General features: G+C 53.0%; 46 protein-coding genes (2 of these 46 running past the window's edge). 13 read left to right on the top strand and 33 right to left on the bottom strand.

Annotated features, from left to right (window positions below; genetic code table 11):
* Positions 1-384: the 3' portion of a response regulator gene (locus DCC81_RS06385; protein WP_108685730.1), read on the top strand. It extends 42 nt beyond the left edge of the window; the window shows 384 of its 426 coding nt (coding positions 43-426); its start codon lies beyond the left edge, outside the window; its stop codon occupies positions 382-384.
* Positions 385-495: 111 nt separating this feature from the next.
* Here DCC81_RS06385 and DCC81_RS06380 read toward each other — a convergent pair whose 3' ends face one another.
* The gene (locus tag DCC81_RS06380) at positions 496-1,005 is read right to left on the bottom strand and encodes a hypothetical protein (RefSeq protein WP_108685729.1); all 510 of its coding nucleotides are present in this window, start codon (positions 1,003-1,005) and stop codon (positions 496-498) included.
* 287 nt (positions 1,006-1,292) lie between these two features.
* On the opposite strand from DCC81_RS06380, the gene DCC81_RS06375 reads away from it, so the two are divergent.
* The 4 genes from DCC81_RS06375 to DCC81_RS06360 all read left to right on the top strand — a co-directional run bounded on the left by DCC81_RS06375 (position 1,293) and on the right by DCC81_RS06360 (position 5,090).
* Entirely contained in the window at positions 1,293-2,348 is a 1,056-nt protein-coding gene (locus DCC81_RS06375; RefSeq protein WP_108685728.1) for a sensor histidine kinase, read from the top strand.
* Positions 2,335-3,036 (top strand): LytR/AlgR family response regulator transcription factor, encoded by a 702-nt coding sequence (locus DCC81_RS06370; protein ID WP_108685727.1) that lies wholly within the window; start codon positions 2,335-2,337, stop codon positions 3,034-3,036. The genes DCC81_RS06375 and DCC81_RS06370 overlap by 14 nt, the downstream gene beginning before the upstream one ends.
* Before the next feature lie 150 nt (positions 3,037-3,186).
* Positions 3,187-3,696 carry a hypothetical protein gene (locus DCC81_RS06365; RefSeq protein ID WP_108685726.1) on the top strand — a complete coding sequence of 170 codons (510 nt, stop codon included), beginning with the start codon at positions 3,187-3,189 and terminating at the stop codon, positions 3,694-3,696.
* Positions 3,697-3,980: 284 nt separating this feature from the next.
* Positions 3,981-5,090, top strand: a complete 1,110-nt coding sequence (locus DCC81_RS06360; protein WP_205686263.1) for a BamA/TamA family outer membrane protein — start codon at positions 3,981-3,983, stop codon at positions 5,088-5,090.
* Between the two features lie 206 nt (positions 5,091-5,296).
* Here the strand turns inward: DCC81_RS06360 and DCC81_RS06355 are convergent, their stop codons facing one another.
* Genes DCC81_RS06355 through DCC81_RS06345 form a run of 3 tightly spaced genes read right to left on the bottom strand, consistent with a single transcriptional unit; the run spans position 5,297 to position 7,872 of the window.
* Positions 5,297-6,298: an MlaD family protein gene (locus tag DCC81_RS06355; protein ID WP_108685725.1), complete on the bottom strand. Its 1,002-nt coding sequence runs from the start codon at positions 6,296-6,298 to the stop codon at positions 5,297-5,299.
* Between the two features lie 3 nt (positions 6,299-6,301).
* Positions 6,302-7,075, bottom strand: coding sequence for an ABC transporter ATP-binding protein (locus tag DCC81_RS06350; RefSeq protein WP_108685724.1), 774 nt, complete (start codon positions 7,073-7,075; stop codon positions 6,302-6,304).
* A 2-nt stretch (positions 7,076-7,077) separates the two neighbouring features.
* A complete protein-coding gene (locus tag DCC81_RS06345) occupies positions 7,078-7,872 on the bottom strand; it encodes an MlaE family ABC transporter permease (RefSeq protein WP_108685723.1) in 795 nt (264 codons plus the stop codon).
* Positions 7,873-8,198: 326 nt separating this feature from the next.
* Here DCC81_RS06345 and DCC81_RS06340 point away from each other — a divergent pair, with 326 nt between their 5' ends.
* Together DCC81_RS06340 and mgrA are read left to right on the top strand one after the other, a co-directional pair.
* Positions 8,199-9,197 carry a phosphatase PAP2 family protein gene (locus DCC81_RS06340; protein WP_108685722.1) on the top strand — a complete coding sequence of 333 codons (999 nt, stop codon included), beginning with the start codon at positions 8,199-8,201 and terminating at the stop codon, positions 9,195-9,197.
* Between the two features lie 135 nt (positions 9,198-9,332).
* A complete protein-coding gene (mgrA, locus tag DCC81_RS06335) occupies positions 9,333-10,325 on the top strand; it encodes an L-glyceraldehyde 3-phosphate reductase (protein WP_108685721.1) in 993 nt (330 codons plus the stop codon).
* Positions 10,326-10,421: 96 nt separating this feature from the next.
* On the opposite strand, the gene fabF is transcribed toward mgrA, so the two are convergent.
* The 20 genes from fabF to DCC81_RS06235 form a co-directional block, all read right to left on the bottom strand.
* On the bottom strand, positions 10,422-11,663 hold the full coding sequence (fabF, locus tag DCC81_RS06330; protein ID WP_108685720.1) for a beta-ketoacyl-ACP synthase II: 1,242 nt from the start codon (positions 11,661-11,663) through the stop codon (positions 10,422-10,424).
* A gap of 40 nt (positions 11,664-11,703) precedes the next feature.
* The gene (locus DCC81_RS06325; protein ID WP_108685719.1) at positions 11,704-12,258 is read right to left on the bottom strand and encodes a TetR/AcrR family transcriptional regulator; all 555 of its coding nucleotides are present in this window, start codon (positions 12,256-12,258) and stop codon (positions 11,704-11,706) included.
* Positions 12,259-12,348: 90 nt separating this feature from the next.
* On the bottom strand, positions 12,349-13,758 hold the full coding sequence (gene mgtE, locus DCC81_RS06320) for a magnesium transporter (RefSeq protein WP_108685718.1): 1,410 nt from the start codon (positions 13,756-13,758) through the stop codon (positions 12,349-12,351).
* A 219-nt stretch (positions 13,759-13,977) separates the two neighbouring features.
* Positions 13,978-14,352 carry a hypothetical protein gene (locus DCC81_RS06315; protein ID WP_133177569.1) on the bottom strand — a complete coding sequence of 125 codons (375 nt, stop codon included), beginning with the start codon at positions 14,350-14,352 and terminating at the stop codon, positions 13,978-13,980.
* A gap of 153 nt (positions 14,353-14,505) precedes the next feature.
* The gene (locus tag DCC81_RS06310; protein WP_108685716.1) at positions 14,506-15,984 is read right to left on the bottom strand and encodes an alpha-L-fucosidase; all 1,479 of its coding nucleotides are present in this window, start codon (positions 15,982-15,984) and stop codon (positions 14,506-14,508) included.
* A 103-nt stretch (positions 15,985-16,087) separates the two neighbouring features.
* Entirely contained in the window at positions 16,088-17,467 is a 1,380-nt protein-coding gene (locus DCC81_RS06305; protein WP_205686261.1) for an MFS transporter, read from the bottom strand.
* 55 nt (positions 17,468-17,522) lie between these two features.
* A complete protein-coding gene (locus DCC81_RS06300; RefSeq protein WP_133177568.1) occupies positions 17,523-19,295 on the bottom strand; it encodes an alpha-amylase family glycosyl hydrolase in 1,773 nt (590 codons plus the stop codon).
* 7 nt (positions 19,296-19,302) lie between these two features.
* The gene (locus DCC81_RS06295) at positions 19,303-21,621 is read right to left on the bottom strand and encodes a glycoside hydrolase family 65 protein (protein WP_108685714.1); all 2,319 of its coding nucleotides are present in this window, start codon (positions 21,619-21,621) and stop codon (positions 19,303-19,305) included.
* Between the two features lie 21 nt (positions 21,622-21,642).
* Complete coding sequence (gene pgmB / locus DCC81_RS06290) at positions 21,643-22,287, bottom strand: beta-phosphoglucomutase (protein ID WP_240612913.1); 645 nt, start codon at positions 22,285-22,287, stop codon at positions 21,643-21,645.
* A 59-nt stretch (positions 22,288-22,346) separates the two neighbouring features.
* Complete coding sequence (locus DCC81_RS06285; RefSeq protein ID WP_108685712.1) at positions 22,347-24,197, bottom strand: glycoside hydrolase family 13 protein; 1,851 nt, start codon at positions 24,195-24,197, stop codon at positions 22,347-22,349.
* A 65-nt stretch (positions 24,198-24,262) separates the two neighbouring features.
* A complete protein-coding gene (locus DCC81_RS06280; RefSeq protein ID WP_108685711.1) occupies positions 24,263-25,327 on the bottom strand; it encodes a SusE domain-containing protein in 1,065 nt (354 codons plus the stop codon).
* A gap of 66 nt (positions 25,328-25,393) precedes the next feature.
* On the bottom strand, positions 25,394-27,016 hold the full coding sequence (locus DCC81_RS06275) for a RagB/SusD family nutrient uptake outer membrane protein (RefSeq protein WP_108685710.1): 1,623 nt from the start codon (positions 27,014-27,016) through the stop codon (positions 25,394-25,396).
* Positions 27,017-27,034: 18 nt separating this feature from the next.
* Positions 27,035-29,992: a SusC/RagA family TonB-linked outer membrane protein gene (locus DCC81_RS06270; RefSeq protein WP_108685709.1), complete on the bottom strand. Its 2,958-nt coding sequence runs from the start codon at positions 29,990-29,992 to the stop codon at positions 27,035-27,037.
* Between the two features lie 872 nt (positions 29,993-30,864).
* Entirely contained in the window at positions 30,865-31,878 is a 1,014-nt protein-coding gene (locus DCC81_RS06265) for a LacI family DNA-binding transcriptional regulator (protein ID WP_108685708.1), read from the bottom strand.
* A 58-nt stretch (positions 31,879-31,936) separates the two neighbouring features.
* Positions 31,937-32,848: an arginase family protein gene (locus tag DCC81_RS06260; protein WP_108685707.1), complete on the bottom strand. Its 912-nt coding sequence runs from the start codon at positions 32,846-32,848 to the stop codon at positions 31,937-31,939.
* A gap of 479 nt (positions 32,849-33,327) precedes the next feature.
* Complete coding sequence (locus tag DCC81_RS06255; RefSeq protein WP_108686487.1) at positions 33,328-34,416, bottom strand: sulfite exporter TauE/SafE family protein; 1,089 nt, start codon at positions 34,414-34,416, stop codon at positions 33,328-33,330.
* Between the two features lie 159 nt (positions 34,417-34,575).
* Positions 34,576-35,580, bottom strand: a complete 1,005-nt coding sequence (locus DCC81_RS06250; RefSeq protein ID WP_133177567.1) for an MDR/zinc-dependent alcohol dehydrogenase-like family protein — start codon at positions 35,578-35,580, stop codon at positions 34,576-34,578.
* Positions 35,581-35,704: 124 nt separating this feature from the next.
* Complete coding sequence (locus DCC81_RS06245) at positions 35,705-36,295, bottom strand: Crp/Fnr family transcriptional regulator (protein WP_240612912.1); 591 nt, start codon at positions 36,293-36,295, stop codon at positions 35,705-35,707.
* Positions 36,296-36,494: 199 nt separating this feature from the next.
* Positions 36,495-37,460, bottom strand: a complete 966-nt coding sequence (locus DCC81_RS06240; protein WP_165806459.1) for a FecR family protein — start codon at positions 37,458-37,460, stop codon at positions 36,495-36,497.
* A gap of 140 nt (positions 37,461-37,600) precedes the next feature.
* Positions 37,601-38,155, bottom strand: a complete 555-nt coding sequence (locus DCC81_RS06235) for an RNA polymerase sigma-70 factor (RefSeq protein WP_165806458.1) — start codon at positions 38,153-38,155, stop codon at positions 37,601-37,603.
* A gap of 121 nt (positions 38,156-38,276) precedes the next feature.
* On the opposite strand from DCC81_RS06235, the gene DCC81_RS06230 reads away from it, so the two are divergent.
* Positions 38,277-39,302, top strand: coding sequence for a quinone-dependent dihydroorotate dehydrogenase (locus tag DCC81_RS06230; protein ID WP_108685703.1), 1,026 nt, complete (start codon positions 38,277-38,279; stop codon positions 39,300-39,302).
* Positions 39,303-39,350: 48 nt separating this feature from the next.
* Here DCC81_RS06230 and DCC81_RS06225 read toward each other — a convergent pair whose 3' ends face one another.
* The 5 genes from DCC81_RS06225 to dnaB all read right to left on the bottom strand — a co-directional run bounded on the left by DCC81_RS06225 (position 39,351) and on the right by dnaB (position 46,148).
* Positions 39,351-40,808, bottom strand: coding sequence for a deoxyguanosinetriphosphate triphosphohydrolase family protein (locus DCC81_RS06225; RefSeq protein ID WP_165806457.1), 1,458 nt, complete (start codon positions 40,806-40,808; stop codon positions 39,351-39,353).
* Between the two features lie 537 nt (positions 40,809-41,345).
* Positions 41,346-42,338, bottom strand: a complete 993-nt coding sequence (locus tag DCC81_RS06215; protein ID WP_108685700.1) for a phosphotransferase enzyme family protein — start codon at positions 42,336-42,338, stop codon at positions 41,346-41,348.
* Positions 42,339-43,055 carry a 16S rRNA (uracil(1498)-N(3))-methyltransferase gene (locus DCC81_RS06210; RefSeq protein WP_108685699.1) on the bottom strand — a complete coding sequence of 239 codons (717 nt, stop codon included), beginning with the start codon at positions 43,053-43,055 and terminating at the stop codon, positions 42,339-42,341.
* A gap of 18 nt (positions 43,056-43,073) precedes the next feature.
* On the bottom strand, positions 43,074-44,417 hold the full coding sequence (locus DCC81_RS06205) for an MATE family efflux transporter (protein ID WP_108685698.1): 1,344 nt from the start codon (positions 44,415-44,417) through the stop codon (positions 43,074-43,076).
* 147 nt (positions 44,418-44,564) lie between these two features.
* Positions 44,565-46,148: a replicative DNA helicase gene (gene dnaB, locus DCC81_RS06200; RefSeq protein WP_108685697.1), complete on the bottom strand. Its 1,584-nt coding sequence runs from the start codon at positions 46,146-46,148 to the stop codon at positions 44,565-44,567.
* 547 nt (positions 46,149-46,695) lie between these two features.
* Here dnaB and pheT point away from each other — a divergent pair.
* Genes pheT through DCC81_RS06185 form a run of 3 tightly spaced genes read left to right on the top strand, consistent with a single transcriptional unit; the run spans position 46,696 to position 49,771 of the window.
* On the top strand, positions 46,696-49,128 hold the full coding sequence (gene pheT, locus DCC81_RS06195; RefSeq protein ID WP_108685696.1) for a phenylalanine--tRNA ligase subunit beta: 2,433 nt from the start codon (positions 46,696-46,698) through the stop codon (positions 49,126-49,128).
* A complete protein-coding gene (locus tag DCC81_RS06190) occupies positions 49,128-49,445 on the top strand; it encodes a hypothetical protein (protein WP_108685695.1) in 318 nt (105 codons plus the stop codon). The genes pheT and DCC81_RS06190 overlap by 1 nt, the downstream gene beginning before the upstream one ends.
* Before the next feature lie 26 nt (positions 49,446-49,471).
* Entirely contained in the window at positions 49,472-49,771 is a 300-nt protein-coding gene (locus DCC81_RS06185) for a cell division protein ZapA (protein WP_108685694.1), read from the top strand.
* A gap of 91 nt (positions 49,772-49,862) precedes the next feature.
* Here the strand turns inward: DCC81_RS06185 and DCC81_RS06180 are convergent, their stop codons facing one another.
* On the bottom strand, positions 49,863-50,762 hold the full coding sequence (locus tag DCC81_RS06180) for an SDR family oxidoreductase (RefSeq protein ID WP_108685693.1): 900 nt from the start codon (positions 50,760-50,762) through the stop codon (positions 49,863-49,865).
* Positions 50,763-50,886: 124 nt separating this feature from the next.
* Between DCC81_RS06180 and DCC81_RS06175 the strand changes: the two genes are divergently transcribed.
* Together DCC81_RS06175 and rny are read left to right on the top strand one after the other, a co-directional pair.
* Positions 50,887-51,468: a Crp/Fnr family transcriptional regulator gene (locus tag DCC81_RS06175; protein ID WP_108685692.1), complete on the top strand. Its 582-nt coding sequence runs from the start codon at positions 50,887-50,889 to the stop codon at positions 51,466-51,468.
* Positions 51,469-51,708: 240 nt separating this feature from the next.
* A complete protein-coding gene (gene rny, locus DCC81_RS06170) occupies positions 51,709-53,268 on the top strand; it encodes a ribonuclease Y (RefSeq protein ID WP_108685691.1) in 1,560 nt (519 codons plus the stop codon).
* 142 nt (positions 53,269-53,410) lie between these two features.
* Here the strand turns inward: rny and DCC81_RS06165 are convergent, their stop codons facing one another.
* The 3 genes from DCC81_RS06165 to atpG form a co-directional block, all read right to left on the bottom strand.
* Positions 53,411-55,840 (bottom strand): ABC transporter permease, encoded by a 2,430-nt coding sequence (locus tag DCC81_RS06165; RefSeq protein ID WP_108686485.1) that lies wholly within the window; start codon positions 55,838-55,840, stop codon positions 53,411-53,413.
* A 211-nt stretch (positions 55,841-56,051) separates the two neighbouring features.
* The gene (gene scpB / locus DCC81_RS06160) at positions 56,052-57,185 is read right to left on the bottom strand and encodes an SMC-Scp complex subunit ScpB (RefSeq protein WP_108685690.1); all 1,134 of its coding nucleotides are present in this window, start codon (positions 57,183-57,185) and stop codon (positions 56,052-56,054) included.
* Positions 57,186-57,377: 192 nt separating this feature from the next.
* On the bottom strand, positions 57,378-57,671 hold the final stretch of the coding sequence (gene atpG, locus DCC81_RS06155) for an ATP synthase F1 subunit gamma (protein WP_108685689.1). 609 nt of this gene lie beyond the right edge of the window; only the last 294 of its 903 coding nucleotides appear in the window; its start codon lies off the right edge, out of view — the gene reads right to left on this strand; its stop codon occupies positions 57,378-57,380.

The following is a 57,671-nucleotide window of genomic DNA, read 5'->3' as shown; positions in this document are numbered from 1 at the left end:
GATGACCAGTTAATTTACAAGGAGATCGTGGAATCACTGCACCCCAAAAACGAGGTGACAATTTTTGACAATGGCGAGGACGTGCTGCACTACCTGCAAAGCACCCGGGAACAACCTTTTATCATCCTTTCCGACATTAACCTGCCCCGCATGAACGGGCTGGAACTGAGACGGCAGATAGATGCCAATGAAGTCCTTCGCAAAAAAAGCATTCCATTTGTATTTCTTTCCACCACCGATGCGGGCCATATCGTGGAAGAAGCCTTCAACCTTACCATCCAGGGATTTTTCGTAAAAGCCCATTCCTATGCCGAAATAGCCCAGCAGCTCAAGTGTATTTTTGAATACTGGAAAGCCTGCCGGCACCCGAACAGCAGCAAGTAAAATTGCAACTGCTTCCCATTTATGAACAACCATGAAGATCACCCGCAGGCGCAACCTGCACAGGATGCCGGCTGTGATACGCTTTGACAGCAAGGCAGGGATGCGGCCATCTTACTTATTGATGGCAATGATGCGGTACTGCCCATCCAGTTCATTCCACCACAACTGCCCGTTGCCCAGCATGGCGCCCTGGTAGTTGCGGAAAATACTGTTCAGCGGCTGCTGTATCACCACGGCTTTCATCGTGCTGTCAAACACTTCATTGTATTTCGCTTTCAGCTCCGCGGCGGTCTTGTAATGCGCCAGCGGGAACTTTACGTGCGCAATCACACTGTCCACCTGGTCATGCGCTACCCAGTCTTTGAACAGGGCAATGAATTTTTTGAAAGCAACGGGGTCACTGAAGCCGGCAATATCCCAGGTAGAGGGGCGGCTCCCGTCTGCAAATACCGTATCGGGACTGCTGATCTGCCGCAGGCTGGAATCCGGTATGGTAAAGGATCTCAAAGCACCCGCACTGGTCTCCACCTGCGTGGAGTCCGCGCCTTGTTTGGCCACAGGCGAATGGCAGGCGGTACCTAACAGGCAGGCCATAAGCCCCAGGGAAAGCAGACGGTTCATGGAACGTGGTTTTAGCATGTGCCGGCAAATTATAAATTTCCCTGCACAAGCAACGCACCATTTTACCAACGCCCTTCCCGGCCTCTGCCCGGCCTCTTCCCCCACCGGTACGCTATTGAACACTATTAGCCGCAGGCTATTTCCTGCCCGCCCCTGCCCGGTATACCATTGGCCGCAGGCCATCCCCGGCCCTTCCCGGTCCCAGCAAACCGCCCTCCGTACGCAGTAAGCCGCCATCCGGAAGTTTTTCAGCCGGGGCCAGCGGTTTTTTCCGATTTTTATGCCGGATGAAACGCATTCTCCTTCATATATTATTCTGGACCGTATACCTCCTGCAGGATTCCATCATGCAGTTTACCTGGACGGTGGCGCCCCTGCCCCGGATATCAGATGCGGAGCGCATGCGCCTGGCTATCATAGCTGCCACAGTAGTGGCTATTCCCAAGGCTATCTTCTCCTACTTCGTGATCTATTTTATCTTCCCACAGGCATTAAAGTACCCCGGCCGGCGCTGGCAGCTGGCCGCGTTAACCACGGTGGTGCTGGCAGTGCTCATCCTCATTCACCGGTATATCAACTATTACCTTGTGGGCCCTGTGATCTACGGCGGCGCCATTCGCTCCATCCCGGTGCTGAACCTGGCCTACCTGCTGCTCACCGTCATGGATTTCGGCTTCGTGTCCGGCTTTGCATTTACCTTTAAACTGCTGCGCATGCAACTCACCGGTAAAGAACGGGAAAAGGCCCTGGTGCAGGACAAGCTGCAAACGGAGCTGAAGTTTCTCCGCAACCAGACCAACCCGCATTTTCTCTTCAATACGCTCAACAATATTTATGCGCTGGCCCGCAAGCGTTCGGAAAAAACGCCGGAGATGATCCTGAAACTCTCCAAGCTGCTGCGTTTTATGTTGTATGAATCGGGCAAGGGGTCCATTTGTATTGCAGAAGAGATCCGCATCATTGAAGATTACCTGGAGCTGCAGAAACTGCGTTTCAATGAGCGCCTGCGCATCCACTTCCACAAGCAGGCAGATGAGGAAGGTACCCGCCTGGCGCCCTTGCTACTGCTACCTTTCGTGGAAAATGCATTTAAGCACGGCGTGAGCGAGACCCGCTTTAATTCGTTTGTGAACATAGACCTCCGCCTGGAAAATAATGTCCTGTACTTTGTGATCTCCAATAATACGGATGAAGGCCAGATGCAGCCGGAACAGATTGGCCTGGGCAATGTGCGCCGCCAGCTGGAGCTTATGTACCAGGATTACCAACTGCAGGTAACCAATGCCGCGCAGGTATTTACCGTAAACCTTACTATCAATTTGCTCAGCCATGCAAAAATATAATTGCATTATCGTGGAAGACGAGCCACTGGCCGCAGAAGTGCTCAGTGATTACGTAAAGCAGATCCCCTTCCTGGAGCTGAAAGGCATCTGCACGGATGCGATTTACGCTATGGAAAAATTACAGCAGGAGCCGGTGGACCTGATCTTCCTGGACATCCACCTTCCCAAGCTCAAGGGCCTGGATTTTCTCCGTTCCTTACCACATCCGCCCCAGGTGATCATCACCACCGCCTACCAGGAATATGCACTGCAGGGCTATGAATTCAATGTGCTGGACTACCTGCTGAAGCCCATAGAATTCAGCCGCTTCCTCATGGCGGTAAATAAGCTAAAGCAGGCTACCACCGCCACTTCCGTAAGCATGGCGCCCCTGCCACAGCGCATGCATTTGTTCTTCAACGTGAATAAAAAGAAGATCAAAATTTACCTGGATGAGATCCTTTACATAGAAAGCCTCAAAGAATACATCCGCATTATCACCAAAGACAAAAGCATCCTCACCAAGTTCCAGCTGGGCCAAATAGAGGAGCTGCTGGCCCGCAATAATTTCCTGCGCATCCATCGCAGCTTTATCGTGGCGCAGGACAAGATAGAGGCTATCTCCGCTACAGACGTGGAGATCAACGGGCAAAGCCTGCCCATTGGCCGCAGCTATAAGGAGCTGGTGATGAACATCCTGATGCGGTAACCTACCAACAGCGTTTTGCCATGGCCCAATGTCGTTCCGGCGCCCCTCCCTGCTGTCTGTAGCCCCAGGCCTGCATTCCGTGGAATAATGAACCGGCGCGCGTGTACACGTGTTACCTTGCCGGTATCATTTTATCAACCCTCTTTCCGTATGTCTAAAACCACGATGCGCTGGCTTACCAGCCGCCGTGCGTGGCCGGTTTTCCCGGAAGCCTGGCTGCTTTGCGGCTCTTTGGATCTGTTATCCGCTGTTGTTATTAATTGCCTGTTATTGAAAAAAGTCACGGTGCTACAGCTGCTGCAATATATCAGCAGCGGGGCTTATGGCAGCGCCGCCTTCCAGGGCGGCTGGTACACGGGCATCGCCGGGTTGGTGTTCCATTACCTTATTGCAGGTTTTTTTACGGGCGCTTACTGCCTGTACGCGATGTACTACCCGGCCCGTGGTAAAACCCTGGTGCTGCACGGGGTAGGATATGGCTTACTGGTATGGAGTGTAATGAACCTGGCAGTGCTGCCGCTGAGCAGGCTGCACACCTGGCCACAATGGCCGGGGGCCATCACCGGCATCCTGGTGCTCATATTCCTGTTTGCCCTGCCCATGGCGGCTTACACCTGGCGCAAGTTGCCGCTGGCCAGCCGGCAGCACAACGGGATTTGATACACACGCCTGTAATAGCAAACAAAAGGGGCGCTTCTCCGGGAGCGTCTCCTTTGTGTTTTTAAGCCCGGCTTGCATTTTTGGTAGCGCCGAGTGTTAAACAGTTTTAAAATCCGCGAAACTTAACATCATCTTGTAGATTGGTTTTCATCCAGTTATACCCGGGCTGCACCTATGATATTTAAAACCGGTTTAAACGCTTTGGCCAGAGCGCGGTCAAAGTCTTATTTTGTGACAAAATTCGACCGGATTTGCAGAAGTTATTGATGCTCATAGTGATGAGCTTGGCTATAAGACTCCCAACTTTCGCCCAAACACAGACTGATACCGTTGCCAACGTAAAGCCAGCCGGCCCGCTTGCGGATACCGTGCTCAGATCCAGGGACCCGCGCAAGCGCTCCCTGATCGCTTTCCCGGTGGTAGCACGCTCCATAGAAACAGACTGGAGCATAGGCGCCGTAGTGTCTTACACGTTTCATATCTCCAAGGACACGGCCACCCGCACTTCAAACCTGCAGGGGCTGATCCTGTACTCCCTCAATAAACAGCTGGTAACGGCAGCTACCGGCACCACTTATTTTCCCAAAGAGAAATACATTCTCAACTACCAGTTCTCCTACAGCTACTTTCCCGATAGCTTCTGGGGCCTGGGTAAGAATACCCCGGATTCTGCCAAAACGCCTTACACCTTCCAGCAGTATTTTGCCTACCTCCACCTCATGCGCAGCCTGGGGCACAACCTGTTTGTAGGCGTGATGTACGAACAGCAAAACCTGCTGCGTGTAAAGCATACCCCTGGCGACCTGCTGGACCAGGAGCAGGTGGTGGGCCGTAATGGCTACCTGGTGTCCGGCCTGGGTGCCAGCTTTACGTACGATAGCCGCAACAACGCCTTTGCACCGGATAAAGGCTACTTTGCGCAGATCTTCTTCAACCACTTCGATAAAATATTCGGCTCCGATTATAACTACACCAACTTTGTGGTAGACCTGCGCATGTTCAAGCGCATTTACAAAGACCAGGTGCTGGCCGTGCAGTTGTATGATTTCAACAACTTTGGCAAGGAAGTGCCGTTGCGCAGCCTGGCATCCTTTGGCGGGGCAAACAGTATGCGCGGCTATTATGATGGGCGCTACCGCGATAAAGAACAATTGGTGCTGCAGGCAGAATACCGCGTGCCTCTCTTCTGGCGCTTTGGCGCCGTGGGCTTTGCAGACTGTGGAGATGTGGGCCATACCATGCTGGACTACCAGCTAAAAAACCTGAAGTACTCATTTGGCGCGGGTTTGCGCCTGGCGTTGGATAGAAAAGAGAAGCTGAACCTGAGAGTGGATTATGGTATAGGGCAAGGCAGCAACCACGGGTTATACTTCCAATTGGGAGAAGCGTTTTAAAATATTCCGGCATACAGCCTGGTGCAGGAAAGATCCCGCATCCGCGAAGAAAAAGCACGCCGGGCTGGCGTCATAAAAAAGGCCGCAAGCATTTCACTTGCGGCCTTTTCGTTTATACCTTTCCGTTAGCGCTTGCGGTTTTTCCTCATCTGCACCTTTTTCCCGGCACTTACCGCTTCTCTTCGTGTATGCCTTCCCGTTAGCCCTTACTGCTTTGCGGCGGCTTCGGCTTTCTTTTCTGCTTTTGCTTTTTTCTTGAAATAACCTCTCAGCAGGAAGTTGTGCTGGGCGGCCTGCAGGTCTTCATCCAGCTTACCAGTGCTGGTCTGCAGGTTGTAGATGATCTGGCGCAGGTTTGCTGCGGCGGCGGTGTCATGGAGCAGTACGCCTACGGCGGAGCTATCGTTGCTCAGGGCACCATTTACGCTGCTGCTGGCGCCTTTCAGGTCGGTTACCACGCCATTGGCAGTAGAAGCTACCTGGTTCAGTTGTTTTACAGTACTGCGCAGCTGGGCAAAGACCACGGTATCGCTTACCAGGTCATTGGCCAGGGTACCGGGTTTGTGCAGCTGGGCGGTGTAGTTGTTCAGGTTTGCCGTGATCTGCTGCGTGTTGGCAGAGGCCTGGCGCAGGGCCTGTGATACGGCTTCCAGCGCATTGTAAAGCGATTCATCATTCAGCAGCTTGCCAATAGAGCCTTCGCCGGCGGCCAGCTTGCTGCTGATCACCTTCAGGTTGCCGGTAATGTCCACCAGGTTCTTATTGTTCACCTGCAGGGTGTTCATGATATCGTCTGTGCTGATGCCATTGTCTACCCCGATCACATCGCCGGATTCGAGGGTGGGCGCGGCGGGGGTACCGCCAAACAGCACCACGATGCGGTTACCGATCAGCCCGTCAGAACCGATCTTGGCCTTACAATCCTTGTGGATATACTGGGTATAATCTTCCTGTACATTCAGGAGCACTTTTACGGTTTCGGAGCCGGTAAATTCAATTCTTTTCACGGTACCGATCTTTACACCGGAGTACCAGATATTGTTGCCCGCCTGCAGGCCGTTAATGTCTTTGAAAAGCGCGCTCACCTGTACGGAGCGCACAAAGGTTTTCTTTTGTCCGCCCAGGGTGAGTACCGCTATCAGCATAATGAGGATGCCGATAAAAATGAAAATGCCAACGGTAACCGCGCGTTTGTTCGATGCGTTCATATGCTACTGAATAAAGTTATAGTCGTAAAAGCTCTGGATCACTGGATCTTTGGTATTGAAAATATCATCGAAGCTGCCTTGCTTCACAAACTTGCCATTGAGCAGCATCGCGATCTTATCGCCGGTGGTCTTGGCACAGGTAAGATCGTGCGTAATGATGATGGCGCTGGTGCGGTAGCGTTCCTGCACTTCGTTAATGAGGCCATTGATCTCCGTACTGGTAATGGGGTCCAGGCCGGCGGTGGGCTCATCGTACAGCATGATCTTGGGCGTCATGATGAGGGTGCGGGCAATACCGATGCGTTTGCGCTGGCCGCCGGATAGTTCCGAGGGCAGCTGGTGCAGGGCCTGGGACAAGCCCACGGCATCCAGCACCGTTTCCACCGCCTTGCGTACTTCCGCGTTGGAAAGATGGCGCACATTGCGTTTCAGCGGGAAGGCCAGGTTCTCCCCCACGGTCATACTATCATACAAGGCACTGTTCTGGAAGGAAAAACCGATCTGGCGGCGCAGGTCGCGCAGCGCATGCTCATCCAGCAAGGGCACTTCCTTACCCAGTACATTTACCGTGCCTGCATCGGGGTAGAGCAGGCCGGAGATGATCTTGATCAATACGGACTTACCGGTACCGGAGCGGCCCAGTACCACCACGTTCTCGCCCTGGTGCACCTGGAGGTCCACCCCTTGCAGTACCTGGTTGCTCCCAAAGGATTTGTACAATCCCTTGATGTCGATCACCACCTCGTTATAGTTAATATTTGGTTTGTTCTCTTTCATTACTAACGGATGAAGTTAATGATCTGTACAATGAACATCTCTTCAATGAAGATGAGGAACATGGATACCACTACCGCCACGTTGGCCGCTTTACCCACACCCTGTGTACCCTGGCTGGCATTCCAGCCCTGATAGCAACCCACCATCCCGATGGTGAAGCCATAGCAGATGGCCTTGATCATGGAAGAGCCAAAATCCAGGAAAGAGATTTTGTCGAAGGCAGACTGGAAGAAGGTGAGCATGCTGGTAGCCTCGTTGAGATGCACATCCAGGAAAGACCCCATCATGCCCACAAAACCGGTATAGGCCATCAGGATGGGTACCACCACAGTGGTAGCCAGCACGCGGGTCACTACCAGGAATTTAAAAGGATTGATGGCAGAGACTTCCATTGCATCTATCTGCTCGGTCACACGCATGGAGCCCAGTTCCGCACCAATGCTGGAACCCACCTTACCGGCGCAGATCAGCGCCGTAACCAGGGGCGCCAGGGCGCGCACAATAGCAATACTCACCAGGGAGGGCAGCCAGGAAGTGGCCCCGAACTCCGCCAGGGAAGGGCGCGATTGTTTTGTAAATACCATACCGGTGATAAACCCTGTAAGCGTGATCAGGGCCAGTGAGCGGTACCCAATCTGGTAGCATTGGCGAATAAATTCCCCACGTTCAAAAGGCAGCCTGAAAGCTTCCCGGAAGAATTTACGGACGAACAGGAATACCTGGTAAATGGTAATGAAGATCTGATCTATCTTCCTTGATATGACTGGTTTTTCCGGTTGCCAGTTCGATGAATCCATGGGCGTTATTATTATTTATTTCCGCGGCCGCAAACATATCACATTTAGTTAGCATGCAATAATTTATGTTTGGGTTAATTGTGGACATACAATTATTGTTCCCTAACCCGTATGGCCGGCGAACGGGACGGCGCTGCGAAGTTAATCCTCTCCCGGAATTTACCCATTTGAATTTTGAGCAAGCGCTACCCTAATTTCTTATTTATTTGTTAAAATAAAGTCATAATGGTTAAAAAAACGATAAAATAATTGGGTTTTTCAGTATTTTCAATCAAATCGAACCTGCAACTACAGATTTTGACCAGATTTCGACGAGAATTTAGATTATGCACCAAACATTAAAGCAACTCCCTATGCGGGTTGGCCTGTTGTCCGCGCTGGCATTCTGTACGGCGGACTGCCTGGCCCAGGCCCCTGGAACCACTACTGCCACTGTTAGCAACGGTACGCCCGCCTTTGCCACAGTCGCCGTCAGCAATGCACCTTCCTTTAATACCGGTGCCGGGATAGCCGGGCTTCCCTCCTTTTCCAGCATGACCGGCAGTGGCTCTGGGCACGCCGGCCTGCCACAGCTGAATGGACTGCAGGATACCAGCCTGCCGCGCACGGAGGGTTTGCTGCAAAGCATCCCCATGAGCAGGGAGCCGGTGAGATCATTCCATCTTACTACCGCCGGCGTTACGGTGCCGCTGGTCCTTATCGGCATTGGTGCCGCGGGGCTCAGCACCAATTCTCTTATTTATAAGCTCAATCATAATACCGCCCACGAGCTCCGTGAAGATTATCCACGCTTCCATACCTCGCTGGACGACTACCTGAAATTTGCGCCGGCCGTAGCCACCGTGGGCCTGGAAGCTGCGGGCGTAAAAGGCCGCCATACCGCCGCGCAAACAGCTGTGATCTCCGCTATCAGCCTATCCATTGCCTTTGGCAGCACGGAAGTGGTAAAACGCATTACCAAGGAAACCCGCCCGGATGGCAGTGATAACCTGTCTTTCCCTTCCGGCCATACGGCTGCAGCCTTTGCATCGGCAGAGTTGATGCGCCTGGAGTTTAAAGATACCCACCCGGTGCTGGCATGGAGCGGGTATATGGCCGCCGTGGCCACCGGCGCCATGCGTATGCTGAAGCAGCGCCACTTTACCGGCGATGTGGCCGCGGGCGCAGGCTTTGGCATACTAAGCACGGAAGCGGCTTACCTGGTATACCCGGTGGTGCAGCGCGTGTTCTCCCCTAAAAAGGATGCCGCACCTAAAATGACGCTGCTGCCGCAATACAACACACAGTGGAAAACAGCCGGCCTGGCTTTCTCTTACCACTTCTGATCTCCTTACCATTTACATAATTCATCAACCAGGGTCCGGGCCCCGTGCAGCTGCGCGGGGCTTTGCTATGAAATGCAGTTTATTTTCAGCATCTTTAACGCACTTTTTCAGACAACAGGAAATCATTCAAACGTTATGCACTATCTCGCTCACTCCTTACGCTACCAGGATATGCAATACCGCCGCTGCGGCAGGAGCGGTATCCAGTTGCCCGCCGTATCGCTGGGCCTCTGGCACAACTTCGGCGGCACGGATGTTTTTGAAAATGGCCGCGCCATCCTGCGCACAGCATTTGACAATGGCATCACCCACTTTGACCTGGCCAATAACTATGGTCCTCCTCCCGGCTCCGCCGAAGAGAATTTTGGCCGCATCATGCAAACGGATTTCAAACCCTACCGCGATGAGATGATCATCTCCAGTAAGGCCGGCTACTACATGTGGGAAGGACCTTACGGCGAATGGGGCTCTAAAAAATACCTGGTATCCAGCCTGGACCAGAGCCTGAAGCGCATGCAGCTGGACTATGTGGACATCTTCTACCATCACCGCCCCGATCCCAACACGCCCCTGGAAGAAACCATGAGCGCGCTGGACCTGATCGTGCGCCAGGGAAAGGCCCTGTACGTAGGCATTTCCAACTACCAGGCCGATGATGCCCGCAAGGCCATTGACATCCTGCAACAACTGGGTACACCCTGCCTCATCCACCAGCCTAAATATTCCATGTTTGAACGCTGGGTAGAAGGCGGCCTGCTGGACGTGCTGGAAGAAAAAGGGGTGGGCTGCATTCCCTTCTCCCCGCTGGCACAGGGCCTGCTCACAGACCGCTACCTGCACGGCATCCCGGCAGATTCCCGCGCGGCGCTGGGGCATTTCCTCAAAGCAGAGAACATCACGGAACAGCGCCTGTCACAGATCAAACGGCTCAATGATATAGCTACCGCCCGTGGCCAGCAACTGGCCCACATGGCACTGGCCTGGATCCTGAAAGACCAACGGATCACTTCTGTGCTGATAGGCGCCAGCAAGGTGTCACAGCTGCAGGACTCCCTGAAGTGCCTGGAGCATACGCAATTCAGCCCGGAAGAACTGGCGAAGATAGATGCGATCCTGAAAGAGGCGTAATGCATTCAAACATAAAAGAAAGCCGCTGGCATTTATCACACCAGCGGCTTAGAAAACAGATTATAACGGTTAAGCTTATACGAAATTACAAAAAACCTACAATGCTTTAAATACGGCAATACCATTGTGACCCCCAAAACCAAACGTATTACTCATTGCTACCTTTACTTTTTTCTGCAGGGCTTCTTTCAGCACGATCTGCAGGCTGGAAGGAATAGCAGGATCAATCACCTCCGTGTTGATGGTGGGTGGCACCACGCCATCCACGATGGCCATAATACTGGCAATGGCTTCCACGGCACCGGCAGCGCCCAGCAGGTGGCCGGTCATGGACTTGGTAGCACTGATGTGCAGGTGTGTTGCATCGTCCCCGAAAAGGCGGTGCACCGCGGTGGTTTCACTCAAATCGCCCACAGGAGTGGAAGTGGCGTGCACGTTGAGGTAATCCACATCACCGGGCGTAAGGCCGGCATCCTGCAGGGCCAGCTGCATGCCTTTCAGCGCACCCAGGCCTTCCGGATGGGTGGCCGTCATATGATAAGCATCCGCGGTCATGGCAGCACCCGCGACCTCGCAATAGATCTTAGCGCCGCGGGCTTTGGCGTGCTCGTATTCTTCCAGGATCAGCGTGCCGGAGCCTTCCCCCATTACAAAACCATCGCGGTCCACATCAAAGGGACGGGAGGCATGTGCAGGATCATCATTGCGGCTGCTCATGGCTTTCATGGAACTGAAGCCTCCCACGGATGCACGGGTAATAGGTGATTCAGAACCACCGGTGATGATCACCTTGGCCTTACCCCAGCGGATGTAATTGAAGGCATCCATGATGGCGGTATTGGAAGTGGCACAGGCAGACACGGTGGTGTAGTTGATGCCCATGAGGCCATATTTAATGGAGATCATGCCGGAGGCCATGTTGGCAATGAGCTTGGGCACAAAGTACGGGCTGAAACGTGGCCGGGACGGGTCTTGCGCGTACTCCAGCAGCTGGTCTTCAAAGGTGGTGAGCCCGCCTTCACCGGTGCCCCAGATCACGCCCGTATCAAACGGGTCCATCTTTGAAAAATCCAGGCCGGAATCTTTCACGGCCTGTTCGGTAGATACCAGCGCGTACTGGGTAAAGGGGTCCAGCCTGCGCACATCTGCCTTATCCAGAAGGGCGTTTACATCAAAGTTTTTCAACTCACAGGCAAAGCGGGTGCGGAAAGGCGTGGCATCAAAATGCGTGATGGCGGCAGCGCCGCTGGTGCCTTTTACCAAGGCATCCCAGAAACTGGCCACATCATTTCCCAATGGTGTAAGTGCGCCTAAACCTGTTACAACTACTCTTTTCATATGTTTTAAAAGTATGTTTAAATATAATGGCTGCAAGCCGCTATGGGCGCAGGTCTTGCAGCAGCTGCCCGCTGATGGCGCCGAAGGCCTGTGGCCCTATCACCCGCGCCAGCAGCAGCGACGACTGCAAACTGGTAATGGTCACCAATGCCCGGTCGTACGGCTCGCCGGTAAAATGGAGCAGCTTTTTTTCCCGGCCGCTTTTCAGCAGGGCGGTGAGCCAGGTGGTGATGGCCGTGGCCATTTCCTGCACCTTTTCCTGCATGGCAGGCGTGAATGTAATATAATCCGGGGTAAGCGATCCCATTAAACAGATCTGGCCACGCTTGCTTTTGATGCCAAAGGTCTGGGTGAACTTTTGCAGCTGCTGGTCTTCCGGCAGCTTTGCCCATTTTTCCCAGGCGGCATGCATCAGTTCCATTTCATGCGCCAGCACCGCTATGCCCAGGTCTGGTTTAGTGGGAAAATGATAATGTACGGCTGCATTGCGGATCTGCAACTGTTGCGCAATATCGGCATAACTGAACGCATTGAACCCGCGGGTACGGATCAGTTCATCCGCCAGTAAAATGATCTGCTGCCTGGTGTCGTTCATGCCCGCAAATTTACTTACTAATCAGTAAGTATCCAAATTAAAAAGGAGGACGGCCATAATGCCGTCCTCCTTTAAATGATATGCCATCTCCTATGCTGCCTGCACAAAAAGCTGGTGCAGGAAAATGTAGGCTACGGAGAAGTAAATGATGAGGCCCGTTACGTCCACCAGGGTAGATACAAACGGGGCCGAAGACACGGCAGGGTCCGCACCCAGCTTCTTCAGCACCATGGGCAGCATAGACCCGGAGAAAGTGCCCCAGAGCACCACCCCTACCAGCGTGAAGCCCACAGCCAGGCCCAGTTCTATCCAGTGCTCCCCATACACGTCCTGCATGATGCCGTGCGCCATCATGTAGTGCCAGAAGGCAATACGCACAAAGCCAATGAAGCCCAGGATGCCGCCCAGCGTAAGACCGCTGAGTATCTCTCGCCGCATGACCCGCCACCAGTCAGACAGGCGCACCTCGCCCACCGTCATGGCCTGGATAATGAGCGTGCTGGCCTGTGAACCGCTATTACCACCGCTGGACATGATCAGTGGCACAAAGAAAGACAGCATGATGGCTGCTTCCAGCTCCTTGGCAAAGAACTGCATGGCCGATGAAGTGAGCATTTCACTCAGGAAAAGGATCACCAGCCAGCCTACACGTTTCTGTATCAGTTTGGGAAAAGAAATATTAAGGTAAGGCTCATTCAGGGCCTCGGTACCCCCTATCTTCTGCATATCCTCGCTGTACTCTTCATCTGCCACCCAGAGGATGTCATCTATCGTTACAATGCCCAGCAGGATGTTATAATCATCCGTTACAGGCAGCGCCACGCGGTTGTTCATCTTAAACACCTGGCTGGCGTGCTCCTGGTCGTCATGCACGTTGAGGGCGATCACGCGGTCGTCTGTGATCTGGTCCATGCGGGCGTGCGGTTCGGCCAGGATGAGGTCTTTGATCCGGATGTCATCTACCAGTTCCCCATGCTCATTCACCACGTATACCACATCAATGGTTTCCATGTGTACGCCAACTTTCCGGATGATCTCGAAGGCCTGGGCCACGGTGTTGTGGATGGAGAGGTACACGTATTCAGGCGTCATCAGGCGGCCTACACTGTCTTCCGGGTAGCCCAGCAGGGAAAGCGTGATCTTGCGTTCCTCGGGGTCCAGCAGTTTAATGAGATCGCGGATCACTTTCTTGGGCAGCTCTTCCAGGAAATCGGTACGGTCGTCCGCGGGCAGTTCATTGAGCAGGGCTGCGGTGCGGGAAGAGTGCAGCTCCCGTACGATGGTTTTCTGGGCATTGATGTCGAGGATCTTGAATACGCTGGCGGCGCGGTGCACGGCCAGGGTAGACATCACCTGGGAAGTGTATTCCGGGTATTCGTCTATCAGCGCGGCAATGTCGCTGATGTTCTGGCTATTCAGCAATTCCTGCAGGGCTGCTTCATCACCGGTGTTCAGGGTTTGTTTTAACGCGTCGCGTAGCCATTTCAGTTCTTGTTCCATACTGCAGGGATTTACAGCCGGATGCCGGCACTTTTACAGCGCGGGCAAATATAGCCAGGTGAAAAAAGTGGTTACTTTCTGGAAAAATTTCACAAAGCAACCAAAAAATAGGGGCACGGGCAAACTTTTTAGGAAAGGCACAGAAAATTAATAAAGGCGGAAAGACAAAGAACCGGCACGCTTTGGGGCGTGCCGGTCCAGGTTTATATCAAACTGTTATTAAGCGATCTTCAGTTGCGGCTGGCCAGGCACCACCTGTCCTCTCAAACTCAGGCCGGGCAAGGCTTCCTGGCCCCGGGCCTCCAGGATGCAAAGCTGCATCATCAGCTCGTCCATGGCGTTCACCGCCTTGGTCCGGCAGGTGACAAACAATACGGCGTCGTCTTCCCGGGCCGATTCTATTGTTTTATAGTTAAACAGCATTACGCGGAAGGCGTCTTTATAGATCGTGCGCTGGCGCGCATCGGGGCAGGTTATGTGCAAACGCATGATGTGGTTCAGGGCTGACAACACCAGCAAACGCAATTCCATCACACGGTTGCTTTCAAACTCCAGGCGCTGCAATCTATCCCTGGCTGCTAATAACTGTTCCATTGTCCTATGTCTTTGAGTGTGTATGAGCCAAAAACCAAAAAGCATTCCATTTAAAACATGCTTGTAAATCAGCATGGGTATTCAGTTCATTTTCAGCTCACACAACAATTCACGCGTCACAGGCACCCCTGGAATAAATGGGGATATTTATCATCATTCCACCGGCAGGGCCGCCTGTTTGAAGAGGCCCAGGTCACTGATGGCCAGGCAAACCGGGGCCTGCGTAAAGCGGAAACGTACTTTGGCAGCGGTTACTGGCTGGTCTAAGCGCAACAGGCGTTGCGACCCGATGCTGGTGCCTTTGGCCACTTCCTTCCATTGCCCGTCTACCCACGCATCTACCGCGAAGGCCTCTACGCGCTGGCCCAGCTTAATGTTCTCCCGCAGGCGCACCACGTCAAAGGTCTGGGGCTTGTGCAGGTCTGCTTCCAGGGAAGCCGTGTGCACACTGTCGTCTGTAGCCCAGTAGGAGTATGCATCGGCGTCTGTGAGGAAGGCGGTGCCAAACTTCGCGTTGTGCTGGCGCACGTTGGAAGCCTTGAGGGTGGCGCCTTTCAGCAGGTTGCTGGCAAAGGTGCCCCTCAGGTAGGTGCCAAAGGCGGCCAGGGCTTTCACATCATTGGGATGCAGCTGCCCGTGGCGGTTGGGTGAGAGGCCCAGGTCCCAGCCGGCGCCACGGCCCACGCTTTTATAGTAAATGTCTGCCAGCTTTGCCGGGGATTTTACTTTTTCATCTTCTTCGGGGTGGTACATCCAGCCCGGCCGCAGTGCCACATCACATTCTGCGGGCATCCAGTACCTGCCGTCCCGTTGGCCTTCAATGCCTTCTTTGTCTTTGGTAAAACCATTGCCCGGCTCCTTGCCTTCTACCGGGGCATGGGGCGTGTAGGTGGCCCAGCAGGTTTCGCCAGCTTCGCCTTTTTCATTGCCTACCCAGCGCACATCAGGGCCTACATCACCAAAGATGGCGGCCATGGGTTGCAGCTTGCGCACCAGGGCCCAGGTGGTATCCCATCCGTAATAGGTGCTGCGGTCTATTTCCCTTTTTTCACGGGCGCCGCCATAGTAACCGTCTCCCCCGTTGGCACCATCATGCCAGGAGAGGAAAAGCGGGCCGTAACGGGTATAGAGCTCCCTGATCTGTCCGCGGTATATTTTCAGGTACTCCGGCTGGCCGTAGGCCGCGTTGTTGCGGTCCCAGGGCGAGCAGTAGATGCCCATTTTCATGTTCAGCTGCTTGCACGCGTTGGAAAATTCGCGCACCATATCGCCTTTGCCATTCTTCCATGGGCTTTTGGAAATGTTATGTCCCGTGGTGGCGGTAGGCCAGAGGCAGAAGCCGTCGTGGTGCTTGGCCACCAGCACAATGCCTTTGAAGCCGCCGGCTTTGGCCGCTCCTACGATCTGGCTGGCGTTAAACGCATCGGGATTTACAATGGCGGGATCTTCATCGCCATAGCCCCATTCTTTGTTCGTGTAAGTATCCGGACCGTAGTGGATGATGCAGTACATGCCTGTTTCATGCCATTGCAGCTGGGCTTTGGAAGGCAGTGGTCCGTAAGGCTTAGGCGCCTGCGCACGCGCCAGGGAGGCTGCGGCGAGTAGAAAATAGCAACACAGTAATTTCTTCATAAGTGAATACGTAAGTCGTTAAACTAGCGACAAAGCGCGACATATACACGTATTTTTTGGGGTACGGGGCAATCTGGTGCCAGGAATGGATAAGAAAGTATTACTACGCAACTTCCCGCTCCTTATCCTGCACATACATCACGGAGAGGGCCGCCAGCAGCATGAACACGCCCGCCATTACCACCGCGTAAACCGGCTGCCCTCCATACAGATACTTCTCGATCATGCCACCAAAAATGCCGTTCACGATCTGCGGAAAGGTGATGAAGAAGTTGAAGATCCCCATATACACACCCATCTTGCGCGGGGGCAAGGTACTGGAAAGAATGGCATACGGCATAGCCAGGATACTGCCCCAGGCCAGGCCCACACCGATCATGGGAATAACAAGAAATGCCGGGTGCTGTATAAAATAAATGCTGATCAATCCGATGCCCCCCGCAACGAGGGAAAGTGCATGTGTCAATTTACGGCTGGTCTTACTGACTATCACGGGTAACAGTAACGCATATACGGCGCTTACGCCGTTGTACACACCGAACATCACATTCACCTGGTTACTGGCATCTGCATACGTGGAAGAACTGGTATCGCCCGGTAAGGTATGGTATACAAATTGCGCAATGGCCGGCGTGGTGAACACCCACATGGAAAACAAGGCAAACCAGGAAAAGAATTGCACCAGCCCCAGTTGGCGCATGGCCTTGGGCATGTTCGCAAAGTCGCTGAAAATAGTACTCAGACCACGTTTAGCCTCCAGTGGTGCTTCCTGTAAAGTCACAGATGTAGCATTACCGGTTGCAGTTGCATCGCCTTCAAAGCTCCGCATTTCTTCCGGTGAATATTCTTTCGTAGAAAGGATGGTCCACAAAATAGTAGCGGTCAGTACAAATGCCCCGATGTAAAAAGAATAGACCACATTCCTGGGTACCACGCCCGGGTCATCCGTCTTGGCCACGCCGAGGTAATGATCCAGCCAGTAAGGCATGGCAGAACCCATCACGGCCCCCAGGCCTATTAAAAATGTTTGTACAGAAAAGCCCGCACTGCGTTGCGCATCCGGCAGCTTATCCCCCACCAGCGCGCGGAAAGGCTCCATGGCCACATTGATAGAAGCATCCATGATCATAAGCATGCCGGCACCAATGGCAATGGGTGGCAGCAAAGCCGCCATCACACCGGCATTGGGCAGCAGCACCAGCGCCAGTGCGGTGAGGATGGCCCCTGCCAGGAAGTAAGGTTTACGCCGCCCCAGCCTGTTCCATGTACGGTCACTATAATGCCCGATGATGGGCTGTACAATAATGCCGGTAAGCGGTGCCGCCAGCCAGAATAAAGGAAGGTGCGCCACGTCTGCTCCAAAGGTTTGCAAAATGCGGGACGCATTCCCATTCTGCAGGGCAAACCCAAACTGGATCCCTAAAAACCCCATGCTCATATTCCAGATCGCTGCTTTAGACAGCCGTGGCTTATCCTGTTTCATGACGTGCATTAAAATGTGATATACAAAAGTCGGCAGTTAGGAGGTGGTAAAATTTTTAACGCCCTATCTCATAAATGGCCGCATCATACGGCCCCACCTTTACCGGGATATTGTTAGCCTGCCCCGCCACCAGGGAGTGGCCAGACAGCAGGTCCTTAATGGTTTTGCCTGACACACCGGGCAGGGTAAGCTGCGCATCCAGCGCCTGGTTGTGGTCAAAGTTGAGGACTACCAGTAACTGCTGTGTGCTGCTGGTACGCAGGAATGCATATTGTTTGTTACTGAAACCGGGACAGTCCTTGATCTCCTGGAACACGCCATTTTGCAATGCAGGGCTTTGCGCCGTGATGTTCAATAAGGTGGCATAGAAATTACGCAAATTCCGCTGGTCATCCGTAAGCTGGCCACCATCAAAGGCGCCGTTGTTCATCCAGGCCTGATGGGCGGCTACCCCCCAGTAGTCAAAAATGGTGGTGCGGCCATCTTCTCCGCCAAAGCCTTCCACACCGGCTGCGCGCTCCCCTTCTTCCTGGCCAAAGTAAACCATCACCGGGCCGCTGCCCAGTGTAGCACAGGCTACCATGGCGGGCCTTGCATACCACGCGTTGCCCGCAAAGCCGGGCGATGCCACACGCTCCTCATCATGATTCTCCAGGAAGCGCACCAGGCGGGAAGGGTCCAGCTGTGATTGGGTTTGCAGGACGTGATCTATATCACTTACCTCCGCACCGGGTTCATTGCGGATAAGGCGTTTCAGTGCATCGTACATACCTACCTTGTCATAGAGATAGTCAAAGCGGGCTTCGTTCAAGTACTTCGTATAGTCGTTCGGGTTATATGACTCAGCCACGAATATAATACCGGGATTCACCTGCTTTACCTGGGGGATCACCCAGCGCCAGAAGGCTACGGGTACCATTTCTGCCATGTCGCAGCGGAAGCCGTCCACATGCTTGTAGGTCCAGTACAGCAGGATGTCGCGCATCTTTTGCCACACGGGAGGGATGGGATCAAAATGATCTTGATTGGCCTGGTAGTCTATGCCGTAGTTGAGTTTCACGGTTTCATACCAGTCATCCACGGAAGGCGTGGCACTGAAAACATTGTTGCCAGTGGCCTTCGCGGGATTTTCCACGTAAGGTTTATAAGGCAGGTCGCTGAGCATGGCCTTCAGCTGCGGGTTCAGCATACCGGGTACCACCAGTGTTTGCCCGGGCACATAGTAAAAATCATTATGGGGGCTGAATACAACACTGGTATTGTCGGCTGCGCCGAAATCCGCCACCCCGGCTGGTTTCGCATCGGAGTGGTAATTACGTGCCACATGGTTGGGCACAAAGTCCATTACCACTTTAAGGCCATGGGCGTGGGTGCGGTCTATGAGCGCCTCCCATTCCGCCATGCGGTTGGGCACAGACACGGCCAGGTCCGGGTCCACATCATAATAGTCCCGCACTGCATACGGCGATCCTGCGCGGCCTTTCACAATAATGGGATCATCCGCGGGAATGCCATAGGCGCTGTAATCCGCCATGCTGGCGTGTTCCAGCACACCGGTAAACCACACGTGCGATGCGCCCAGTTGCTTCATGCCTTCCAGGGCCTTGTCCGTAATGTCGTTGAACTTACCTACGCCGTTCTGCTCCGCGCTGCCGTAAAATTGCTGGTGCGTTTGTTTGTTACCATACAGGCGGACCATCAGTTGATAGATGACCAGCTTGTGGTGGGTATGACCTGCTTCGTTTTCCATAGTCTCCTGGGCATGGGCAGCCCCGCTGCTTAGGAGCCACAGCGCAGCCACCATTAAAAGTGTGTATTGTTTTTTCACCTTCAATTTACGCTTTTATTAATTCCTGGCTGAGGCCTACGGTAGCACCTGCGGCGGCGGTAAGCGCCGCCCCGTGAATGAACACGGTGATCTCATGGCTGGAAGCATTGGTGATTTGTACCTGGCGTTGATCAATTTGTACGTGTAAAATAGCCCCGCGGAAACGGATCTTGAACGCAAAAGACGTCCATTTGGAAGGCAGGAAGGGTGCAAAGTGCAGCTGCCCGTTGCGCACGCGCATGCCGGCAAAACCCTCTACCACGCTCATCCAGGTACCTGCCATGGACGTGATGTGCAGGCCATCTTCCGTATCGTTGTTATAATCATCCAGGTCCAGGCGGGAAGTGCGCAGGTAAAATTCATAAGCACGTTGCTCATCCCCGAGCTTTGCCGCTACAATGGCATGTACACAGGGAGAAAGCGAACTTTCATGCACCGTACGCGGCTCATAGAAATCATAGTTGCGGCGGATGGTGTCAAGATCATAGCGGTCTTCCAGGAAGTAAAGTCCCTGTAATACGTCTGCCTGTTTAATGAAGCAGGAGCGCAGGATGCGGTCCCAGCTCCATTTTTGGTTCAGCGGGCGCTCACTGGCCGGCAGGTCCTTTACCAGGATCTGTTCTTTATCCAGGTAACCATCCTGCTGCAGGAAAATGCCCAGCTCCTTTGATGCGGGATAGTACATATTGTCTATCACGTGCTGCCATTGCGTGGCTTCTTCTGCTTTGAAGCGGGTGAGCTGCAACAACTCATTGTAACGCGCGGCCTCCTGCTGCTGCACATACTGCAATGATTGCAGGGTATACTCCAGGCACCAGGTAGCCATGGTGCTGGTGTACCAGTTATTATTCACATTGTTCTCATATTCATTGGGGCCGGTAACGCCCAGCATCACGTACTGATGGCGGTCATTGCTCCAGCTTACGCGCTGTGCCCAGAAGCGGGCAATGCCGATGAGCACTTCCAGGCCATACTCCGCCAGGTAAGCCGCATCGCCGGTATAGCGGATGTAGTTGTAAATAGCAAATGCAATGGCGGCGTTGCGGTGGATCTCTTCAAAGGTGATCTCCCATTCGTTATGGCATTCTTCCCCGTTCATTGTCACCATGGGATATAAGGCGGCGCCATCTTTGAAGCCCAGCTTCTGTGCATTCTCAATAGCCTTTTGCAGGTGGCGGTGACGGTACACCAGCAGGTTACGGGCCACTTGCGGCCCTGCGGTAGCCAGGTAAAAAGGAATGCAGTACGCTTCCGTATCCCAATAAGTAGATCCCCCATATTTCTCTCCGGTAAAGCCTTTGGGACCAATGTTCAGGCGCGCGTCTTCACCGGTGTAAGTTTGATTGAGCTGGAAAATGTTGAAGCGGATGCCCTGCTGTGCGGCTACATCGCCCTCAATGACAATGTCGCTCTCTTCCCACTTGCTGGCCCAGGCAGCCGCCTGCTCCTGCTTCATCACGTCAAAGCCTTTCGTCACCACATCGGCCATTATATTTTTTGCATGCGCCACCAGCTGGTCTTTCGGGTGGTTTTCAGAAGAGAGGTTCACCGCGTATTTATACACCACAACTTCCTCACCGGCATTGGCCTCCGTGTGGTAAGTGGCGGCAATATATTTGGCCTCCGCGGTGGTCACCTGGGGAGCCAGTGCAGCACCGGCGCGCTCCACCACGCAGTGCATGCCGGTGGTTACCTGGAACGCCGTTTTGCGGGTTTCCAGGGTAAGGTAACCTTCATGGTTCACCAGTTCATGGGCAATGGGGTTCCAGAACTTTTCGTCATAGTTGGCGTCCTGGTTGCGCACATCCCCATCCACGTAAGGTGTTATTTCCAGGCGGGCGGATGCATCCAGCGGGGTAATGCTGTAGCGTACGGCCCCGGCCTCATCATCCACGATGCTGCAAAACCTGACCGCGTGTATGCGTACCCGTGTACCATTTTGCAGGGTAGCCGTGAAGCTGCGTTCCAGGTAGCCTTCCTGCATGTTCAGCACCCGGCGGAAACCTTCCGTTTTGCAGGTAGCCAGGTCCAGCACCTCCTCATTTATTTTCAGGTGAATGCCTATCCAGTTGGCTGCATTCAGCACCTTGGCAAAGTATTCCGGGTAGCCGTTCTTCCACCAGCCCACGCGGGTCTTGTCCGGGTAGTACACGCCGGCTACGTAGCTGCCTTGCAGGCTTTCACCGGTGTAGTCCTCTTCAAAGTTAGCGCGCTGGCCCATGCGGCCGTTGCCAATGCTGAAAATGCTTTCAGAGATTTTATGCAGGTGTGGTTCAAATCCTTCTTCAATAATGTTCCAGGCATCCTGGAGAATATAATGCTTCATGCACGCAGTTTTCAGTTCAGTTTAAAGTGTATCCAGGTCTTGTGGGGTGATCTCACGCAGGTCACTCACCACGCGGTCTGCCAGCTGCAGCACGCTGGCGCTGCCTATGCCCACACATTTCATTTGCGCCGCTTTGGCCGCCTGTACGCCGGCTTCCGCGTCTTCAAACACTACACAGTGTATATTGTCTACCCCCAGTTGCTGTGCACAAGTCACGAACACTTCGGGATCTGGTTTTGATTTAGTTACATGGTTGCCATCCACCAGCACATCAAAGTAGGGCAGCAGCCCGGTGTTCTGCAGGATGATGGCGGAGTTCTTGCTGGCAGAGCCCAGGCCTGTCTTCAAACCTGCTGCCTTGGCCGCTTTCAGGAAGTCCAGTGCACCGGGCAGTATTTCCGCGGGTGTCATTTTGCTGATCATCTCCACGTACCATTCATTCTTGCGGGTGGCCAGCATTTCCTTTTCCGCAGGGGTTTTCTGCTGGTGGCCCCAGCCCAGTATTTTGTCCAGTGAGTCCATGCGGCTGATGCCTTTCAGTTGCTCATTCTGCTGCTCGGTAAAATCAAATCCCATTTCGTTGGCCAGCCTTTTCCAGGCTTTGTAGTGGTACACCGCGGTGTCTACCAGTACGCCATCCAGGTCAAATATGCACGCTTGTATCATTCGCAAAAATTAGGGTATGCTAACCAGGTTTACAATAGTGGTTCGTTATGAATCTGTTGTCATTTTTTCAACTCCAGCACCAGGGTGGTAAAGGCGGGCACCGCCACGGTGCTGATAGATGGCAGTACTTCCTTATTCACCACATTTACCGCGCGGGTGTAGCCCTGGGTCCTTTCGGCAAAGCGGTCTGTACGCACCGTGGTATCCTTGTCGGTACCGTTCATGATCATCATGAGGGTCTTGTTGTTATCGTAACGGAAGTAGGTGTAAATGCCTGCTTCCGGCACAAACTGCATGAGCTTACCCGTTTGCAGCACCGGGTTTTCCTTCCGGTAATTAGCCAGGGTACGCAGGTAGTTGAACAGGTCATTCTCTGCCGCGGTGCGGCCCTGGGCGGTGAATTTGTCCACACTGTCCTTTGGCCAGCCACCTTTAAAGTCTTCCCGCACCAGTCCATCCGGGTTGCTGAAATTTTTCATCATGATCTCTGCACCGTAGTACAGTTGCGGCACACCACGGGTGGTAAGCAGCCAGGCAAGGGCGGCCTTGTACTTCGCTGTGTTCTCCCCTATCACGGAGTAAAAGCGGCTCAGGTCATGGTTATCCAGGAACACCACGTTGCGGGTGGGATCCTGGTATTGGTAGTCACTGGCCAGGGTATTGTAAAGGCGGATCACACCGTCGTCCCAGGTATTGGATTTGGCATTGAGCGCATCGCCAATGGCCCAGAGCAACTGGAAGTCCGTAACGCCAGGCAGCTCCGTGTTGATACCACGGTTCACCGTATTACCTGCTGTAAAGGCCACCTGGTTGGGTACTCCATGCACAAAAGTTTCTCCAAACACGCTAAGCCGGGGATATTCCGCTTTGATGATCTTACCCCAGACGGCCATATAATCTGCATCGTTATAAGCATAGGTGTCCAGCCGGAAGCCATCCACCCCGGCATATTCCACCCACCACAGGTGGCTTTGGGTGATGTAGTTGCACAGGTAAGGATTGTTTTCGTTCATGTCCGGCATGTGGGTATCAAACCAGCCATCGGTCATGAGTTTTTTATCTGCTTTGGATGCGTAAGGATCGTAAACGGGTTGCTCGCGGAAATTAGAGCGGGTAAACGTGGGCCATTGGTGCACCCAGTCTTTCATGGGCAGGTCCTTCACGGTCCAGTGGTTCAGCCCCATATGGTTGTGCACCAGGTCTTGAATGAGTTTCATGCCGCGCTGGTGCAGTGCGTCGGCCAGTTTTTTATATAAGGCATTGGTTCCGTAGCGGGGATCTATCTGGTAGTTTTCCGTATTGGCGTAGCCGTGGTACGATGCATGCGCCTCATCATTGGTGAGCACGGGGTTCAGCCACACGGCCGTTACTCCCAGGTCTTTCAGGTAGTCCAGGTGGTCTATCACACCCTGGATGTCGCCCCCATGGCGGTAATACATGGAGTCGCGGTTCAACGTGGTCTCTGCCATTCCCTTCACCACATCGTTGGTCACATCGCCATTTGCAAAGCGGTCCGGCATGATCAGGTAGATAAGGTCTTTACTGGTTACCCCCTGTGCTTTCACGCCATTATTGCGTGCATGGAGCGTGTAAGTGTATTTCAGATCCTTCTCTCCTGCCTTGCTAAAAACAATCGGGAACGTTCCCGGTAATGCATCTTTTGTGATGTCAATATCTACGAATACATAATTAGGATTTTCCACCTTGTGCACCTCCAGCAGTTGCACTCCGGGATAGCTGAAATGTACGCTGCGTGTAGCAATATTGGCTCCATGCACAATGAGCTGGATCTTGTGGTATTGCATTCCGGTCCACCAGCTGGCAGGTTCTACCCGCTCCAGTTTGGGCAGTTGCTGTGCCCCGGCCTCCAGGCCGCCTATCATGGCTAAAAGTAAAAAGATCCGTTTCATGAATTCCGTGCTGCTGTTTGAAGAGAAAGCATGGATGAGCCATGCCCATCCATGCTGCTATAAATTTATTGCTTTTCTATCGTATAGATGTAATTACCCGGCAGGCTCAGATCCAGGGTGATCTTGTAAGTGCCGGCTTCCGCAATGTTAATGGCATTGCCGGTGGCAGCCGGGTCCAGCAGGGCATCTCCATCCGTATCGCCATACGTCCATTTGGCATCATGGTTCACGCGGAAATCCAGGGTACCGGCGCCCAGGGTCACCGTGGCGCTCCACAGGCTTTTCACGGCATTGGTGGCGGTAAGGTCCTTGTCTGCATTGCCGGTGGCAGCGCCATACAGGGAGAAGCTGGTTACAGCCACGTGGGTCCAGGTAAGGGCATCCATATTAGCATTGATGTAATACAGGCCGGCATCCGCCAGGGTGAGGTTAGGCCCGGAGGTAGACAGTGTGCTGCTGGTGCCTCCGTAGTTCTTATCATCCCAGTTGCGGGCCACGTTGATCTTGAACTGGGAGCCGGCGCGGAACACCAGGAAGCCCTGGTAATAGGCATCGCCGGTACGCTTGGCCAGGGAAGGCGCGGTGCCGGGGTCCCAGGTGGGCAGACCGTAGGCATCGGAATAATCGCCCGGTACATATACCAGCGGGTATTTCGGGATCACGCGGTAAGGATTGATCACCAGGCTCACAGAGTCTGAGATGCTGGCGGCATCTGCCAGGTAATTGGTGGTGCCCACCTTGGCGCGCATGCGCGCTACCATATCATTATCCTGCCCAAAAGTGAGGCCCAGTGCGGCCGCCACATCATTGAGCGCTGCTACCGTCATCGTGGTGGAAGTACCAGTTACGGTTACATTATAAGGGCTGGCAAAGCCATTGCCTTTCTTGTCAAACTGCAGGGTGTAGGTCACCACGCCCTTGTAACCAAAATTCACCGGCGCCCAGGAGATCTGTTCGATCACGGAGTCCTGGTAGCTTTCCTGCATCACCAGTTTATTGGTGTTGGAAAAAGTAAGGGAAGGCTTGCCCGAAGGGGTAGCCACCTGGCCCGCATCTTTCTTGCAGCCCGTCATAACGGCTACGGCTACACTGAGCGCCAGGATCATTCTTTTATTAAATATCGTTAGCATTTTTTATCAGTATTTGCTGTGGAGAAAAAAGCAGCGCCGGCAGGAACGCCGGCGCGGCGATCGTCTTTATTTGTAGCCGTCGTTTTGCACGAGGTTGGGATTGGCGATCAGGTCTGCACTTGGGATGGGCAGGATGTTGTAGGCATCTTTTACGCCGGCGCCATTCATGGTGCCACCTTTCCATGCCCACAGGTAAGCGGCGGAAGTCTGCTTGCCAAAACGGATCAGGTCTGTTCTGCGGGTAGCTTCCCAATACAGCTCACGGCTTCTTTCGGCCAGGATAAAGTCCAGGGTAAGCTGGCCTGCTGTAATGTTGCCGGACGTGCCGTGATAGGCGCGCTGGCGCAAGGTGTTCACGTATTGGAGGGCTGTGGCCGCATTGCCACCGCCGCCACCGCGCAGCACCGCTTCTGCATACATCAGGTATACATCTGCCAGGCGGAACATGGGGAAGTCTGTATCCACAAAGTTGCCGGTAGCATCATGTCCCTGATGGCCCGCGCGGTCTACGTTGCGGAACTTGGTGAGCGCATAGCCCTGTTTGAAATCCTTGGTCGGATCGTTCGGGATCTCGCGGGACTGTCCATCGGTCCAGAACATGGCGCGGCGGTCTGTAGCGCCGGTGATGTCGGTGAACTGGCTTACGAAGGTAGGCGTAACACGCATGCCGCCCCAGCCGCCATTCACACCAAATGCAGCAGAAGGCATGCTACCCCCGATCATACCATGGATAATGAAGTTCATGCCACCGTATGATTTGGTTTCAAGGCCATCAAACGTAATGGGAAGGATCACTTCATTGTTCATGGTGTTATTGTCTGCCAGGAACAGGTTCTTGTAGGAGTTCACAGAATCCAGGTTGATGGAGTAACCTGCTGCGATCACCTTGTTGCAATAGGTGATCACATCCGTGGAATGGTCTTCCCCAATGTACACAGAAGCGTTCAGGTACAACTTGGCCAGCAGGGTCCAGGCGCAGGCCTGGTCCACACGGGCATACTCATTGCCACGGGCGGCCACCAGTGTACCTTCTATGGCTTTCAGCTCACTCTCCACATAGGCATACACTTCTTTGCGGGAGGCCTGTTTGGGCGTAAATGCGCCCACCGGGTCTTTCTCCGTTACAAAAGGCACATTGCCGTACAGGTCCATGGCATGCCAGTAGCTCAGGGCGCGCAGGAAGCGGGCTTCTGCCACGTACACGTGCGCGGTAGCCAGGTTATCACCGGTAATGTTATTGCCAGCCAGCTTATCGTCTGTGGTCTCCCGGATAAATTCATTGCACAGTGAGATCTGGTAGTAGATACGCTGGTACATCGTACGTACAAAAGGGTTGTCTGCTGTCCAGTCCAGATTATGCAGGTCTTGCAAACCCGCGTCTGTCCAGGTGATCAGGGCTTCATCCGTGGGCAGCTCTTCCCACTGCCAGTACTGGCGCAGGTAGTTAGAGGTACCTTCATCAATGCCGGAAATATCAGGTTTGCCGGCAGGGCCGGTCTGGCCACTGATCGCAAAACCTGCATACAGTTTTGCCAGCACACTTTTATAGTTGTTGAAATCTGCATACACACTGGCGGAGGTAGAACCTACCAGGGGCGTACGGTTCAGGTCTTTGGTGCAGGCACCCAGCGTGAGCGCTATCATGCCTCCTACCAACCAGTTCTTCATCCGTTTATTATTCGTTTTCATGACTGTCTTTTTGTTTGATTAGAAACCCAGGTTAATGCCCAAAGAGAACGTGCGCGGACGCTGGTAGAATTTGTCATCAATACCGTTGTAGATCTCAGGATCCACGCCGGAATACTTCGTGATCACAAACAGGTTCTGGGCGCTGGCGGTGGCACGCAGGTCCACTTTCTTGCCGATCAGTTTACCAAAGTCGTAGCCAATGCTCAGGTTATCCATGCGCAGGAAAGACGCATTTTCCAGGTAGTAGTCAGACATGCGCTGTGACTGGGTGAACTGGGTGTGCAGTACATCCGATGTAGCGTTGGTCAGGTACAGCGGCGCTGCAATGTTTGCGTAAGTACCAAAGTTGGAATTGATGTTATTGTACAGGTAGTTACCCAGGTTTGCGCGTACGGAAAATGCCAGGCTCCAGGCTTTGTAGCTAAAGCTGGAATTGAAGCCCATGGTCACTTTCGGGTTAGGAGATTTATTGGGCACCAGGTCAGAAGCAGTGATGGAGCTATCGCCGTTATGATCAATGTAAGCACCTTCAATGGGCTTGCCGTTCTTGTCATACACCTGGTTGTACAGGAAGAAAGTAAAAGGCGCGTAGCCTACTTTATGTACCTGCACCATATCACCGGTACCACCGGAAATACCACCCACCTGGATGATGGGGTTATTACCCTTTACCAGGGCCAGGTTCGTGATCTCTACTTTGTTGTAGCTCACGTTGAAACCGGCGTTCCAGGTGAAGTCCTTAGTGGTTACCACACCTGCATTCACGGTAAATTCAAGCCCCTTGGTGGTAATGTTACCTACGTTGGTGTAGATCTGGTTCGTCAGGTTAGAACCGGAAGCCACCGTTACCTGGCTGATCAGGTCACTGGTCTTTTTGGTATAGTAATCAATCGCACCGGCAATGCGGCCATTCAGGAAACCGAAATCCAGGCCGGCATTGTAAGTAGTAGTTTGCTCCCACTTGATGTTCGCATCATACCCTTCTGGGCGCAGGGTAGTGATGAAGTCCTTGCCAAACTGGTATGCAGCAGTGTTATCGCCCGGCGTGTACACCGGCAGGGAAGGATAGTCATTACCCAGGATGTCCTGCTGGCCGGTGATACCATAACCCAGGCGCAGTTTCAGGTCGGACAATACTTTTGAATCTTTCAGGAAACCTTCCTGGGCAATGCGCCATGCAAAAGCCACAGACGGGAAAGTACCCCAGTGCTGGCGGAAGCGGGAAGAGCCATCGCGGCGCACCGTTCCGGTCAGTAAATATTTATCGTTATAGGAATAAGTAACACGGCCAAAGTACGACAGCAAAGTGTTCTGTGTTTTTACCGGCTGCGGGGTAGTGGAAACGGTATCGCCCTTGGCATTCAGCGTAGGATAACCGGGTTGTGACAACCAGAAGTCCTGGTAAGAGTAACCGGCGGTGGCGTCAATGTGGCTGCGGATGCCTTTCAGGTCTTTTACATAGTTGAAGTAAAAGTCCAGCAGCTGGTTCTGTTTGGCCTGGCTGTAGGCAATGTACTGGCCACCATTGATCACCGCGTTACCAGCGTATGCAGGGTAGGTGTTGGTGCCTTTACTTTCAGAATAATCAGCGCCCAGGTTCAGTACTGCATGCAGTTCCGGCAGGAAGTGCATGCTGTAGTCCAGTTTCACGTTGCCAATAGCGCGGTTCACGCGGGCCTGGTTGTGCTGCAGTTCCAGCATACTCACGGGGTTGCGCGTAGCGAGGCTGGAAATGCCGGACGCAGCGCTGGTATCCACCCACTCAAAGTAGCCACCAAAGGGGCTTCCAGCCTTATACACCGGTTGCGTGGGATCAAAGGTCACCGCGGCATTCACAGCGCCCTGGTCTGCAAAACGGGTCTTTTGTGTAGCACCTTTAAAGCTTACATCTACAGACAGGTGATTGTCCAGGAATTTGGGATTCAGGTTTAGCGTGACGGACTGGCGGTCCAGGTTAGATGTTCTGAGAATACCATTCTGGTTGGTATAGCCCAGTGCCAGGCGGTAAGGCAGGTTTTTGATGCCGCCGCTCAGGCTCAGGTTATTATCCGTCGCAAAAGCGTTCTGGTAAATCTCGTCCTGCCAGTTGGTGTTGGCATCGCCCAGCAGGTAAGCCTGGTTGGGATTGTGCGCTTTGATCGCCGTGCGGAACTGGTCTGCGCTCAGCACTTTCACTTCCCCTTCTTTTACAGACAGGGAGTTTACGGTGTTGAAGTTTACATTGAGCTTTTTGCTGGCGATGCCCTTCTTGGTGGTGATGAGGATCACACCGTTAGATGCACGGGAACCGAAGATAGCAGTAGCCGATGCATCCTTGAGTATATTGAAGGATTCGATATCATTCGGGTTGATGAAAGACAGGATATTGGAAGCCCCTACGATCTGATTATTATCGATAGGCACCCCATCTACTACGATCAGCGGATCGTTGGACGCATTGAGGGACGCGCCCCCGCGGATGCGGATGGTGCTGCCGGCGCCTGGCGCGCCACCATTGCTGGTAAGCACCACACCTGCCACTTTACCCACGATCAGCTGATCCGGGGTGGTCACCGTTCCTTTATTAAAATCCTTGGTGCTGATGGTGGTGATGGAGCCCGTTACGTCCGATTTCTTGGCCGCACCGTAACCAATTACCACTACCTCATTGAGGCCCTGCTGGTCTGTCTGCATTTTCAGATCCAGGGTTTGCGCGCCGCCTGTAACAGTTACCGGTTGTTGCAGGGTATGATAGCCAATGTAATGTACTTCCAGGGTGAAGTTGCCCACAGCCAGGCCAGAGAGCTTATAGCTGCCGGTACCGTCTGTCTGGGTATTTTTCATGGTACCTGCTACCACGATGGTAGCGCCGGGAAGGGGCTGGCCGGTGTCGTCGGTCACACGCCCGCTGATGCTGCCCGATTGCGCATAGGTGAACAGGGACATCAGCATAAAACATAGTAGCCATCCGTGTTTGAACAGGATACTTCTTTTCATGAACAAAGTCTTTAAGTTGGTAAAAATTTACAGGCGCAGGGCAGGAACGGGAATAGCTACGCTAATCCCAGGAATACCCTGAGACGCTGGCACGTGGTAAAACATTGAAGTTTAAAAAGACGAAAGTGGGCAGCGGAAGGCGGATAGCACTTCGCTACATCGTGGTCGTGGAAAACGGTGAACCGCTGTTTTAGATTTTTGAAACTGCTGTTTTAGATTTTAGAATACTGTTTTATTACGGTCGTTGATCTGCATCTCCACAGGCGCAGGAAGATGACTGCCTGAAGCCCGGGAACGTTGCCGGTATCGTTCCCGAATTTTCATAACGTTTTGCTAAAGTAGCCAAAAATCCGGTTTTGGCAACAGGATAAATGATATTTTTTTTAAATAGATAAGCGTTGAAAATACGCTTTATATTTTGAAGGGATCTTTTTAAGGGATTGGTACAGAGGAGTAAATCGTTTTATCTAAAACAGGGAGCACGCCCCTAACGGGGTATTGGCCGTAACGCCCTACCCTCCTGTATTCCGTGGTATATTCCGTGCAGTTTTAAGTGATGGGCCTGCGGCTAATGGCTTTCCTTTCCCGGAAACTTCAGAACTGTAGGAGAAGTCTTTGTATTTGATATTTTCTAAAATCAATGTTCAAAATGAATCAGCCATTAGACATTTTCTAACGACTAATTAGCGTACCATGAACATGTATTTAGTTCCGGGAACGATTCCGGGCGTGCGGCAGCTGCATTTCATTGCGTCAGGGTAACACGCCGCGTAAAATAAGGTGTCAGATAGTAGCGAATGTGGGTAGTATCGCTAACAAAAAAAGCCCTACCAAACCGGCAGGACTTCTTCCAATATTTTTTTTCCACCCATTCAACTTTTTTCCGTAGATCTGCGTTGTATAATCCGGGAATGCAATACTAAATGATCCTGCACCTGTGCCGGCTCCGCTGCATCCAGCGTCTTGAACAGCAGGCGGGCTGCCTCGGTACCCATATCGCCGGCGGGCTGCGTGATCGTAGTGAGAGACGGGTTCAGCAAAGGCGCTATTTCCAGGCTGGAATAACTGATCACTTTCACCTGCTCCGGGATCTTTACTCCCAGCTGGTGACAGGCATAGTAAGACGCCATGGCCAGGCGCTCCACCGCCGCAAATAATCCGTCCGGCCGCAGCGTATCCAGTACTTTGGTAATGATGTCAATGCTTTCCTCGCGGTCATTGCTGCAATCTATCACCCAGTCTGGCTGGAAAGGAATGCCGGCTTCTTTCAGCGCATCCACGTAGCCTTGCATGCGCATTTTGCCAATAGAGAGACTCTTATTGATCACCAAAAAAGCGATCTTTTTACAACCGGCTTCCACCAGGTGCCGGGTAGCTTCAAAACTACTGGTATAATCGTCTGTCGTCACTTTGGCCACGTCTACGTCATCGTACACGCGATCAAAAAATACCAGGGGGATCTTTTTCTTTTTAAGCTTGCCCAGGTAAGCGTGGTCGTTGGCCTCCCCGGAGGCAGACATAATAATGCCATCCACCCGCCCGTTGGACAGGTCGTCGATAATGCCCACTTCTTTCTGGTAATCATCGTCCGTTACGTACAATAAGGTATGATAGCCATTGTCGCGCGCCACACGTTCAATGCCTTTTACTGCCTGGGAGAAAAAGTTATTGGCCAGTTCCGGCATGATTACTGCAATGGTCTTGCTTTTCTTTTCCCGCAGGTTGCTGGCGTAGAGGTTTGGCTGATAATTAAGTTCCTTGGCCTTGGCCAGGATGCGTTCCTTGGTGGCCTGGCTAATATCGCTATTACCCCGGAAAGCCCTGGAAATAGTGGAAGTTGACAGGTTCAGGTCTTTGGCAAGCTTTTTTATATTGACATCATCCATTCTTGGCAGGTTATTTTGTTCGGCGCTTGCGCCACGGTCAATATTACAACAATTTTCTTTACAGCACCGCGGTGGCAGCGTCCTGCAGAATGCCTGTCAGGTGGTCCACAAACACCGATGCATAGCGCCCATCAGGGTCCAGCGTAGGATCCAGGATGGTAATGTCTATACCCTTACAGGCCGGTGCGGACAATAAAGGTAACAACACCGACCGCAGTTCCGCATACGACAGGCCGCCGGGTTGTGGGGAGTCCACACAAGGCATCAGGTCATTGTGCAGCACATCCACATCCAGGTGCACCCAGAAGCCATCCAGGCCGCGGGTTTCCACCAATTGGAGAAACTGTACTGCGGTAGCAGGGAGCCCAAACCGGCGCAGCGCATCCAGGTCGTAATAATTGATCTGGCTCTGGCGGATAAGCTGTACATAACTTTCATCCGGCACCCGGTTGCCGCAGCAAAACACCTGCTGCTCCGGCACATAAGGCCTGCAATGGTGAATGTCTGTTAGCTTCTCATGCCCATTGCCCGTCACCAGGGCCAGGTCCATGCCCGCTACCCCGCCAGTGGCAGAGTGTTCCGGCCACATATAGTCCGTGTGGCCATCCAGGAAAAAGAGGCCATAGTTACCCTGGGAGCGCAACCCCAGCATACATCCCAGCAGGATGCTGCAATCCCCGCCCAACACAATGGCCTGTCGCCCGGCACGCACGGTGTCCTGCACCTGCTCTGCCAGCACGATGCTGTAACCACGGATGGCGTCTGCATTGCGCATGCGCGTTTCAGGATCTATATCGCCATGGTAGGTGGGTGGTTCCAGGTAAATGGTTTGCACCGCGCCGGCCCGGCTGGCAAAGGAAAACTGCTGCAGGTGTTCCGGCAGGTGACGCACCCCGGGCGCTACGCCGGGTGCAGGTGGTTTCAGGCCCAGGTTACTGGGAGCAGCAATGAACGTGCGGATGGGTGCCAAGGCAGATAAACATTAGGTAAGCTGAAAATACAACTTCATCCGGGCAGATGCAAGCAGAAATAATGCAACCTGCACACGCATATTCACCGCGTACCGGTTATTTACATTTATAAAAAAGGAAGACATGGAAACACGTGAAAAATTTGAAGGCATGAGCGATGAGATCCTGGTCCTGCTCTCCGGGGCCAGCCGCTAAGGGGCGATCAACTATGCGGAGTTAATAACATACACAGACAGGGAAGCATTGCCAGGCCCCAAAGGCAATTGCAAAAGAACGGAAACACGCACCGGAACGGTGCCAGGGAAGCTTTGTACCAGTGGCAGCGATGTACACCGGAACATTGTCGGGAGGCCCTTGCGTTAGTAACATCCGGTGTATGCCGGAACAGTGGATGGAGCGCACATTGCCAGTGCAGGAAGAACTTTGCAGGGCAGCAAGCAGCGCATATCAGGCAGGCCCGGAAGACTTCCTGCCAGCATCAGTGCACGCCCGCCAGTTTCTTCATAGCGTTGTAAATGCTCCAGAGGCTCACCAGGATCACAATGATGCCCACCGCTACCATGATGGTCTTTGCAGAGATCCTGTTAGACACGCGCGCTGCAATGGGCGATGCTACTGCGCTGCCTATGACCAGGCCCATGACGGCGCTCCAGGGAATGCTTTTATTCAGCGCCAGGATAAAAGTGGCAGAGGAGAGAATGGCGATGAAAAAACGGCTGGCCTTCACGGTGCCAAGCGCCGTACGGGGATTGCGCCCTCCTGCTATCAGGGCAGAAAGTACGATGGAGCCCCATCCCCCACCACCTACGGCGTCTATAAAACCGCCGCCCAGGCCCAACAGCCTTACCTGCCGGATCTTCTTGAGCCGTTTCTTACGCCGGATGTTAAAAGATTTAGTGAGGATCAGCACACCGAGGAACAAGGTATATGCCGACACGAAAGGCTTCATGTACATGCTGTAATGTTCCAGGTTAGAAAGGATATAGGCCCCGGTTACCGCGCCTATGCTACCAGGGACCACCAGCAGCACAAACAGGCGCTTGTTAATGTTATGCATGCGCCAGTGCATCCAGCCGGCTATCCCATTGCTCAGGATCTCTGACAGGTGCACGCCCGTACTGGCGGCTGCCTGGCTGATACCCATAAACTGCGAAAAAGCAATGGAAGTAACCCCGTAAGACATGCCAATAGCCCCGTCTATCATTGCAAATACAAAACCCGCTGCCAGGAAATAATAAAATTGCGGCTGGATATTTTCTACCTCATCACGGAACCCTTCTACATTGAACCAGGCCAGCACACCGGCTATCACGGCCACGCCCAGGAGGATGAACCATGCCAGGCGGATGCGTTTCTTCACGGCGGGCGGTGGCCCCGGTATGATCACCGGGCCTGTTACACTTTCTGTTGCAGTATCTGTTGCTGAAGCCATTCCGTTAGCGGTGGGATTATGGGAAACAGTTGCTGCATCTACCGCCGGTGCTCCATTGGCAACTGCGGAAGTGCTGCCTGCACCGGGTGCGCCGGGGGTGCCGGTCAATGCGTCCTTTTCGATGGCTGTTTCCATAATCTGATTTAAATATTTGGGCAATATTTACCCTATAAACCCTGTAGACTATGTAAAAATGAAGATTAATTACCGGAAAACCAAATGCCAGGGCAAAAAAACTGTTTGGGCTGCAGGGAATTGTAAGGGAATGACGGTCAAGGCTGTGGGGAATGGCAGCTACGGGTACACCAGTACCGCCTTTTCTCCGTTCGTTCCTTTAAATGCAAGGGCTCCATGGATCTCCTCCAGTGTAAAACGCCCACCCAGCCTGGTTTTGAAGTGAGGCTGCCCTATGATCCTGCTGATGGCTTCCAGCGCATTGCCGAGTTGTACGGGGTCTTTTACCGTATCTGTCAGGAAGTTGGAAAATGGCCGGATGCTGATAAACTTCAGTGCCAGCATGCTCATGGCCACGGTGAGGGGTTCTGTGTCGCCCAGGTAGCCATAAGAATACACCACAGTGCCGTAGGGCAGCAAAGGGATCAGTACATTCAGCAGCTGCCCGCCCACGCCTTCAAACACGGCCGTAGCCTGCATTGCAGCGGCCAGGCTGGTAAATTGTGCTGCAAAATCCGCATCATCCTGCACCAGTACATGCTGTGCGTCCAGGGGCGCCAGGGCCGCCTTGCCCGCGGCATTCCGCACAAGGGTGATATAAGGGAAATGCAGGGCATTGCAAATGCCGATCATGGCGCGGCCTGTAGCAGCATTGCCCGCCGTGATAATAACGGCCTTGTGCCCTTCCTGCATTGCCTGCCGGAGAAAGGCGTATGGGGTAATGATGTTTACCAGGGAGCCCGCGTAATCTTCGGCCGCCGCGTTTTCCGGCAGGATGGCACAGTCCAGGTAGGGCACCTGCACATATGCCGACCATGTGCCCACCGCGTATTCGCTGTAATGCAGCTGCCGGTACAACGTTACCTGCCGGTCCTGGTAGCGGGCGGGCACGCCTTCACCCGTTGCTATCACCCGCCCTGCGCCGGACACACCGCGTATGTTGTACAAACTCCGTGTGGCCCCTGGCAGCGGGGGGCGGTAAAGGAAAAATTTATCTCCGTTGTTGATGGCAGATGCCGTCATTTTAATGATCACGTGGCCGGGAGCCGGTTCTTCCGGTCTTTCCACGTCAGCTATTACCAGGTCCTGGCCTGCTATTACTGCTGCCTGCATACTTGCTTTCATATCCTGTGATTTCAATTGTGACAGATCCGCTGCGCGGGTAAGCGCTTTGTTTTTACGGCACAAAGGTGCATCACAGCACAGGCTCCCGCCCATGAAGTATTGTAAGAAATAGGCTTAAAGTAGATTAAGCCCGGGAAAGGTCTTTCCGGATCTTGCTCAGGAATTCGGGGGTAATGCCCAGGTAAGAAGCAATCTGGGTATTGGGCAGGCGCCTCACCAGGTGGGGATATTGCTGCAGGAACAGCTGGTACCGTTCTTCTGCGGTAGCGCTGATGGTTTGTAGCAGGCGGTTTTGCAGTTCAATGTATTTGCGCTCCGTGATCACCCGGAAGCCGGTGTTAAACCTGGGGTAATGGCCGTAAAGGTAAATGAGGTCCGGACGGGCTATTTGCAGTACCGTGGCGGCTTCTATGGCTTCTATGTACACATCGGAGGGCTTTTTGGCATAGAAGCCACCCAGGTCGCACAACCAGTCATTTTCTGCGCCAAACTCCAGGTTATGTTCCTTGCCGCCAGGGTCTGTGGCATACATTTTAAAGCACCCGGACACTACAAAGCTAAAATGCCGGCACACCTCCCCCTGGTGAAGAAGGAAGCCACGGCGTTTTACCTGGCGGGCAGTAAAGCGCGTTGCCAGTTCCGCTTTTTCCTTTGGCCCCAGGCGGCCCTCAAAGAAGGCTTCCAGTTGTGCAATATGCGAAGGTTCGGTTGTCAAGGATTTTTAAAATTAAGTCAAAAGCATTGCCGGTTGCCAAGGGCTTTACATCAGATCAAAAACCACTGCACCGTGGGAAGTCCCGCGGCCCTGGCCATCAGGGGCTTAAAATTAACTCAAAACCACTGCCCCCCAGGCAAAAAAAAGCTTCGCTGAAGTTTTCTCCAACGAAGCTGCTACCATAGAGGCTATCAATGTCTTATTTGATCCGGTAGGATTGTCCATCTACCTTTTCCAACTGGGTGTTGGTCATGGTAGATACGGATTCCATTACATTATCCACGGTTTCATCTGTGAATGTTGCCGTAACCGGTGTATTCAGGCGGGAAGAGTCCTTCACGGCCACCTGTATGTCATACATGGTTTCTACGGTGCTCAGTACGGATGATAAGGGAATATCTTTAAATACCAGTTTGCGGTGGTCCATATCGGCCACGTGCTCGCCTACACGGTATTTGTCGGTCAGGGTATTGTACGCCAGCAGCATGCCATCGGAGAGCATTACGCTGTCGTTATTATCGCGGTCTACTACCATCACCTGCCCGTTGCGCACATGCACGCGAAGGCCGGCTACCTGGGGCTCATAATCCACCACGAAGTGGGAGCTTACAGAATGCAGTTCCATTTTACCCAGGCGCACAATGAAGGGCTCGGGGCGTTTCACCACGTTGAACGATCCTTTACCCTGGAAATGTACGTTACGGCCCTGTTTAATATCATCGGCGGTAACCTCCAGGGAGGCACTGGAATCGAGCTGTACCTGGCTGCCGTCTTTCAGCTTGGTAAGACGGGGGCCGGAAATAGGACCGGTGTGCAGCGCGCGGGCCAGCCAGATGCCGGAACCCAGCACCACGGCTATCATCGCAGCCCACTGCCAGCGGAATGACTGGCGGCGGGGCGTCATGGGTACAACAGAAGCAGTATGTTTTGATTCAGAAGATGTTTGGGAAATGGCTGCAGAGAGACGGCTCCAGGCAGCATCGGTATCGGCTACGGTCACTGCTTCCACCGGGAGTGGGCGCAGGAGGGCTTCCAGGGATTTTAGCACGGCCGCGTGTGCCGGGTCTGCGGCCAGCCATTCGGCTACGCGACGGTCTGTTTCCGGGCTTGCTGTTTCCAGCAGGTACTCGGCCAGCAGATCGTACGGTATGTCTTGGTAACCCATGTCCATTAAAATCCTGTTTACAATTTTGAAGACGCATTAACAGTCCCCATCCCCCTATGCGGGTTGGGCGCTGATTTGTTAACGGGCGGTATTTAATAAGCAAATCCCTTGCCCGGCGGGCCTTTCAGCCTATGTTATTTTTAATCCTCCGGGCGCTCCCCCCTTTCCGGCCGCTGCGGTACGGTACCGGAGCGTTCGGCAGGCAGGTAGTCCCGCAGTTCGTTGTGCAAAATTTTAAGCGCTTTGCCCATCTGGTTTTCCACGGTTTTGATGGCAATGCCCATGACATCGGCAATTTCAGCGTATTTGAGTTGCTGCTGGCGGCTCAGGATAAACACTTCACGGCAGCGCTCGGGCAGCTTTTCCAGGGCTTTGTACAGGGAAGCTTCCAGTTCTTTACCGGGCAGCACCGCATCAGTGACCATGGGTTGCAGCTGGCCAAAGGCGGCTTCACGGGTGGCCTGCGCGCTTTGCTTGCGCCAGCGGGATATGGCTACGTTGCGTATAGCGGTAAAAAGATAGGATTTCTCGGAACCTGAGATCTCGATGTTATCCCGCTTCTCCCAAATGTTTAAAAACACCTGCTGCACTACCTCTTCCGCCTCGTACCGGCTCCCTGTATATTGGGCGGCAAAGGCCAGGCAATGTGCATGGTGTGTTTTAAAGATGGTTTCGAAAGCAGTAAGCGATAACATAAAAATCCCCGCTAAATTAAATGGCTCGTTGGCAAAAGCCAAGCACATGTTTAAAATTGTGAATAAAACTGTTGGGCACAAGGGAGGGATGCTTGTTGCCATTTTCTATCTTTGCACCCGCATGTATCCGCTGATTAAAAACTTACTCTTCCGTTTTCCCCCGGAGAACATTCACTACCGGGTGATGAAAGGTTTGCGCCTCCTGCACAAGCTGCCGCTGGGCGGTAGCCTGCTCCGGGCCGCGTTTGATAACAAGACCCCCGGGCTGGAACGCCAGGTCTTTGGCCTGACCTTCAAAAACCCCGTAGGCCTGGCCGCCGGGTTCGACAAAGACGCCAAATATATTAAGGAGCTGTCTTCCCTGGGCTTTGGTTTCGTGGAGATCGGTACGCTGACTCCCCTGGCACAGCCGGGAAATGACAAGCCCCGCCTGTTCCGCTTGCCGGCCGACAAGGCACTGATCAACCGTATGGGCTTCAATAACGAAGGTGTGGCCGCGGCCGCAACCCGTTTGAAACAGCGCCCTTCCGGCCTCATTATCGGTGGCAATATAGGGAAGAATAAGGTAACGCCCAATGAATCTGCCACGGATGACTACGAAAAATGTTTTCACGCCCTGTACGACGGGGTGGATTATTTCGTGGTGAACGTGAGCTCACCCAATACGCCCAACCTGCGCGCCCTCCAGGAAAAAGAGCCGCTGCGCCAGCTGCTCCAGCACCTGCAGGACCTCAACGCACAAAAACCGGCGCCCAAACCCATTCTCCTGAAAATAGCCCCCGACCTCACGGATGAGCAACTGGACGACATCATCGAGATTGTCCAGTCTACCCACCTGGCAGGCATCGTGGCTACTAATACCACCATCCGCCGCGAGGGCCTCCGCACCCCCACGGATGAAATAGCCGCCATTGGCGCAGGAGGCCTCAGCGGCCTGCCTGTGAGAGAGCGCTCCACGGAGGTGGTCCGGTACATTCATAAAAATTCAGGTGGCAAGATCCCCATCATCGCGGTGGGGGGCATTTTCACTGCTGCGGATGCACAGGAAAAGCTGGATGCCGGCGCCTCCCTGGTACAGGTGTACACCGGGTTTGTTTATGAAGGGCCGTCTATTGTGAGGAATATCTGCAAGGGATTGAGACGATAAATTATAGTTCGGGTTAAGCATTCAAACAAAACTCAATTGTAACTGGAATTATAACGGTTTAAAGATCGTTTCCGCATTTTCAGACTTCAATCTTGCATAGAACTCAATGGCATATCGGTCTGTCATACCCGCTACGAAATCACATACTATCCTTTTTTTATCAGCGTTGACACTTTCATAATAGTTTCTAAAGTCATGGGGAAGCAACTCACATCCACCATCAGCAGATACCGTTTTGAAAATTTCTCGAACAATTTCCCTTCCGCGAAATTCAGCTACTTTCAATCGTGATGATAACACCTGTGATATATATGTAAATTTTTTCAGGACCTCTACCTGTCCTAAAATGTCATCAGTAAGAACAACTCTACTTTGAGCAGGAAATTTTTTATTGGGGATGAATTTGACCCCTTCAATAAATCTATTAACCAGTGAGGATGACAAAAAGTTTCTCTGATATCCGTTATGTGAATATGAATTTATAATCGAGTACTGCCTATTCAGATAGCTAAATGCAGAGTCAAGATCCTTTATATGTGTCCCCTGAAAATCTTGGAATAAAAATTCAGAAAAGAGATTTTGCAATATCTCTCCAACTGCTTCGGGAGAGGGTTTAAAAATATCTCCGTTAGGTAATTCTAGTTGTATCTGCTCTGAAATTTCTTTAAGTAGTTTTTGCTTTGGAAACACAATATCTTGTAGCGTATAAAATCCTGCCTTTAGACCATCTTCTAAGTCATATGTCGAATATGAGATGTCATCTGCAACATCCATGATTTGGCATTCAATGGTCTTAAATTTACTATCTAGCTCATTGCCACCACAATCCGATTTTATTTTTTTTACAAGGCCATCATCAAAATGATAATAACCTTTAACCGGCTTAATTTTCTTCCCTTGCTTGACGGCGTCCTCATCCGTTAGCCTTTTCTCATCTATGATATTGTCATACTTAAGGATACTAGCAAGCACCCTTGCTGTCAGGTTTAAACCTTTTCTTTGATCGCCATTTCCATTAAATTGGCTGTCATCAACGTCCACAAAACCCTTTTTCTCAATTTTGGTTAACAGCCTCAAAGTTTGTGCATTACCTTCATATCCACCGTGTTGTCGCATCAGTGAATCCAATTCATATTCTCCTTGATGTCCGAACGGAGGATGCCCTAGGTCATGGGCCAATCCCGCAAATTCAACTATATCAAGATTAATTGGCATATTAGCAAGGAATTTTTCCCGGCTATTAAGTTTACTGGCTATTGAACGTGCAACAGATGCAACTTCGAGCGAATGAGTCAATCGATTCCTAAAAAAATCCGATTCAAATCCCGGGTAAAGCTGGGTTTTACCCTGCAATCTTCTAAAACAAGTCGCATGAATAAGCCTATCCATATCCCGTCGAGCAGGTTCGCGATAATTACCAAGAGCATTCTTACCTTCAGCGTAATATCGCTTAAAATCATTCTTCGTGTAGAGGGATATAGATCTACCAGTGGAATTTTGGGACAATGATTTGAGGTTTAGCTTTAAACGTGGATTAAAATAAGAGGTCGTGCGACGTAATCACACGACCTAAAAAGTCAATAAGCCGGTTTAATGATTCTTTTTTGCGACTGACGCCTTGCCATTTACGTCGTTCTTGCTGATCATGCTAGCTCTAACAATATCAGCAGTAGAATGTCCCGATCTGTGTACAATGTTTTCGGTAGCTTTCTTTGCATAGGCAGCAGCGGTCGCATTAGGGGTTACGACTTGTTTCTTTACCTTTTCCATGTGCGATAGTTGAAAGGTGATAACTACGGGTTTACTTCTACGTGGTATTTTCTCAGAAATACCTAAACGGTCCGCAAAAGTAATAACTTTTTAAACAATCCACTTACAACTTTCATGCAAATCTTTGCAAATTTTCTGCTTTGAAGATAAGGATATTATAAAGATTATAAAAAAATAATCTTTATAATATATTTAATCAGTTGAATTTATTAGCCATACAATGCAAATCGGCCTCATTTATTAAAACAATACATTGGACATCTTACGTACCCCCTACGCCCTGTCCATCTCCACGATCTTCCGGATAAACGCAGTGCGGCTTTGCAACACGTGCGACTGCATGAGCGTGTAAAACTGGTCGTGCGTCATATGAAAGCCCATATAAAACATCCAGAAGCCCAGGCCCAGCCAAGGAATGGCTTTCAGCGCTTCGTCACCCAACGGGCGCACGGCCGTATAAGCGCTGATAAATTGATCGTAAGCTGCTGTAAACTGCTCCGCGGTGAGCCGCCCCATCAGCCGGTCCAGCAACAACTGCTGGCGGAAGGTCATGATGTCCTGTATGAGCCAGCCTCTCCCGAAAAAGTCAAAGTCAAAAAAAGTAAGGTGGTCCTTTTCATCAAAATGAAAGTTCTTGGGCAAGAGATCAAAGTGGCAGTAACCACTGGCAAAAGCCGCGGTATCCATGACCGCCAGGTGTCCCTGTACTTCGCGGGCCGCCTGTTGCAGCCACGCATAGCCTGCGGCATCTTCCCCGAAATGATCACGGGCATTGGCAAGCGGGATGAATAAAGTAGTGTCCAGGTCAAAGGCCCAGCGGGGATCACTCAGCTGCAACGTGGCAGACACATTATGAAAGCGGGCCATCTGTGTGCCCAACACCTGCAACTGGTTTGGCGAAAGCAGGTTCACCGCATGGCCTTCCGCAAAGGAGAACAGCATGGCGTAGCGCGTACCTTCCGCGGCCGGCAATGCCTGCAAATACTGCCCATCCTTATCTGCCAGCGGATAAGAAACGGGCACGCCTGCTGCATGCAATGCCAGCAGCAATTCGGCCTCCGCGGCAATGTTTCCCTGCGTCCTGTGCGAAGGCCGGTAAATGCGCAGGATGTAACGCGCATTGCGCGCCTGTACGCGGTAGGTGTCTCCCACCCCGCGCACCAGGAACTGGCACAAGACGTCCTGTAATTGATATTGCCGGCCTATATAAGTGGCCAGGGCCGCGGGATCCAGCGTGGAGTACACTGTGGGGAAAACCGTTTGCATCTATCTTACTTCATTTACGCGCTGCATGATCACACACGCTACCATGCCTGCCGTTTCCGTGCGCAGGCGGGTGCTGCCCAGTGATACCGGCTTGTAGCCGTTTTCCAGGGCCAGGTCTATTTCTTCGGGTGCAAAATCGCCTTCCGGGCCGATGAGGATCAGCGCATCCTGCCCTTTCACCAGGGCGTCGCCAAAGTATTCTTTTTCTTCGGGCAGGCAGTGGGCGATGAAACGTTGGGTAGTGGTATCTTCTTTTACCAGCGTATCAAAAGCTACCGGCTCCTGCAGCACCGGCAGGTAATATTGCTGGCTTTGCATCATGGCAGCTACCAGGATGTTTTCCAGCCTTTCCATTTTAAATTTCTCTTTCTCTGTGCGCTTGCTCAGCAAAGGGATGATGCGCTGGATGCCGATCTCCATGGCCTTTTCCAGGAACCATTCATTGCGTGATGCATTCTTGGTAAAGGCAATGCCAATGGCACAATGAGGCCGGGGCGCCGGCATCTTTGTTACCTCCTCCACGTGCACACCGCAGCGCTTGCGGTTATCATCCACAATGGTGCAGCGGTAGCGGTTTCCCCGGCCATCGGCCAGCAGGATGGTATCGCCATTCTTGTGGCGCAATACCATGATCACATGCTTGGAAGTATCTTCATCCAGGGTAAATGTTTGGGAGGATGGCGAAATGGTTTTCGCAAAAAAAATGGGCAGGTCCATGCGGGCAAAGATAAATGATTAAACCTGTGCTGCCGCCAGCCTGCGCGTGCGGAAGTGAAAGCGGATAAACACCAGCACCGACGATGCCAGTAACCCGAGCAACAACCCCCACCAGATGCCGCCCACGCCCCAGCCCAGTTGTATACCCAGCCAGTAGCCCACCGGCAGCGCAAAGCCCCAGTAGGCAAACAATGTGATCACCGTAGGCACCTTCACATCGCCCATGCCGCGCAGGATGCCCAGGCCCACTACCTGCGTACCGTCAAACAACTGGAAGAAGGCCGCAATGAGCAGCAGATGTGCCGCAATAGGCTCCACGACCGGATCCTGGATGTAGAAGCCCGGCAATACATGCCGCAGCAGCATAAATAAAATAGCCGTGCACCCCATGAACAACAGCACCATGTGATAACTGGCAATGGCAGAGCGGCGCAGTTCCGGGAAATTGCGCCGGCCCAGGAAATTACCGCTCTTGATACCCGCTGCCGCGGAGATACCGCTGGCCGCCATAAATGTCATGGATGCCAGGCTGATGGCGATCTGGTGGGCCGCCAGGTCTGCCACGCCTATCCAGCCCACCATGATAGCAGCCCCGCTGAACGCACTCACCTCAAACACAGATTGCAGGCCTACGGGCGCGCCTATACCGAGAATGCGCCAGGCCACCTTCCGCGAAAAGTTCTTGAGCTGTACGCCCACCAGGTAAGGTTTGAAGCGCTGGTTGCGCAGCACGTAATAACACATGGCCACGCCCATTAATACACGGTCTGTAAACGTGGCAATACCTACCCCCACTACCCCCAGCTTAAATCCATACACCAGCGTTACGCCCAGCACAATATTGATCACGTTGCCCACAATGGTAATGTTCATCGCCTGGCGGGTAAAGCCCAGCCCTTCGGTGAACTGCCGGAAGGTCTGGAAAAACATCAGCGGGATCATGGACGCCCCCAGCAAACGCAGGAAGGGCGCGGCTTCTGTGGCCACAATGGGCGGCTCGTGCAGGAAGCCCATGTTGTAGCTCAGCACCATCAGCACCCCGCAAAGCAACAACCCGGTAAGCAGGTTGATAACCAGGCTGTGTTGCAGGAAATAACCGCACGCCGGCCTGTCTCCCCCGCCATCTGCCTGCGCGATCAACGGTGTAAGGCCATAGGAAATACCCAGTCCGCCCACCAGGAACACGGTGAAAATGCTCACCCCGAGTGACACCGCGGCCAGTGGCACATCGCCGGTATGGCCAATAATAATACTGTCTGACAGCTGTACCAGTGTGTGACCCAGCTGGGAGATCACCACCGGGTAAGCCAGGCGGAAATTTTCTTTATAATGATGACGGTAGTTTGCGTACAGTTGTTTCATAACACGATAAAAGCGGGAGGGCGAAGCTACATAAACCGCACAGGTTTGAAACGGCAGGTGCATGAAGCTTTGCACAATTTTTCACGGATAAAAATAAAAAAGCCGGCGAGCGGTGACGCTGCCGGCTTTTACGATTCGTTTATACTCCTAGAACGGAGCGTCTTCAAAGCCTTCGTCGCCGAAGTCCATATCATTCATTTTAGACCCTTTCTGGATATAGAGCTTTGCCTCGTCGTTGTCGCCGGAACCGGGGCGCATGCCGGCAAAGCTGTTGCCGCCACCGCCGGGGAAGGACGGGCCACCGGGGTTTTCCAGGGAGCCATCATCTTCAAAACGCTGGTATTCCAGCACCGCGCGCAGCTTGATGGTGTCCAGCTGGCCATTACGGTGTTTGGCAATACGCACGTGGGTTTCACCCTTATTGGATTCGCCCATTTCGTTCTGGTTAATATCGTAGTATTCCGGGCGGTAGAGGAACAGTACCATGTCCGCATCCTGTTCAATGGCGCCGGATTCACGGAGGTCACTCAACTGGGGCATCTTGTTACCATCCTTACGTTTTTCCACGTCACGGCTTAGCTGGGACAGGGCGATCACCGGCACCTGGAGCTCTTTTGCCAGGCCTTTCAACTCACGGGATATCTTGGATATCTCCTGTTCACGGTTGGTATTCTTGCCGTCTGCACTGCCGCTCATCAGCTGCAGGTAGTCGATGATGATGATGCCCACTCCGTTGTTATGCACCAGGCGGCGGCACTTGGCCCGCAGCTCAAAGATGTTCAACGCCGGCGTATCGTCCACGAAAATGGGGGCCTTGGCCAGGCGTTCCACCCCGTGGGTCATCAGCTTTTTCATTTCATATTCTTCCAGCTTGCCACGTGTGATCTTTTCCAGTTTGATCTCGGCCTCCGCGGCGAGGATACGCGCTACCAGCTGGCCGGACGACATTTCCAGGCTGAAGATGGCCGCACCTTTGGGGAAGCGGGGATGCAGGGCTGCGTTGCGCACCAGGTTCAGGGCGAACGCGGTTTTACCCACCGCCGGACGGGCGGCCAGGATGATAAGGTCTGTGGGCTGCCAGCCATAGGTTACTTTGTCCAGGGAGGGGAAGCCGCTGGGCACCCCGGTAATATCATCGCCTTTATTGCGCAGGTCCTCGATGCGTTTCATGGTGTTTACCAGCACGCGGTCAATGGAGTCATAGTTCTTGCGCAGGTGGTTGTTGGTGATCTCAAACAACTTGGATTCCGCACTGTCCAGCAGGTCAAACACGTCGGCGGTGTCTTCGTAAGATTCACTGAGGATCTCGCCGGAAATGCGGATCAGTTCCCGTTGGATGAATTTCTGGAGGATGATGCGGGCGTGGGCTTCCACGTTGGCGGAAGATACCACGGAGTTGGTCAGCTGGCTCACATAAAAAGGGCCACCCACCAGGTCCAGTTCTCCCATGAAGCGGAGCTCTTCCACCACGGTGAGAATGTCTACCGGCATGGATTTGCCGGCCAGGCGTATCATTGCGAGGAAGATCTTTTTGTGGGCCTCTACATAAAAACAGTCTGATTTCAGGATCTCGACCACCGTATCGAAAGCGCCCTTTTCCAGCATAATGGCACCCAGCACGGCTTCTTCCAGCTCTTTGGACTGGGGCGGTACTTTCCCGTAAATCTGGGTGGACACGTCTACAGCGGGTTTCCTGCGCACATTGCGGTCTTTCTTAAGATTCAGATCCATTTATGTTAAAGGCGTTAAATGTTAAATAAAATGAGGCAAATTCTCCGTGTTCCAGCGGTTTTTCTAATGTTGCAATTCTTAGTTTTTGACGTGGTGGCTAACAGTCCGTTTCTGTCTGAATTCAAACTTTTGAGTGCTGTACAAATGAAGGTAACCGCATTTTCCGATTATTCATCTTTACCGGTGCGCTATAATTCTTCGCATGTCATGCACACCTTTTCCACCCGCAATTTGTCAGTTATCTACTGACGAAGCACCACTTATTAAGATACGCCACATTTAATTCACAACAAAACACCATTTATGCACATTTCAAGGGGAAAAAGATTTTCTCCCGCAGGTGCCGCATCGTTTCATTGTTTCGTTATGAGGCTGGTTGCCGGAAAAGCCGGGGCGCGAATTTATTTCAATAAAAGTTACCGGCAAACGGGCGATTTGGCAGCCCTGTCAGGTACGGGTATGCCAGCCCGGGAAGACCCGCGTAAAAGCGTGGTTTAATGGCAAAATCGATTAACTTTACCCGGTATTTTTTATTTGATTTAGCAAAATGACGATCTCGTATAACTGGTTATGTGATTACCTGCCGGTACAGCCCACGCCGGAGCAACTTTCTGTAATACTGACCCGCATAGGGCTGGAAGTGGAAAGCCTGGAAAAGAAGGAAACGGTAAAAGGCAGCCTGGAAGGCCTGGTGATCGGCGAAGTGCTGACCACCGCGCAGCACCCCAATGCAGATAAACTGAAACTCACCACGGTAAGCATTGGCGGCGCGGAGCCCCTTAATATCGTGTGCGGCGCGCCTAACGTGGCTCCCGGCCAGAAGGTGATCGTGGCTACCATTGGCACTACCATCTACCCCATTGAAGGGGAGCCCATGACCATGAAAAAAGCCAAGATCCGTGGGGAAGAAAGCCAGGGCATGCTCTGTGCGGAAGATGAAATAGGCCTGGGCCGCGGCCATGCCGGCATCCTGGTGCTGGACGCCTCCCTGGAACCGGGCACCCCCGCCCGCCAGGTATTCAACGTATCCGAAGATTATGTATATGAAATAGGCCTCACGCCCAACCGTATGGATGCCATGAGCCACCTGGGCGTGGCCCGCGACGTGTGCGCTTACCTGAATAACGAAAATAACAACCAGGATTACAGCGCCAAAGTGCCCGCCATCCCGGCACTGCCAAAAGCCGCTGTCAGCCTGCCCATCAGCGTAAGCATTGAAAATACCCTGGCCAATCCCCGTTATGCCGGCCTTTCCATCACCGGCGTTAAAGTGGGCCCCTCGCCAGACTGGTTGAAAAACCGCCTGCAGACCATTGGCGTACGGCCCATCAGCAACATTGTAGACATTACCAACTTTGTATTGCATGAAACCGGCCAGCCCCTGCATGCCTTCGATGCCACTGCCATCAAAGGCGCCAGCATCGTGGTAAAGAACCTGCCCCAGGATACGCCTTTTGTAACCCTGGATGAGAAGGAACGTAAGCTGGACGCGGCAGACCTCATCATCACCAATGGCGCCGGCGAGCCGATGGCCATTGCCGGTGTATTTGGAGGCGCTCACTCCGGGGTAAAAGACGACACGACCAGCATTTTCCTGGAAAGTGCTGCCTTTGCCTCTGCCAGCATACGCCCTACCTCCTTCCGCCATGGCCTGCGCACAGACGCGGCCACCCGCTTTGAAAAAGGCGTGGACATTGCCCAGGTGCCCTATGCCCTGCAGCGTGCAGCCGCCCTGATCTGCGAACTGGCCGGGGGCCAGGTGGCATCAGACATCGTGGATGTGTATCCCGATCCCAAACCCAAAGCACAGGTAACCGTTAGTTATACTTACATTCACCGCCTGAGCGGCAAGGCCTACCCCGTTACCAGGATCCACAACATCCTGGTGAGCCTGGGCTTTGAGATCCTTTCCCAAACGGCGGAAAGCCTCACCGTGGCAGTGCCTTACAGCAAACCGGATATCAGCCTGCCCGCCGACATCGTGGAGGAAGTGATGCGCATAGACGGGCTGGATAATATTGAAATACCCGCCACCATCAGCATAGCGCCTTCTTTAAGCGCGCAGCCGGATAAAGAGCGGATCAAGGAAAAGATCGCAGATTACCTGGCGGCCAATGGCTTCCACGAAATATTCACCAACTCTATTACCAACAGCAAGTACTATCCCGAGGAGCAACAAGCTTCCCTGGTGCACATGCTGAACAGCCTGAGTGCGGACCTGGACGTGATGCGCCCCTCCATGCTGGAAAGTGGCCTGGAAAGCGTAGCCCACAACCTGAACCGCAAGAACGAAGACCTGCTCTTCTTTGAATTTGGCAAGACCTACGGTGTATCCGACAAAGGCTATACGGAGCACGACCACCTTTGCCTGTACCTCACCGGCCACAAAACACCGGAACACTGGCAGCAAAAGCCGGAACTGGTAGACTTCTACTACCTGAAAGGCTTTGTGATCAACATCTTTGCACAACTGGGCATTAAAGGCCTGGAGTGGGAAGAGGCCACAGACGGGGGATTGCAGCCGGCATACACCCTCAAGGCACAGAAAAAGGCAGTAGCCGTGCTGGGCGCCGTAAGCGGCGCCAAGCTGAAACGCTTTGACGTAAAACAAGCAGTGTGGTATGCAGACATGGACTGGCAACGGATCATAAAACTGGTAGGCCAGAAGTCAGATAAGTTCTTTACGGAAATCCCGAAGTTCCCCGCCGTGCGCCGCGACCTGGCCCTGGTGCTGGACAAGCAGGTAAAATTTGCCGCGGTGGCACAAGCCGCTGCCGGCGTAAAAAGCCCGCTGCTGCAACAAATGAACCTGTTTGACGTATTTGAAAGCGAAAAACTGGGCGCCAATAAAAAATCCTACGCGGTAAGCTTCACTTTCCAGGATGCGCAGAAAACGCTCACGGATAAGGAAATTGACAGCGTAATGGAAAAACTGGTGAACACATTTACCTCCCAATTACAGGCGGAAATCCGCAAATAATGGCACTGGAACAACACATACAACGGATTGAAGACAAACTGCAACTGCTGCTCCGCAAGCTGCAACAGGTGCAGGGCGAGAACGCCCAGCTGAAAGCGGACCTCCGGGAGCAACAGCAGGCCATCGCCCGGCAGGAGCAAACCATTGCCGGGCTGGAAGAAAAGCTACAGCTCATGAAACTGGCCAACGTACAGCAGGGCAACGGCATGCACGCGCAGGCCGCTGAAGAGCAGGAAGCATTCCGCCGCGACATCCGAAACAAGATCAACGAATACATCCGGGAAATAGACCGCTGCGTAGCACTGCTCAACGGTTAAATGCCCGCAGCTTTAAAGCAAAGCCCATGGAAGAACTGATCCCAATGAACATCGTGGTGGCCGACCGCAGCTACCGCATCAAAATGCGGCCGGAAGAAGAAGAAGCCGTGCGCCGTGTGATGAAAGAAGTGAACGAGAAGATCGTGGAGTTTCGCCAGGCCTACGCCGGCAAGGATTTCCAGGACTATATTTCCATGGCACTGATCATGTATGCCACGCATCCCTTCACCAGCGGGGGCATTGCCCAGGGCAATGCATCGCCTTACCTGGCGGAGAAGCTGCAGCACATAGAGCAGCTGATCGATGAGCAATTGAACGCACAGTAGTTGTTCCGGCCTGCGGCCCATGAAAATATAAAATGCCCCAAAGCGGCCATCCTAGCACGCTTTGGGGCATTTCCGTTTTTCTGCTTAATGCTTATTTTTTAAACTGGGCAGCGTGCTGCAAGTCCTCGATAAGGCCCGGGTGCACGGGCTTCCAGCCCAGCCACGCCTGCGTAAGCTTGCTGGAGGCGGGGAGATCTGCCCCGGCAAAAAAGCCAAACCAGCCAAAGTGGGCATTGGCCTCCTCCTGCGTCATGGACTTTACGGGGAGGCCCAGCCCCTGCCCTACCAGTTCCGCTACCTGGCGCACCGGAATGCCTTCATCCCCCACCGCCTGGTAAGACACGCCTTTGGCGGCTTTTTCAAAGGCCAGGGCAAACACTTTTGCCGCATCCAGCCGGTGTACGGCCGGCCAGCGGTTCTGCCCATCGCCCACGTAGGCGGAAACACCTGTCTGGCGGGCATGTTCAATCAATACGGACACAAATCCCAGGCGCTCCGTATTATGCACCGCGGGTGGCAGGCGCACAATAGACGCCTTTACCCCCTTCGCTGCCACGGCATCCGCCGCTTCGTCTGAAGCCATGCGGGGCATCACAGCAGATGGGGCGCGGAAAGGATCGTCCTCTACGCGGATCTGCCCGCGCTGGGCAGATGCACCGGTGCCGGAAGTTACCACCAGCGGGCGGTCTGTGCCGGCCAGGACCTGGCCCATCGCCTCAATGAGGCGGCGGTCTGCCTCGGAATTTTCCTTGTATTTAGAAAAATCGTGGTTAAAGGCACAGTGGATCACCCCGTCTGACGCCGCTACTGCTTCCAGCACAGAGGCATGGTTATCAATATCACCGCGGTGCACCTGGCCTCCCAGGCGGGTGATGATGGCAGCCCCTTCTTCAGAACGGGCCAGGCCTGTTACCGTATGGCCGGCGCGGACCATTTCGTCCACAACGGCGGAGCCTATAAAACCGGAAGCTCCTGTAATAAAAACGCGCATGGTAGTTTATTTTTGAAGTGAAATGAATGACCATCCTGGAGATGATGGCGCAAAGGTCCGGCAGATGCGGCCCCGAAAACAAGGTCATTTGACACAATTATGAATTACGCTAAATTTATATAGTATGTTCAAAGCGTTTGAAGATTTTATGGCCACGGAAGTGAAGCTGCGGCCGGAAGAGATCAGCCAGCTCCTGGCACTGGCCACTGTGCGCAAACTGAAGCGCCGGGAAGTGCTGCTGCAGGAGGGCCACATCTGCCAGTACAAGGCTTTTATACTGGACGGCCTGCTGAAGACCGGCTCCGTGAATGACAGCGGGCAGGAATATGTGCTGCGCTTCAATCCGGAAAACAGCTGGGCGGTGGATCCGCTGAGCTTCAGTAAAAAGGTGCCCGCCCGCTTCAGCATAGACGCGGTAGAGCGCACCACCGTACTGCTGTGGACACCATCCGCCTTTGAGGAGCTGATGACCGGTATCCCGGCTTTCAAAACCTATATGAGCAGGCTGCTGATGGACACCTTTTATGACACCCACGAGCGGGTGAAATCCAATATCAGCTACACCTCGGAGGAAAAATACCTGGATTTTGTAAATACCTTCCCCCACCTGCTGCCCCGCCTGCCCCTGCACCTGGTAGCCGCTTACCTGGGCATTTCCCGGGAAACCCTGAGCCGCATCCGCCACCTGCAGATGAAACGGGGGTAGACTGCGATGCAATTGCTTCACCTTTAAGCATTTACCGGGATATTTTACCCACGGCGCCTGGCCCTCCGAAGGGCACGGCCTGCTAAAACAAGGCTGGTTTGCAACTTAATTAATTCATTATCACGCCCCGCTCGTGGTTTGCTGCTAATTTTTTGTATTTTCGCCCGTCTATATCCCGTCCACACCGTTCATACATCCACGGATGGCGGGGTTGCACTATAAATCGTTAAACAAGAAATAATGGACTTAATAACCGTGATAGCGGCTGTCGTTGCACTGGGAGTAGGGATCCTGCTGGGCAAGATCATCTTTAACAAGAATACCCAACAGAAAATAGCCGATGCCGAAGCGCAGGCACAGAAACTCCTCTCCGAAGCACAATTACAGGCAGAGGCCGCCAAGAAAGACCGCATGCTGGAAGCGAAAGAAAAATTCCTGCAACTGAAATCCGAGCACGAAAAAGAAGTGCTGCTACGCAACCAGAAAGTACTTGAAGCGGAGAACCGCGTTAAACAAAAGGAACAAAGCATCACCAGCAAGACCGAGCAACTGGAAAAGAAACTTGCTGAAAATGAAACGATCAAGGAAAACCTGAACCGCCAGATCGAAGTAGTGAATATCAAGCGTTCCGAATTGGAAAAACACCAGGAAGAGCACATCCGCCGCCTGGAAAAAGTAGCCGGCCTCACCGCCGAAGAAGCCCGTCACCAACTGGTGGAAAGCCTCAAGGAAGAAGCCCGCAGCCAGGCCCTCTCCCACATCCAGGAGATCATTGAGGATGCCAAGCTGAAAGCCAACAAGGAAGCCAAAAAGATCATTATACAATCCATCCAGCGCACCGCCGCCGAGCAGACCATTGAGAACGCCATCACCGTGTTCAACCTGGAAAGTGACGAGATCAAGGGCCAGATCATTGGCCGTGAAGGCCGTAACATCCGCGCCATTGAAGCGGCTACCGGTGTAGACCTGATCGTGGATGACACCCCCGAAGCAATTGTACTTTCCTCCTTTGACCCGCTGCGCCGTGAAATAGCCCGCCTGTCCCTGCAACGCCTGGTACAGGATGGCCGTATACACCCTGCCCGTATTGAAGAAGTGGTAGAAAAGACCAAGAAACAACTGGAAGAACAGGTAATGGACATTGGTGAGCGCACCGTGATAGAACTGGGTATCCATGGCCTGCACAAGGAGCTGGTACGCCTGGTAGGTAAGATGCGTTTCCGCTCTTCCTACGGCCAGAACCTGCTCATGCACTCCAAAGAAACCGCTAACCTGTGCGGCATCATGGCGGCAGAACTTGGACTGAACCCCAAGCTGGCCAAACGCGCCGGCCTGCTGCACGATATTGGTAAAGTACCCGATGAAGAAACAGAACTGAGCCACGCCCTGCTGGGTGCCAAGCTGGCGGAGAAATATGGCGAGCACGCCGCCGTAGTGAACGCCATTGGCGCGCACCACGATGAAATGGAAATGGCCTACGTGATCTCCCCCATTGTACAGGCTTGTGACGCCATCAGCGGCGCCCGTCCCGGTGCACGCCGTGAGATCATGCAGAGCTACCTGCAGCGCATCAAGGACCTGGAAAACCTGGCCGTTGCGTACGATGGTGTGGAAAAAGCCTATGCGATCCAGGCCGGCCGTGAACTGCGCGTGATCGTAGAAAGCGACAAGGTGACCGACAATGATGCGGACCGCCTGAGCTTTGAAATTGCCACCAAGATCCAGACGGAAATGCAATACCCCGGCCAGATCAAGGTAACCGTGATCCGCGAAAAGAGAGCGGTGAACATTGCGAGATAATTGAACGTCGCTTTATAAGGAAACGCCCTGCAGGTCATACTTGCAGGGCGTTTTTGTTTGGGGTGGGATTATGTAGGCTTGTTTGCGGGTCATCGTTACAAAGGTTGTAAAACACCCTACCCGCCAATATACGATACCTGGTTTATTCTGCTTTGATATTGTTGATCGGGTTGGCCAGCGCGCCCTTAATAGCCTGGAAACTGATAGTGCCAAACGCAATGAGCAAGGCACCAGCGCCCGCCAGCGCAAACATCCACCAGCTAAGGCTTACCCGGTACGGGAACGCATCCAGCCACCTGCTCATGATCCACCAGGCAAAGGGCAGCGCTATGACAAAGGAAATACCGATCAGTTTTAAAAAGTCTTTGGATAATAACATCACCAGCCCCGACATACTTGCACCCAGCACTTTCCTGATCCCGATCTCTTTGCGGCGTTGTTCCGTATCAAACACAGACAACCCAAACAATCCAAGGCAGGAAAGGAAGATAGCAATGAAGGTGAACAGGTTGATGATGCCAGACAGGGTGGTTTCTGTTTCATACTGGCGCTGCACATCTTCGTCGAGGAATGAATAGGTGAACGGTACGGTGGGAAAATCGCGCTGCCAGATGGCGGCTACCTTGTCCAGCAGGCCACTGTAATCAACGCTGCTGGTACTCACCACCACGATATCTTTCCCGTATTCCGGCTGGTATCGCAGCATAAAAGGTTTTACCTCCGTGTGCAGGGAGGTGTAATTGAAGTCTTTCAACACGCCGGCTATTTCCAGGAAGTTGCCCGGTTCGCCCTGGTAATCTTTCGGGTACAGGCGTTTTCCCACCGCTGTCAACGGGTCCAGGCCCAGCACTTTGCAGAACGCTTCATTGACCAGCGCCCTGCCGGAATCACCCGCCCGGAAATCACGCCCGGAGAGCAGGCGGATGCCCATGGTCTTTGCAAAGTTCTCATCGGAAAAGATGAAGGCTACGTCGTTGCTGCTTGCAGGGTCTTTGCCTTCCAGGTAGTAAGGCCAGTCCTTGCTGATCACCTGCCCCGGATAATTATCCGCCATGGTAGCAGATTTCACTTCAGACAGTTGCTGAAGGTCATTCATAAAGGCCGGAATCCTACCCTTTGAATCGTCCGTATAAAAATTGAACACCAGCCGCTGCTGCTTTTCAAAACCGAGGTCCTTGTGCCGGATATAACTGAGCTGGAAATAGATCACTACAATGGCGGAAATAAACACAATGGACAGCACAAACTGGAACACCACCAGCAGGCGGCGGATGCCGGCGGCAGAAATATGATTATTAAGCTGTCCTTTGATGGTATTGATCGGCTTGAAGGCAGATAAATAAAATGCGGGATAACTGCCCGCCAGCAAACCCGTAATGATGGTAATACCCAGCAGCAGCAACACAAAGCGGTAGTCTGCCATGAAGGACATGCTGATGTCTGCCCGGGTCACAGCATTGAGGAAAGGCCGCACCAGCGCCAATACCGGCAGCGCCAGCAACATGGCGACCAGCGATAGCAGCAATGATTCTCCCAGGAATTGTTTTACCAGGTCGTTCATACCGGCGCCAATGATCTTGCGCACGCCTACTTCCTTGGCCCTGCGGGATGCACGGGCGGTAGTAAGGTTCATGAAGTTAATGCAGGCAATCACCTGTATCAGCACGGCGATGAGCAACAACATTTTGAGGAAAGTGCTACTCACCGTCTTACTCAGTTCATTGTCGTAGCCTCCGGTGGTATGGATACTGGTAACCGGCTGCAGGTGCAACTCTTTTTTCATGCCCATCTCCTTCAGCTGCGCGGCGCCATGGAGCTGTAAGAATGCCGGCAGCTTCCTTTCCAGCGCAGCCGCAGCTGCACCGTGGTGTAGCTTCACATACGTGGCCACGTAGTTGTAAGCCGCCCAGGAGGTGCTGTTGTAGGTAACGCTGCCCATGCCCCCACTGTTCATGGCCATGAAAATGGCGGACTGGATATGTGACTTTCCCAGCCGGTCGTCCACTACGCCCGTCACCTTAAACCCATGACGGCCGTAGGCATTGTCAATTTCAATGACCTTGCCCACGGGGTTGGTTTCGCCAAACAGCTTGTCTGACAAGGATTTCTTGAGCACCACGGTATAAGGTGCGTCCAGTGCGTGTCGGTTGTCGCCGTATACAAAATGATAAGTGAAAACATTGAAGAAAGTGGAATCGGCATAAACGGCCGCCTTTTCGTACAGGCTTTTATCCTGGTAGTGCAGCAGGTGCTGCTTGGCTCCCAGTCGTTCTGTGGGCACTACGCGCGTGTATTCCAGCACTTCGGGCAGCTCCAGTTTCATGGCAGGGCCTATGGGCGGAGAACAAGACGCCTTTTCCGATTCACCGGACGTGATGCCCAGTAAAGAATTTACGCGGTAAATGTCTGCTACCTGCCGGTGGTGCCGGTCGTAACTATATTGATCGGTCACATAGGCAATTATGTAAAGGCAACAAATGGTACCGATAGCCAGGCCAGCGATGTTGATCAGGCTGAATACTTTATTGTTCAACAAACTCCGCAAGGCCGTCTTGAAATAGTTTTTGATCATAGAGGCAGGATTTGATGCAGAGCCGGATTCCAATAGGGTGCCAATTACAATGCCTCTGAAAATGAATTGGATACAAAGACATTTATCCAAACATGTCCGTTTTCGTTACAGGACGTTCCGGTTTTAGTACAGTGCCCATAAAAAAACCGGGGCATCTGGCCCCGGCTTTTACGCTTAAATCTTTGGAGGATGGCCTGCTTGCCATCAACTGCTATACTTCATGTTTATCGTTGTCTTCATCCCCGTTCTCATCATCCTCATCCTCTTCTTCGTCGTCTTCATCATCCTCAAAATCATCTTCGTTTATATCGTCTTCCGCATCATCATCTGCATCATCTTCGTCGTCTTCATCCTCTTCCGCGTCAAGGTCTTCATCATCTTCAACAAAGTCGTCATCTTCAGCACTGCCACCCCTTACGGCGTCTTCACCGGCTTCCTGGGCAGTTATGTCGGCATCGGCATCGTATTCGGCTTCTTCGCTCATTTCCGGCGTTTCTTCTACCGGTTCCTCTGCTTCCGGCTCTTCTGCACTTATATCTTCGATCACGTCTTCATTGGCGGATGGCGTTTCTTCTTCTGTTGCCACCTGCTCGCTGAGGCCTTCAATGTTTTGTCCTTCCAGCAGGCTGGTATCTATTTCCAGTTTGGCCTGGTGTTCATGCAGGTAGGCTTCGGGGATCTCCGGGATCTCTTCGGTCAGCTCCCCGTTTTCTGATACAGCCAGGAAGCCCGCTGCGGCTTCTTCCAGCGCAGCGCGTTCTTCTTCATTGTTTACCAGGGTAGGTTGCAGGATCTCTTCGTCAAAGACCTCGCGCAGCTTGGGTAGGTCTTTGGGCGAGTTGATCCCGAAATAGTCCATAAAGGCTTTGGAAGTGGTGTAGAGCAGCGGTTTGCCGGGCAGGTCTTCACTGCGGCCGGCTATGGAAATAAGTTCTTTCTCCAGTAGTTTTTGCAGGGAATAGTCGGAGCTCACCCCACGGATATATTCAATCTCGCCTTTGGATACCGGCTGGCGGTAAGCGATGATGGCCAGTGTTTCCAACGCAGCGGTGGACAAGCGTTTCAGGAACTTGTCCCCATTCAGCTGGGCCACGGTCTGGTAATAATCTTTCTTGGTCAGGAACTGGTACCCTCCCCCGCTTTGCCGCACTTCAAATGCGTAAAACTCAGCACTGTATTTCTCCACGATGGCTTCAATGGCGGCATCCACCGCCTCGGGCGTGGCGCGGTCTTCCAGGAAAGCAATGGCATTGTTCAGCAGTTCCAGGATATCGGACGCCTGCAAAGGCCGGTCTGCCGCAAAGATCAGCGCCTCAATGTGGGGAATGATTTTGGAAATTTCCATAGTGAAAATTGTACAGCGTGCAATGTACAACGTACAGCGACCGGTGTGACGGGATCGTAACCTACCGATACTTTGTGCGTCCTGCATTACATCATACCATTAAAAAAGTCAAAGGCCGAAAATAAGGCCTTTGACTTTTTAAAAGAAATCGAAATATTTTGCTGTTGATTACTTGTGCATAACTGGCACTCCTTAGCTTACCAGGGCGGCGGCACCGCTTACGATCTCCGTAAGTTCCGTGGTGATGGCGGCCTGGCGGGCACGGTTGTAAGACAGTTTAAGGCTGCGCAGCAGTTCGTTGGCGTTTTCAGTGGCTTTGTCCATGGCCGTCATGCGGGCGCCATGTTCAGAAGCGTTGGCATCCAGCATGGCCTTGAAGAACTGGGTGTTCAGGATCATGGGCATCAGCTCGGCTACCAGGGTATCCTTGGCAGGTTCAAAGATGAAGTCTGCCTTGATGGCTTTCTTTTTGCCGGCAGGTGCTTG

Source organism: Chitinophaga parva, assembly GCF_003071345.1.
GTDB lineage: Bacteria > Bacteroidota > Bacteroidia > Chitinophagales > Chitinophagaceae > Chitinophaga > Chitinophaga parva.
This window is presented reverse-complemented; position numbering and strand designations above follow the sequence as displayed.

Bases quoted from the DNA above. Each gene is read 5' to 3' on its own strand.
- DCC81_RS06380 (WP_108685729.1), bottom strand. From the start codon at position 1,005: ATGAACCGTCTGCTTTCCCTGGGGCTTATGGCCTGCCTGTTAGGTACC.
- DCC81_RS06270 (WP_108685709.1), bottom strand. From the start codon at position 29,992: ATGAAAAGAAGTATCCTGTTCAAACACGGATGGCTACTATGTTTTATG.
- DCC81_RS06190 (WP_108685695.1), top strand. From the start codon at position 49,128: ATGGCACTGGAACAACACATACAACGGATTGAAGACAAACTGCAACTG.
- DCC81_RS06165 (WP_108686485.1), bottom strand. From the start codon at position 55,840: ATGATCAAAAACTATTTCAAGACGGCCTTGCGGAGTTTGTTGAACAAT.
- DCC81_RS06210 (WP_108685699.1), bottom strand. From the start codon at position 43,055: ATGGACCTGCCCATTTTTTTTGCGAAAACCATTTCGCCATCCTCCCAA.
- DCC81_RS06355 (WP_108685725.1), bottom strand. From the start codon at position 6,298: ATGAACGCATCGAACAAACGCGCGGTTACCGTTGGCATTTTCATTTTT.
- DCC81_RS06185 (WP_108685694.1), top strand. From the start codon at position 49,472: ATGGAAGAACTGATCCCAATGAACATCGTGGTGGCCGACCGCAGCTAC.
- DCC81_RS06325 (WP_108685719.1), bottom strand. From the start codon at position 12,258: ATGAACGACACCAGGCAGCAGATCATTTTACTGGCGGATGAACTGATC.
- DCC81_RS06315 (WP_133177569.1), bottom strand. From the start codon at position 14,352: ATGGAACAGTTATTAGCAGCCAGGGATAGATTGCAGCGCCTGGAGTTT.
- DCC81_RS06310 (WP_108685716.1), bottom strand. From the start codon at position 15,984: ATGAAGAAATTACTGTGTTGCTATTTTCTACTCGCCGCAGCCTCCCTG.
- dnaB (WP_108685697.1), bottom strand. From the start codon at position 46,148: ATGGATCTGAATCTTAAGAAAGACCGCAATGTGCGCAGGAAACCCGCT.
- DCC81_RS06275 (WP_108685710.1), bottom strand. From the start codon at position 27,016: ATGAAAACGAATAATAAACGGATGAAGAACTGGTTGGTAGGAGGCATG.
- mgrA (WP_108685721.1), top strand. From the start codon at position 9,333: ATGCACTATCTCGCTCACTCCTTACGCTACCAGGATATGCAATACCGC.
- scpB (WP_108685690.1), bottom strand. From the start codon at position 57,185: ATGGAAATTTCCAAAATCATTCCCCACATTGAGGCGCTGATCTTTGCG.
- DCC81_RS06175 (WP_108685692.1), top strand. From the start codon at position 50,887: ATGTTCAAAGCGTTTGAAGATTTTATGGCCACGGAAGTGAAGCTGCGG.
- DCC81_RS06370 (WP_108685727.1), top strand. From the start codon at position 2,335: ATGCAAAAATATAATTGCATTATCGTGGAAGACGAGCCACTGGCCGCA.
- rny (WP_108685691.1), top strand. From the start codon at position 51,709: ATGGACTTAATAACCGTGATAGCGGCTGTCGTTGCACTGGGAGTAGGG.
- DCC81_RS06265 (WP_108685708.1), bottom strand. From the start codon at position 31,878: ATGGATGATGTCAATATAAAAAAGCTTGCCAAAGACCTGAACCTGTCA.
- DCC81_RS06295 (WP_108685714.1), bottom strand. From the start codon at position 21,621: ATGAAGCATTATATTCTCCAGGATGCCTGGAACATTATTGAAGAAGGA.
- fabF (WP_108685720.1), bottom strand. From the start codon at position 11,663: ATGAAAAGAGTAGTTGTAACAGGTTTAGGCGCACTTACACCATTGGGA.
- DCC81_RS06340 (WP_108685722.1), top strand. From the start codon at position 8,199: ATGCACCAAACATTAAAGCAACTCCCTATGCGGGTTGGCCTGTTGTCC.
- DCC81_RS06375 (WP_108685728.1), top strand. From the start codon at position 1,293: ATGAAACGCATTCTCCTTCATATATTATTCTGGACCGTATACCTCCTG.
- pheT (WP_108685696.1), top strand. From the start codon at position 46,696: ATGACGATCTCGTATAACTGGTTATGTGATTACCTGCCGGTACAGCCC.
- mgtE (WP_108685718.1), bottom strand. From the start codon at position 13,758: ATGGAACAAGAACTGAAATGGCTACGCGACGCGTTAAAACAAACCCTG.
- DCC81_RS06345 (WP_108685723.1), bottom strand. From the start codon at position 7,872: ATGGATTCATCGAACTGGCAACCGGAAAAACCAGTCATATCAAGGAAG.
- DCC81_RS06215 (WP_108685700.1), bottom strand. From the start codon at position 42,338: ATGCAAACGGTTTTCCCCACAGTGTACTCCACGCTGGATCCCGCGGCC.
- DCC81_RS06205 (WP_108685698.1), bottom strand. From the start codon at position 44,417: ATGAAACAACTGTACGCAAACTACCGTCATCATTATAAAGAAAATTTC.
- DCC81_RS06255 (WP_108686487.1), bottom strand. From the start codon at position 34,416: ATGGAAACAGCCATCGAAAAGGACGCATTGACCGGCACCCCCGGCGCA.
- DCC81_RS06285 (WP_108685712.1), bottom strand. From the start codon at position 24,197: ATGAAACGGATCTTTTTACTTTTAGCCATGATAGGCGGCCTGGAGGCC.
- DCC81_RS06230 (WP_108685703.1), top strand. From the start codon at position 38,277: ATGTATCCGCTGATTAAAAACTTACTCTTCCGTTTTCCCCCGGAGAAC.
- DCC81_RS06365 (WP_108685726.1), top strand. From the start codon at position 3,187: ATGTCTAAAACCACGATGCGCTGGCTTACCAGCCGCCGTGCGTGGCCG.
- DCC81_RS06350 (WP_108685724.1), bottom strand. From the start codon at position 7,075: ATGAAAGAGAACAAACCAAATATTAACTATAACGAGGTGGTGATCGAC.
- DCC81_RS06250 (WP_133177567.1), bottom strand. From the start codon at position 35,580: ATGAAAGCAAGTATGCAGGCAGCAGTAATAGCAGGCCAGGACCTGGTA.
- pgmB (WP_240612913.1), bottom strand. From the start codon at position 22,287: ATGATACAAGCGTGCATATTTGACCTGGATGGCGTACTGGTAGACACC.
- DCC81_RS06240 (WP_165806459.1), bottom strand. From the start codon at position 37,460: ATGGGTTACCAAGACATACCGTACGATCTGCTGGCCGAGTACCTGCTG.
- DCC81_RS06180 (WP_108685693.1), bottom strand. From the start codon at position 50,762: ATGCGCGTTTTTATTACAGGAGCTTCCGGTTTTATAGGCTCCGCCGTT.
- DCC81_RS06235 (WP_165806458.1), bottom strand. From the start codon at position 38,155: ATGTTATCGCTTACTGCTTTCGAAACCATCTTTAAAACACACCATGCA.
- DCC81_RS06305 (WP_205686261.1), bottom strand. From the start codon at position 17,467: ATGAAACAGGATAAGCCACGGCTGTCTAAAGCAGCGATCTGGAATATG.
- DCC81_RS06280 (WP_108685711.1), bottom strand. From the start codon at position 25,327: ATGCTAACGATATTTAATAAAAGAATGATCCTGGCGCTCAGTGTAGCC.